General features: G+C 50.6%; 63 protein-coding genes and 3 pseudogenes (1 of these 66 cut by a window edge). 43 read left to right on the top strand and 23 right to left on the bottom strand.

The window, feature by feature from the left end; translation table 11 throughout:
• The 5 genes from yceG to ptsG all read left to right on the top strand — a co-directional run.
• A protein-coding gene (gene yceG / locus ACUU1M_RS00800; protein WP_000756820.1) for a cell division protein YceG crosses the window boundary here: on the top strand, positions 1 to 211 show its final stretch. Its footprint begins 812 nt before the window's first position; only the last 211 of its 1,023 coding nucleotides appear in the window; its start codon lies beyond the left edge, outside the window; the stop codon is at positions 209 to 211.
• Positions 201 to 842 (top strand): dTMP kinase, encoded by a 642-nt coding sequence (gene tmk, locus ACUU1M_RS00795; protein ID WP_001257017.1) that lies wholly within the window; start codon positions 201 to 203, stop codon positions 840 to 842. Before yceG ends, tmk begins: the two co-directional genes overlap by 11 nt.
• A complete protein-coding gene (gene holB / locus ACUU1M_RS00790; protein ID WP_001267941.1) occupies positions 839 to 1,843 on the top strand; it encodes a DNA polymerase III subunit delta' in 1,005 nt (334 codons plus the stop codon). The genes tmk and holB overlap by 4 nt, the downstream gene beginning before the upstream one ends.
• 10 nt (positions 1,844 to 1,853) lie before the next feature.
• Positions 1,854 to 2,651: a metal-dependent hydrolase gene (locus ACUU1M_RS00785; RefSeq protein WP_000480234.1), complete on the top strand. Its 798-nt coding sequence runs from the start codon at positions 1,854 to 1,856 to the stop codon at positions 2,649 to 2,651.
• Between the two features lie 294 nt (positions 2,652 to 2,945).
• Positions 2,946 to 4,379, top strand: a complete 1,434-nt coding sequence (gene ptsG / locus ACUU1M_RS00780; protein ID WP_000475710.1) for a PTS glucose transporter subunit IIBC — start codon at positions 2,946 to 2,948, stop codon at positions 4,377 to 4,379.
• 59 nt (positions 4,380 to 4,438) lie between these two features.
• Here ptsG and fhuE read toward each other — a convergent pair whose 3' ends face one another.
• Positions 4,439 to 6,628: a ferric-rhodotorulic acid/ferric-coprogen receptor FhuE gene (gene fhuE, locus ACUU1M_RS00775; protein WP_000953435.1), complete on the bottom strand. Its 2,190-nt coding sequence runs from the start codon at positions 6,626 to 6,628 to the stop codon at positions 4,439 to 4,441.
• A gap of 333 nt (positions 6,629 to 6,961) precedes the next feature.
• Here fhuE and hinT point away from each other — a divergent pair, with 333 nt between their 5' ends.
• From hinT to ACUU1M_RS00735, 8 genes are all read left to right on the top strand, one after another.
• Entirely contained in the window at positions 6,962 to 7,321 is a 360-nt protein-coding gene (gene hinT / locus ACUU1M_RS00770) for a purine nucleoside phosphoramidase (RefSeq protein WP_000807125.1), read from the top strand.
• Positions 7,322 to 7,323: 2 nt separating this feature from the next.
• Positions 7,324 to 7,701: a YcfL family protein gene (locus tag ACUU1M_RS00765; RefSeq protein ID WP_001225297.1), complete on the top strand. Its 378-nt coding sequence runs from the start codon at positions 7,324 to 7,326 to the stop codon at positions 7,699 to 7,701.
• A gap of 14 nt (positions 7,702 to 7,715) precedes the next feature.
• Positions 7,716 to 8,357: a penicillin-binding protein activator LpoB gene (gene lpoB, locus ACUU1M_RS00760; RefSeq protein ID WP_000164451.1), complete on the top strand. Its 642-nt coding sequence runs from the start codon at positions 7,716 to 7,718 to the stop codon at positions 8,355 to 8,357.
• Positions 8,338 to 9,162, top strand: coding sequence for a thiamine kinase (gene thiK, locus ACUU1M_RS00755; protein ID WP_001116580.1), 825 nt, complete (start codon positions 8,338 to 8,340; stop codon positions 9,160 to 9,162). The genes lpoB and thiK overlap by 20 nt, the downstream gene beginning before the upstream one ends.
• Positions 9,163 to 9,172: 10 nt before the next feature.
• A complete protein-coding gene (nagZ, locus tag ACUU1M_RS00750) occupies positions 9,173 to 10,198 on the top strand; it encodes a beta-N-acetylhexosaminidase (RefSeq protein WP_000529311.1) in 1,026 nt (341 codons plus the stop codon).
• Positions 10,199 to 10,220: 22 nt separating this feature from the next.
• Positions 10,221 to 10,763 (top strand): alpha/beta hydrolase YcfP, encoded by a 543-nt coding sequence (gene ycfP, locus ACUU1M_RS00745; RefSeq protein ID WP_000587933.1) that lies wholly within the window; start codon positions 10,221 to 10,223, stop codon positions 10,761 to 10,763.
• Positions 10,764 to 11,170: 407 nt separating this feature from the next.
• Positions 11,171 to 12,475 carry an NADH-quinone dehydrogenase gene (gene ndh / locus ACUU1M_RS00740; protein ID WP_005074381.1) on the top strand — a complete coding sequence of 435 codons (1,305 nt, stop codon included), beginning with the start codon at positions 11,171 to 11,173 and terminating at the stop codon, positions 12,473 to 12,475.
• Positions 12,476 to 12,701: 226 nt separating this feature from the next.
• On the top strand, positions 12,702 to 13,241 hold the full coding sequence (locus ACUU1M_RS00735; RefSeq protein ID WP_001043455.1) for a glycine zipper 2TM domain-containing protein: 540 nt from the start codon (positions 12,702 to 12,704) through the stop codon (positions 13,239 to 13,241).
• A 61-nt stretch (positions 13,242 to 13,302) separates the two neighbouring features.
• Here the strand turns inward: ACUU1M_RS00735 and comR are convergent, their stop codons facing one another.
• Positions 13,303 to 13,935: a TetR family copper-responsive transcriptional repressor ComR gene (comR, locus tag ACUU1M_RS00730; protein WP_024260846.1), complete on the bottom strand. Its 633-nt coding sequence runs from the start codon at positions 13,933 to 13,935 to the stop codon at positions 13,303 to 13,305.
• Between the two features lie 240 nt (positions 13,936 to 14,175).
• On the opposite strand from comR, the gene bhsA reads away from it, so the two are divergent.
• Positions 14,176 to 14,433, top strand: a complete 258-nt coding sequence (bhsA, locus tag ACUU1M_RS00725; protein WP_000800146.1) for a multiple stress resistance protein BhsA — start codon at positions 14,176 to 14,178, stop codon at positions 14,431 to 14,433.
• Positions 14,434 to 14,515: 82 nt separating this feature from the next.
• Here the strand turns inward: bhsA and ldtC are convergent.
• From ldtC to ACUU1M_RS00710, 3 genes and pseudogenes are all read right to left on the bottom strand, one after another.
• Positions 14,516 to 15,470: pseudogene (ldtC, locus tag ACUU1M_RS00720) on the bottom strand (L,D-transpeptidase LdtC).
• 142 nt (positions 15,471 to 15,612) lie between these two features.
• A complete protein-coding gene (gene mfd, locus ACUU1M_RS00715; RefSeq protein WP_005074395.1) occupies positions 15,613 to 19,059 on the bottom strand; it encodes a transcription-repair coupling factor in 3,447 nt (1,148 codons plus the stop codon).
• A gap of 127 nt (positions 19,060 to 19,186) precedes the next feature.
• Positions 19,187 to 20,260: an acyltransferase family protein gene (locus ACUU1M_RS00710; RefSeq protein ID WP_134799695.1), complete on the bottom strand. Its 1,074-nt coding sequence runs from the start codon at positions 20,258 to 20,260 to the stop codon at positions 19,187 to 19,189.
• Between the two features lie 261 nt (positions 20,261 to 20,521).
• Between ACUU1M_RS00710 and lolC the strand changes: the two genes are divergently transcribed.
• Genes lolC through cobB form a run of 5 tightly spaced genes read left to right on the top strand, consistent with a single transcriptional unit; the run spans position 20,522 to position 25,436 of the window.
• A complete protein-coding gene (lolC, locus tag ACUU1M_RS00705) occupies positions 20,522 to 21,721 on the top strand; it encodes a lipoprotein-releasing ABC transporter permease subunit LolC (RefSeq protein ID WP_005067807.1) in 1,200 nt (399 codons plus the stop codon).
• Positions 21,714 to 22,415 carry a lipoprotein-releasing ABC transporter ATP-binding protein LolD gene (gene lolD, locus ACUU1M_RS00700; RefSeq protein ID WP_001033695.1) on the top strand — a complete coding sequence of 234 codons (702 nt, stop codon included), beginning with the start codon at positions 21,714 to 21,716 and terminating at the stop codon, positions 22,413 to 22,415. Before lolC ends, lolD begins: the two co-directional genes overlap by 8 nt.
• On the top strand, positions 22,415 to 23,659 hold the full coding sequence (gene lolE / locus ACUU1M_RS00695; RefSeq protein WP_001251390.1) for a lipoprotein-releasing ABC transporter permease subunit LolE: 1,245 nt from the start codon (positions 22,415 to 22,417) through the stop codon (positions 23,657 to 23,659). Before lolD ends, lolE begins: the two co-directional genes overlap by 1 nt.
• 28 nt (positions 23,660 to 23,687) lie before the next feature.
• Positions 23,688 to 24,599 (top strand): N-acetylglucosamine kinase, encoded by a 912-nt coding sequence (nagK, locus tag ACUU1M_RS00690; RefSeq protein ID WP_000291254.1) that lies wholly within the window; start codon positions 23,688 to 23,690, stop codon positions 24,597 to 24,599.
• Positions 24,600 to 24,614: 15 nt separating this feature from the next.
• On the top strand, positions 24,615 to 25,436 hold the full coding sequence (cobB, locus tag ACUU1M_RS00685) for a Sir2 family NAD+-dependent deacetylase (RefSeq protein ID WP_000952742.1): 822 nt from the start codon (positions 24,615 to 24,617) through the stop codon (positions 25,434 to 25,436).
• Between the two features lie 155 nt (positions 25,437 to 25,591).
• Here cobB and potD read toward each other — a convergent pair whose 3' ends face one another.
• Genes potD through potA form a run of 4 tightly spaced genes read right to left on the bottom strand, consistent with a single transcriptional unit; the run spans position 25,592 to position 29,403 of the window.
• Positions 25,592 to 26,638, bottom strand: a complete 1,047-nt coding sequence (gene potD / locus ACUU1M_RS00680; protein WP_000759317.1) for a spermidine/putrescine ABC transporter substrate-binding protein PotD — start codon at positions 26,636 to 26,638, stop codon at positions 25,592 to 25,594.
• Positions 26,635 to 27,429, bottom strand: coding sequence for a spermidine/putrescine ABC transporter permease PotC (potC, locus tag ACUU1M_RS00675; RefSeq protein ID WP_000580316.1), 795 nt, complete (start codon positions 27,427 to 27,429; stop codon positions 26,635 to 26,637). The genes potD and potC overlap by 4 nt, the downstream gene beginning before the upstream one ends.
• Positions 27,426 to 28,283 carry a spermidine/putrescine ABC transporter permease PotB gene (potB, locus tag ACUU1M_RS00670; protein WP_000799401.1) on the bottom strand — a complete coding sequence of 286 codons (858 nt, stop codon included), beginning with the start codon at positions 28,281 to 28,283 and terminating at the stop codon, positions 27,426 to 27,428. The genes potC and potB overlap by 4 nt, the downstream gene beginning before the upstream one ends.
• Positions 28,267 to 29,403: a spermidine/putrescine ABC transporter ATP-binding protein PotA gene (potA, locus tag ACUU1M_RS00665; protein WP_000531594.1), complete on the bottom strand. Its 1,137-nt coding sequence runs from the start codon at positions 29,401 to 29,403 to the stop codon at positions 28,267 to 28,269. Before potA ends, potB begins: the two co-directional genes overlap by 17 nt.
• Positions 29,404 to 29,652: 249 nt before the next feature.
• Here potA and pepT point away from each other — a divergent pair, with 249 nt between their 5' ends.
• A complete protein-coding gene (gene pepT / locus ACUU1M_RS00660) occupies positions 29,653 to 30,879 on the top strand; it encodes a peptidase T (RefSeq protein WP_000359446.1) in 1,227 nt (408 codons plus the stop codon).
• Positions 30,880 to 30,927: 48 nt separating this feature from the next.
• Here the strand turns inward: pepT and roxA are convergent, their stop codons facing one another.
• On the bottom strand, positions 30,928 to 32,049 hold the full coding sequence (gene roxA, locus ACUU1M_RS00655; RefSeq protein WP_005074402.1) for a [50S ribosomal protein L16]-arginine 3-hydroxylase: 1,122 nt from the start codon (positions 32,047 to 32,049) through the stop codon (positions 30,928 to 30,930).
• A gap of 247 nt (positions 32,050 to 32,296) precedes the next feature.
• On the opposite strand from roxA, the gene ACUU1M_RS00650 reads away from it, so the two are divergent.
• Together ACUU1M_RS00650 and ACUU1M_RS00645 are read left to right on the top strand one after the other, a co-directional pair.
• On the top strand, positions 32,297 to 33,526 hold the full coding sequence (locus ACUU1M_RS00650) for a tyrosine-type recombinase/integrase (RefSeq protein WP_000085260.1): 1,230 nt from the start codon (positions 32,297 to 32,299) through the stop codon (positions 33,524 to 33,526).
• 374 nt (positions 33,527 to 33,900) lie between these two features.
• The gene (locus tag ACUU1M_RS00645) at positions 33,901 to 34,089 is read left to right on the top strand and encodes a helix-turn-helix transcriptional regulator (RefSeq protein WP_000953271.1); all 189 of its coding nucleotides are present in this window, start codon (positions 33,901 to 33,903) and stop codon (positions 34,087 to 34,089) included.
• Positions 34,090 to 34,138: 49 nt separating this feature from the next.
• On the opposite strand, the gene ACUU1M_RS00640 is transcribed toward ACUU1M_RS00645, so the two are convergent.
• Together ACUU1M_RS00640 and ACUU1M_RS00635 are read right to left on the bottom strand one after the other, a co-directional pair.
• A complete protein-coding gene (locus tag ACUU1M_RS00640) occupies positions 34,139 to 34,468 on the bottom strand; it encodes a hypothetical protein (RefSeq protein WP_154074686.1) in 330 nt (109 codons plus the stop codon).
• Positions 34,469 to 34,592: 124 nt separating this feature from the next.
• Complete coding sequence (locus tag ACUU1M_RS00635) at positions 34,593 to 34,772, bottom strand: hypothetical protein (RefSeq protein ID WP_000103622.1); 180 nt, start codon at positions 34,770 to 34,772, stop codon at positions 34,593 to 34,595.
• 129 nt (positions 34,773 to 34,901) lie between these two features.
• On the opposite strand from ACUU1M_RS00635, the gene ACUU1M_RS00630 reads away from it, so the two are divergent.
• The 20 genes and pseudogenes from ACUU1M_RS00630 (at position 34,902) to ACUU1M_RS00535 (ending at position 46,099) form a co-directional block, all read left to right on the top strand.
• Positions 34,902 to 35,102, top strand: coding sequence for a host cell division inhibitor Icd-like protein (locus ACUU1M_RS00630; RefSeq protein ID WP_000226783.1), 201 nt, complete (start codon positions 34,902 to 34,904; stop codon positions 35,100 to 35,102).
• A pseudogene (locus tag ACUU1M_RS00625) lies at positions 35,092 to 35,464 on the top strand (hypothetical protein); the annotation flags it as partial. The gene ACUU1M_RS00630 and the pseudogene ACUU1M_RS00625, both read left to right, overlap by 11 nt.
• Positions 35,453 to 35,686: a hypothetical protein gene (locus ACUU1M_RS00620; protein ID WP_001204964.1), complete on the top strand. Its 234-nt coding sequence runs from the start codon at positions 35,453 to 35,455 to the stop codon at positions 35,684 to 35,686. The pseudogene ACUU1M_RS00625 and the gene ACUU1M_RS00620, both read left to right, overlap by 12 nt.
• Positions 35,687 to 35,691: 5 nt before the next feature.
• Positions 35,692 to 35,991: a DUF4222 domain-containing protein gene (locus ACUU1M_RS00615; RefSeq protein ID WP_000770157.1), complete on the top strand. Its 300-nt coding sequence runs from the start codon at positions 35,692 to 35,694 to the stop codon at positions 35,989 to 35,991.
• Positions 35,988 to 37,739: a DNA primase family protein gene (locus ACUU1M_RS00610; RefSeq protein ID WP_000761801.1), complete on the top strand. Its 1,752-nt coding sequence runs from the start codon at positions 35,988 to 35,990 to the stop codon at positions 37,737 to 37,739. The genes ACUU1M_RS00615 and ACUU1M_RS00610 overlap by 4 nt, the downstream gene beginning before the upstream one ends.
• A 306-nt stretch (positions 37,740 to 38,045) precedes the next feature.
• Positions 38,046 to 38,324: a hypothetical protein gene (locus tag ACUU1M_RS00605; protein ID WP_449144635.1), complete on the top strand. Its 279-nt coding sequence runs from the start codon at positions 38,046 to 38,048 to the stop codon at positions 38,322 to 38,324.
• The gene (locus ACUU1M_RS00600; RefSeq protein WP_001294165.1) at positions 38,321 to 38,626 is read left to right on the top strand and encodes a hypothetical protein; all 306 of its coding nucleotides are present in this window, start codon (positions 38,321 to 38,323) and stop codon (positions 38,624 to 38,626) included. Before ACUU1M_RS00605 ends, ACUU1M_RS00600 begins: the two co-directional genes overlap by 4 nt.
• A 9-nt stretch (positions 38,627 to 38,635) precedes the next feature.
• Positions 38,636 to 38,797, top strand: coding sequence for a PerC family transcriptional regulator (locus ACUU1M_RS00595; RefSeq protein ID WP_000126701.1), 162 nt, complete (start codon positions 38,636 to 38,638; stop codon positions 38,795 to 38,797).
• On the top strand, positions 38,785 to 38,898 hold the full coding sequence (locus ACUU1M_RS00590; protein ID WP_105322309.1) for a trigger factor: 114 nt from the start codon (positions 38,785 to 38,787) through the stop codon (positions 38,896 to 38,898). Before ACUU1M_RS00595 ends, ACUU1M_RS00590 begins: the two co-directional genes overlap by 13 nt.
• A 40-nt stretch (positions 38,899 to 38,938) precedes the next feature.
• On the top strand, positions 38,939 to 39,163 hold the full coding sequence (locus ACUU1M_RS00585; RefSeq protein WP_001132078.1) for a hypothetical protein: 225 nt from the start codon (positions 38,939 to 38,941) through the stop codon (positions 39,161 to 39,163).
• Between the two features lie 300 nt (positions 39,164 to 39,463).
• Positions 39,464 to 40,621 carry a phage major capsid protein gene (locus ACUU1M_RS00580; protein ID WP_001188862.1) on the top strand — a complete coding sequence of 386 codons (1,158 nt, stop codon included), beginning with the start codon at positions 39,464 to 39,466 and terminating at the stop codon, positions 40,619 to 40,621.
• Between the two features lie 39 nt (positions 40,622 to 40,660).
• Positions 40,661 to 41,233: an HK97 family phage prohead protease gene (locus ACUU1M_RS00575; RefSeq protein ID WP_000504054.1), complete on the top strand. Its 573-nt coding sequence runs from the start codon at positions 40,661 to 40,663 to the stop codon at positions 41,231 to 41,233.
• A 1-nt stretch (position 41,234) separates the two neighbouring features.
• The gene (locus ACUU1M_RS00570; protein ID WP_000267610.1) at positions 41,235 to 42,446 is read left to right on the top strand and encodes a phage portal protein; all 1,212 of its coding nucleotides are present in this window, start codon (positions 41,235 to 41,237) and stop codon (positions 42,444 to 42,446) included.
• The gene (locus ACUU1M_RS00565) at positions 42,443 to 42,781 is read left to right on the top strand and encodes a phage head closure protein (protein ID WP_001020662.1); all 339 of its coding nucleotides are present in this window, start codon (positions 42,443 to 42,445) and stop codon (positions 42,779 to 42,781) included. The genes ACUU1M_RS00570 and ACUU1M_RS00565 overlap by 4 nt, the downstream gene beginning before the upstream one ends.
• On the top strand, positions 42,778 to 43,074 hold the full coding sequence (locus tag ACUU1M_RS00560; RefSeq protein WP_000134108.1) for a head-tail connector protein: 297 nt from the start codon (positions 42,778 to 42,780) through the stop codon (positions 43,072 to 43,074). The genes ACUU1M_RS00565 and ACUU1M_RS00560 overlap by 4 nt, the downstream gene beginning before the upstream one ends.
• Positions 43,074 to 43,514 (top strand): HNH endonuclease signature motif containing protein, encoded by a 441-nt coding sequence (locus ACUU1M_RS00555; RefSeq protein ID WP_001145905.1) that lies wholly within the window; start codon positions 43,074 to 43,076, stop codon positions 43,512 to 43,514. The genes ACUU1M_RS00560 and ACUU1M_RS00555 overlap by 1 nt, the downstream gene beginning before the upstream one ends.
• Entirely contained in the window at positions 43,498 to 43,680 is a 183-nt protein-coding gene (locus ACUU1M_RS00550) for a hypothetical protein (RefSeq protein WP_000174068.1), read from the top strand. The genes ACUU1M_RS00555 and ACUU1M_RS00550 overlap by 17 nt, the downstream gene beginning before the upstream one ends.
• Positions 43,681 to 43,802: 122 nt before the next feature.
• On the top strand, positions 43,803 to 44,159 hold the full coding sequence (locus ACUU1M_RS00545) for a phage terminase small subunit P27 family (protein ID WP_000113644.1): 357 nt from the start codon (positions 43,803 to 43,805) through the stop codon (positions 44,157 to 44,159).
• Positions 44,143 to 45,804 (top strand): annotated as a pseudogene (locus ACUU1M_RS00540) (terminase large subunit). Before ACUU1M_RS00545 ends, ACUU1M_RS00540 begins: the two are co-directional and overlap by 17 nt.
• 13 nt (positions 45,805 to 45,817) lie before the next feature.
• Positions 45,818 to 46,099, top strand: coding sequence for a hypothetical protein (locus ACUU1M_RS00535; RefSeq protein WP_000133415.1), 282 nt, complete (start codon positions 45,818 to 45,820; stop codon positions 46,097 to 46,099).
• 811 nt (positions 46,100 to 46,910) lie between these two features.
• Here the strand turns inward: ACUU1M_RS00535 and phoQ are convergent.
• From phoQ to rluE, 7 genes are all read right to left on the bottom strand, one after another.
• Positions 46,911 to 48,371, bottom strand: a complete 1,461-nt coding sequence (gene phoQ, locus ACUU1M_RS00530) for a two-component system sensor histidine kinase PhoQ (protein WP_000735424.1) — start codon at positions 48,369 to 48,371, stop codon at positions 46,911 to 46,913.
• On the bottom strand, positions 48,371 to 49,042 hold the full coding sequence (gene phoP / locus ACUU1M_RS00525; RefSeq protein WP_001265481.1) for a two-component system response regulator PhoP: 672 nt from the start codon (positions 49,040 to 49,042) through the stop codon (positions 48,371 to 48,373). Before phoP ends, phoQ begins: the two co-directional genes overlap by 1 nt.
• Positions 49,043 to 49,210: 168 nt before the next feature.
• Positions 49,211 to 50,581, bottom strand: a complete 1,371-nt coding sequence (gene purB, locus ACUU1M_RS00520; RefSeq protein ID WP_152028838.1) for an adenylosuccinate lyase — start codon at positions 50,579 to 50,581, stop codon at positions 49,211 to 49,213.
• 3 nt (positions 50,582 to 50,584) lie between these two features.
• A complete protein-coding gene (hflD, locus tag ACUU1M_RS00515; RefSeq protein ID WP_005047980.1) occupies positions 50,585 to 51,226 on the bottom strand; it encodes a high frequency lysogenization protein HflD in 642 nt (213 codons plus the stop codon).
• 35 nt (positions 51,227 to 51,261) lie between these two features.
• Entirely contained in the window at positions 51,262 to 52,368 is a 1,107-nt protein-coding gene (gene mnmA, locus ACUU1M_RS00510; RefSeq protein WP_005078934.1) for a tRNA 2-thiouridine(34) synthase MnmA, read from the bottom strand.
• Between the two features lie 53 nt (positions 52,369 to 52,421).
• Entirely contained in the window at positions 52,422 to 52,883 is a 462-nt protein-coding gene (gene nudJ / locus ACUU1M_RS00505) for a phosphatase NudJ (protein ID WP_000476105.1), read from the bottom strand.
• Between the two features lie 9 nt (positions 52,884 to 52,892).
• Complete coding sequence (gene rluE / locus ACUU1M_RS00500; protein WP_001248669.1) at positions 52,893 to 53,546, bottom strand: 23S rRNA pseudouridine(2457) synthase RluE; 654 nt, start codon at positions 53,544 to 53,546, stop codon at positions 52,893 to 52,895.
• 171 nt (positions 53,547 to 53,717) lie between these two features.
• On the opposite strand from rluE, the gene icd reads away from it, so the two are divergent.
• A complete protein-coding gene (gene icd / locus ACUU1M_RS00495; protein WP_000444487.1) occupies positions 53,718 to 54,968 on the top strand; it encodes an NADP-dependent isocitrate dehydrogenase in 1,251 nt (416 codons plus the stop codon).
• Between the two features lie 67 nt (positions 54,969 to 55,035).
• On the opposite strand, the gene iraM is transcribed toward icd, so the two are convergent.
• From iraM to ACUU1M_RS00475, 4 genes are all read right to left on the bottom strand, one after another.
• Positions 55,036 to 55,356 carry an anti-adapter protein IraM gene (gene iraM, locus ACUU1M_RS00490; protein WP_152028839.1) on the bottom strand — a complete coding sequence of 107 codons (321 nt, stop codon included), beginning with the start codon at positions 55,354 to 55,356 and terminating at the stop codon, positions 55,036 to 55,038.
• 252 nt (positions 55,357 to 55,608) lie between these two features.
• On the bottom strand, positions 55,609 to 55,653 hold the full coding sequence (locus ACUU1M_RS00485) for a hypothetical protein (RefSeq protein ID WP_175057952.1): 45 nt from the start codon (positions 55,651 to 55,653) through the stop codon (positions 55,609 to 55,611).
• A gap of 235 nt (positions 55,654 to 55,888) precedes the next feature.
• Entirely contained in the window at positions 55,889 to 55,999 is a 111-nt protein-coding gene (ymgL, locus tag ACUU1M_RS00480; protein WP_032157025.1) for a protein YmgL, read from the bottom strand.
• 52 nt (positions 56,000 to 56,051) lie between these two features.
• On the bottom strand, positions 56,052 to 56,347 hold a 296-nt coding region (locus tag ACUU1M_RS00475), incomplete at its 5' end, for a DUF1398 family protein (protein ID WP_231239881.1).

The following is a 56,347-nucleotide window of genomic DNA, read 5'->3' as shown; positions in this document are numbered from 1 at the left end:
TAACACCTATACCATTACCGGTTTGCCGCCGGGTGCGATAGCTACGCCGGGGGCGGATTCGCTGAAGGCTGCTGCGCATCCGGCAAAAACGCCGTATCTCTATTTTGTGGCCGATGGTAAAGGTGGTCACACGTTTAATACCAATCTTGCCAGTCATAACAAGTCTGTGCAGGATTATCTGAAAGTGCTTAAGGAAAAAAATGCGCAGTAAGTATATCGTCATTGAGGGGCTGGAAGGCGCAGGCAAAACTACCGTGCGTAATGTGGTGGTTGAGACGCTCGAGCAACTGGGTATCCGCGACATGGTTTTCACTCGGGAACCTGGCGGTACGCAACTTGCCGAAAAGTTAAGAAGCCTGGTGCTGGATATCAAATCGGTAGGCGATGAAGTCATTACCGATAAAGCCGAAGTTCTGATGTTTTATGCCGCGCGCGTTCAACTGGTAGAAACGGTCATCAAACCTGCGCTGGCTAACGGCACCTGGGTGATTGGCGATCGCCACGATCTCTCCACTCAGGCGTATCAGGGCGGAGGACGTGGTATTGACCAACATATGCTGGCAACACTGCGTGATGCTGTTCTCGGGGATTTTCGCCCCGACTTAACGCTCTATCTCGATGTTACCCCGGAAGTTGGCTTAAAACGCGCGCGTGCGCGCGGCGAGCTGGATCGTATTGAGCAAGAGTCTTTCGATTTCTTTAATCGCACCCGCGCCCGCTATCTGGAACTGGCTGCACAAGATAAAAGTATTCATACCATTGATGCCACCCAGCCGCTGGAGGCCGTGATGGATGCAATCCGCACTACCGTGACCCACTGGGTGAAGGAGTTGGACGCATGAGATGGTATCCATGGTTACGACCTGATTTCGAAAAACTGGTAGCCAGCTATCAGGCCGGAAGAGGTCACCATGCGCTACTCATTCAGGCGTTACCGGGCATGGGCGATGATGCTTTAATCTACGCCCTGAGCCGTTATTTACTCTGCCAACAACCGCAGGGCCACAAAAGTTGCGGTCACTGTCGTGGATGTCAGTTGATGCAGGCTGGCACGCATCCCGATTACTACACCCTGGCTCCCGAAAAAGGGAAAAATACGCTGGGCATTGATGCGGTACGTGAGGTCACCGAAAAGCTGAATGAGCACGCACGCCTAGGTGGTGCGAAAGTTGTCTGGGTAACCGATGCTGCCTTACTGACCGACGCCGCGGCTAACGCATTGCTGAAAACGCTTGAAGAGCCACCAGCAGAAACCTGGTTTTTCCTGGCTACCCGCGAGCCTGAACGTTTACTGGCAACATTACGTAGTCGTTGTCGGTTACATTACCTTGCGCCGCCTCCAGAACAGTACGCCGTGACTTGGCTTTCACGCGAAGTGACAATGTCACAGGATGCATTACTTGCAGCATTGCGCTTAAGCGCCGGTTCGCCTGGCGCGGCACTGGCGTTGTTTCAGGGAGATAACTGGCAGGCTCGTGAAACATTGTGTCAGGCGTTGGCATATAGCGTGCCATCGGGCGACTGGTATTCGCTGCTGGCGGCCCTTAATCATGAACAAGCTCCGGCGCGTTTACACTGGCTGGCAACGTTGCTGATGGATGCGCTAAAACGCCATCATGGCGCTGCGCAGGTGACCAATGTTGATGTGCCGGGCCTGGTCGCCGAACTGGCAAACCATCTTTCTCCCTCGCGCCTGCAGGCTATACTGGGGGATGTTTGCCACATTCGTGAACAGTTAATGTCTGTCACAGGCATCAACCGCGAGCTTCTCATCACCGATCTTTTACTGCGTATTGAGCATTACCTGCAACCGGGCGTTGTGCTACCGGTTCCTCATCTTTAAGAGAGACATCATGTTTTTAGTCGACTCACACTGCCATCTCGATGGTCTGGATTATGAATCTTTGCATAAGGACGTGGATGACGTTCTGGCGAAAGCCGCCGCACGCGATGTGAAATTTTGTCTGGCAGTCGCCACAACATTACCGGGTTATTTACATATACGGGATCTGGTAGGCGAACGTGACAACGTCGTATTTTCTTGTGGCGTGCATCCACTCAACCAGAATGATCCCTACGATGTAGAAGATTTACGCCGTCTGGCGGCAGAAGAGGGTGTTGTAGCGCTGGGTGAAACCGGGCTGGATTATTATTACACACCGGAAACTAAAGTACGTCAGCAAGAGTCCTTCATCCATCATATCCAGATTGGTCGTGAACTGAACAAGCCGGTTATCGTCCATACCCGTGACGCCCGTGCCGATACGCTGGCAATTCTGCGCGAAGAAAAAGTGACGGATTGCGGTGGCGTACTACACTGTTTTACAGAGGACAGAGAAACGGCGGGTAAATTACTGGATCTCGGATTTTACATCTCCTTTTCCGGCATTGTGACCTTCCGTAATGCGGAGCAACTGCGCGATGCTGCGCGTTATGTCCCCCTGGATCGATTACTGGTGGAAACTGACTCACCTTACCTTGCGCCGGTACCGCATCGAGGAAAAGAGAATCAACCTGCGATGGTTCGTGACGTTGCAGAATACATGGCTGTGTTGAAAGGTGTTGCCGTTGAAGAACTGGCGCAGGTAACCACCGATAACTTCGCCCGTCTGTTTCACATCGACGCTTCCCGCCTTCAATCCATCCGTTGAATGAGTTTTTTTAAAGCTCGTAATTAATGGCTAAAACGAGTAAAGTTCACCGCCGAAAATTGGGCGGTGAATAACCGCGTTTGAAATATTGTGACATATGTTTTGTCAAAATGTGCAACTTCTCCAATGATCTGAAGTTGAAACGTGATAGCCGTCAAACAAATTGGCACTGAATTATTTTACTCTGTGTAATAAATAAAGGGCGCTTAGATGCCCTGTACACGGCGAGGCTCTCCCCCCTTGCCACGCGTGAGAACGTAAAAAAAGCACCCATACTCAGGAGCACTCTCAATTATGTTTAAGAATGCATTTGCTAACCTGCAAAAGGTCGGTAAATCGCTGATGCTGCCGGTATCCGTACTACCTATCGCAGGTATTCTGCTGGGCGTCGGTTCCGCGAATTTCAGCTGGCTGCCCGCCGTTGTATCGCATGTTATGGCAGAAGCAGGCGGTTCCGTCTTTGCAAACATGCCACTGATTTTTGCGATCGGTGTCGCCCTCGGCTTTACCAATAACGATGGCGTATCCGCGCTGGCCGCAGTTGTTGCCTATGGCATCATGGTTAAAACCATGGCCGTGGTTGCGCCACTGGTACTGCATTTACCTGCTGAAGAAATCGCCTCTAAACACTTGGCGGATACTGGCGTACTCGGAGGGATTATCTCCGGTGCGATTGCAGCGTACATGTTTAACCGTTTCTACCGTATTAAGCTGCCTGAGTATCTTGGCTTCTTTGCCGGTAAACGCTTTGTGCCGATCATTTCTGGCCTGGCTGCCATCTTTACTGGCGTTGTGCTGTCCTTCATTTGGCCGCCGATTGGTTCTGCAATCCAGACCTTCTCTCAGTGGGCTGCTTACCAGAACCCGGTAGTTGCGTTTGGCATTTACGGTTTCATCGAACGTTGCCTAGTACCGTTTGGTCTGCACCACATCTGGAACGTACCTTTCCAGATGCAGATTGGTGAATACACCAACGCAGCAGGTCAGGTTTTCCACGGCGACATTCCGCGTTATATGGCGGGTGACCCGACTGCGGGTAAACTGTCTGGTGGCTTCCTGTTCAAAATGTACGGTCTGCCAGCTGCCGCAATTGCTATCTGGCACTCTGCTAAACCAGAAAACCGCGCGAAAGTGGGCGGTATTATGATCTCCGCGGCGCTGACCTCGTTCCTGACCGGTATCACCGAGCCGATCGAGTTCTTCTTCATGTTCGTTGCGCCGATCCTGTACATCATCCACGCGATTCTGGCAGGCCTGGCATTCCCAATCTGTATTCTTCTGGGGATGCGTGACGGTACGTCGTTCTCGCACGGTCTGATCGACTTCATCGTTCTGTCTGGTAACAGCAGCAAACTGTGGCTGTTCCCGATCGTCGGTATCGGTTATGCGATTGTTTACTACACCATCTTCCGCGTGCTGATTAAAGCACTGGATCTGAAAACGCCGGGTCGTGAAGACGCGACTGAAGATGCAAAAGCAACAGGTACCAGCGAAATGGCACCGGCTCTGGTTGCTGCATTTGGTGGTAAAGAAAACATTACTAACCTCGACGCATGTATTACCCGTCTGCGCGTCAGCGTTGCTGATGTGTCTAAAGTGGATCAGGCTGGCCTGAAGAAACTGGGCGCAGCGGGCGTAGTGGTTGCTGGTTCTGGTGTTCAGGCGATTTTCGGTACTAAATCCGATAACCTGAAAACCGAGATGGATGAGTACATCCGTAACCACTAATCCGTAAGACGTTGGGGAGACTAAGGCAGCCAGATGGCTGCCTTTTTTACAGGTGTTATTCAGAATTGATACGTGCCGGTAATGCTGAAATTACGCGGTGCGCCGTAGACGATAGAACCTTCCATGTTGGTATCGTAGGTTTTGTCGAACAGGTTATTGACGTTCCCCTGTAACGAGAAGTTTTTCGTCACCTGGTAGCGGGTGAAGAGATCCACCAGCGCGTAGCTACCTTGCTCGGCGCGGAAGGTGCCATACGGTGTCACGGTGTCGGTATACACGCGATTTTGCCAGTTAACACCACCGCCGACTGTCAACTCTGGCATGACAGGCAACCGATAGCTGGTGAACATTTTAACCGTGGTGCGTGGCAGATTAGGATTAACGGCGTTTCCTTCGTTATCCTCTGCAATATAGCGCGTTGCGCCAAATGTCAGCTGCCAGTTGTCGGTAATTGCGCCGTTGAGTTCAAATTCCACCCCTTTACTGACTGTCCCATCCACCGCTTTATAGGCGGTTTCGCCGTTGCTGCCGGGGATAGGTGTACCGGTGGACTGAGCGACATTATCCTGCTCAATACGGAAGATGGCTAACGTGGTGGTCAGACGGCTATTCATCCAGTCCGATTTCAGACCCAGCTCGTAGTTGTTACCGGTGATTGGAGCCAGATATTTGCCTGAACTGTCACGATCATTTTGCGGCTGGAAAATAGAGGTATAGCTGGCGTAGGTCGACCAGTTGTCATTGATGTCAAACACCAGACCAGCGTAAGGCGTGGTGTGGTTTTTCTCCATGCTGTAAGTCAGCGTATCAACCCGCCAGTTGGTATAACGTGCGCCGAGGATCAGATGCAGCGGATCGGCAAGGGTGACACGAGTGGCAGCATATAACGATTTCATATGTGTGGTATCGTCCTGCGCCAGGCTCTGTGGTGACCAGTCGGTTTGTGGGAAATTGCCATTAAAGTTGTAGAAACTGCCAATTTCATCCGGGAAGATGTTGGCCCATGAACTGAAGTAACGATTGTTTTGTTTGCTGTAACTGCCACCAAACATTAGATTGTGCTGACGACCAAACAATTCATAACTACCGTCAGCGAACAAATCCAGCGCATCAACTTTACGTTTGCCACTGTTCCAACCGGTGCCGCCGACATGATCAAAGCCAGGTCCATAATTACTGTATGGCCCAACCAGCATACCATCCGCTTTGTTTACATAGGCATCGACATACATCATTTTACTGTCAAATTCGACTTCAGAGTGGGTGGCATTCAGTGTCGCTTGCCAGGTATCAGCAAACCGCTGCTTCAGGGTCATAAAGACCTTGTTGATCTCTTTATCGTTGTACGCCCAGTCAGGTGCGGTACTGCGTGCGCGATCGTAACTGTTGCTGCTGCCATCAGTATTCCAGCGCGGTAAACCGCCCCAGGTTGGGCCATTAACATCAATGCGCTGATATTCGTAACCGGCTGAAAGCGTCGTAAGATCGCCTAAATCAGCATCGACAATGCCCGAGAAGAAGGTCTTTTCACTATTGTAGCGGTCCAGCCATGAGTCGTTATTCTGGTAGCCGCCGACAATTCGCGCGCGGATTTTACCGTCTTCGGTGAGTGGGCTTTGTAAATCCGCCACATACCGTTCTTTGTTCCAGCTACCGTATTCCGCCGAGACATCGCCTTTAAATTCACGACTGGTCGCGTGTTTTCGAACCATATTAATTGCCGCAGATGGATTACCCGTCCCGGTCATGAGTCCTGTCGCGCCACGCACTACTTCTACGCGTTCAAACAGTGCCATATCAGAAAGTGCGTCGCCCAGATTCCAGCGCGATTCAAAATAGGTGGGGATACCATCAACCATATAGTTATCGATCTGGAATCCGCGGGAATAATAAAGAGCACGATCGGAATCCGCCTGACTTTTGCTGATCCCCAGCGTGTTTTCCATCACTTCGCCCAGCGTTTGTAACTGCTGATCTTCCATCCGCTGCTGGCTAACAATAGTGACCGACTGAGGAATATCACGTTGAGTCATCTGCATTTTGGTACCCGCAGAGGTAGACGTTACGCTGTAATCATTTTCGCCATCATCTGGAGCTGTGGCTGAACCCTCAACAATCACAGTTTCTTCAGTGGCTGGTGCAGCAAAAGCGGCAGAAGGTAATAGTGCCAGTGCTATGCAACCGGCAAGTAGTGACGGTTTGGTGATGGCTTGATATTGATTATCCCTGTTAAATTGTGTTGAAAGCATTTGAAATCTCTTGGTTTATGTTGTCGTCAGGCTCATGCCGGAGGAGGGTGATGAGCGGTTATATTTAGTGTGCGAATAATTTTTCTTGCAAATGCAAATGAGAAATATACGCATTCATATTTGTCGTGTAAACCAAACAGAGAATGTCTTTTCAGCGCATTCGCAGGCAGAAATGGGAATAATGGCGATATATACGGCAGCAAAACGATTTTTTGCTTAAGAAATCGTGAGTTAAGGTTGAAAGAGCTGGTTTAACTCGACCATACTCTATACTCGCAGTGTGGCGCGGCGTAGCATGGCGCAACGCATGGCTATTTGAAAAAGGAAAATGTCGTGGCAGAAGAAACTATATTCAGCAAAATTATTCGTCGTGAGATCCCCTCCGATATCGTCTACCAGGATGATCTGGTAACGGCGTTTCGCGATATTTCGCCGCAAGCGCCAACGCATATTCTGATCATTCCGAATATCCTCATTCCGACTGTGAACGACGTGTCAGCTGAGCATGAGCAGGCGCTGGGACGCATGATCACCGTAGCGGCAAAAATTGCTGAGCAAGAAGGTATTGCCGAAGATGGCTATCGTCTGATCATGAATACCAACCGCCATGGCGGACAAGAGGTTTACCACATCCATATGCACTTGTTGGGTGGCCGTCCGCTGGGACCAATGCTGGCGCATAAAGGTCTGTAACGATGAGAAAAGGATGCTTTGGGCTGGTGTCTCTGGTGTTGTTACTGCTGGTGGGCTGTCGTTCACATCCGGAAATTCCGGTGAATGATGAGCAATCGCTGGTGATGGAGTCATCTTTATTGGCTGCGGGCATCAGTGCAGAAAAGCCCGTCCTTTCGACGTCTGATATTCAACCTTCAGCATCCTCAACGCTTTATAACGAAAGGCAAGAACCCGTTACCGTTCATTATCGTTTTTACTGGTATGACGCCAGAGGGCTGGAGATGCATCCTCTGGAAAGGCCACGCAGCGTTACCATTCCCGCACATTCGGCGGTAACGCTGTACGGCAGCGCCAATTTTCTGGGGGCGCACAAAGTCAGACTTTATCTATATTTGTAAAGGGGTGAATCTTGATGACAAAAATGAGTCGCTACGCCTTGATTACCGCGCTGGCGATGTTTCTCGCCGGGTGTGTGGGGCAACGTGAACCTGCACCGGTAGAAGAAGTGAAACCAGCGCCGGAACAACCAGCCGAGCCACAACAGCCTGTCCCCACAGTGCCCTCGGTGCCGACGATCCCGCAGCAGCCAGGCCCAATTGAGCACGAAGATCGAACGGCACCGCCTGCGCCGCATATTCGCCATTATGACTGGAATGGCGCAATGCAGCCGATGGTCAGTAAGATGCTTGGGGCTGACGGGGTGACTGCGGGTAGCGTCCTGCTGGTTGATAGCGTTAACAACCGTACTAACGGTTCGCTGAATGCCGCAGAAGCGACCGAAACGCTGCGAAATGCGCTGGCTAATAACGGGAAATTTACCCTGGTTTCCGCCCAGCAACTGTCGATGGCTAAGCAACAGTTAGGTTTGTCGCCGCAGGACAGTTTAGGCACCCGTAGTAAAGCCATAGGCATTGCCCGCAATGTCGGCGCTCATTACGTGCTGTACTCCAGCGCCTCTGGCAACGTTAACGCTCCGACCCTACAAATGCAGCTGATGCTGGTGCAGACGGGCGAAATTATCTGGTCAGGTAAAGGTGCCGTTTCGCAGCAATAATCCCATCACGCGCGACGAATTGCTGTCGCGCTTTTTCCCGCAGTTTCATCCCGTCACGACGTTTAATAGTGGGCTTAGTGGCGGTAGTTTTCTCATTGAACATCAGGGCCAGCGTTTTGTTGTGCGTCAGCCGCACGATCCTGATGCGCCGCAGTCCGCGTTCTTGCGCCAGTATCGGGCTTTATCACAACTACCCGCAAGCATTGCACCGAAGCCGCATTTATATCTCCGTGACTGGATGGTAGTCGACTATCTGCCCGGCGCGGTAAAAACGTATTTGCCGGATACCAACGAACTGGCAGGCTTGCTGTATTATCTACATCAACAACCACGTTTTGGCTGGCGAATAACGCTGTTGCCCTTACTGGAACTGTACTGGCAGCAAAGCGATCCGGCGCGGCGGACTGTGGGTTGGCTGCGAATGTTAAAACGTCTGCGCAAAGCGCGGGAACCACGACCTTTACGCTTAAGTCCATTGCATATGGATGTCCACGCCGGAAATTTAGTGCATAGCGCATCAGGGTTAAAACTCATCGACTGGGAGTATGCGGGAGATGGTGATATCGCGCTGGAACTGGCGGCGGTGTGGGTGGAAAATACTGAACAGCACCGGCAATTGGTCAATGACTATGCCACTCGCGCGAAGATTTATCCGGCGCAATTATGGCGTCAGGTCAGGCGATGGTTTCCCTGGCTGCTGATGCTCAAAGGAGGGTGGTTTGAGTACCGCTGGCGACAAACCGGCGATCAACAATTTATCAGGCTGGCCGATGACACCTGGCGGCAGCTATTAATAAAACAATAAGGAGAGCAGTGTGGGTCCAGTAATGTTGGATGTCGAAGGTTACGAACTGGACGCGGAAGAGCGTGAAATACTGGCGCATCCGCTGGTGGGAGGGCTGATTCTCTTTACGCGTAACTATCATGATCCTGCCCAGTTACGTGAACTGGTGCGCCAGATCCGCGCAGCATCGCGCAATCATCTGGTGGTGGCGGTAGATCAGGAAGGTGGACGCGTGCAGCGTTTTCGCGAAGGTTTTACCCGCTTACCGGCAGCACAATCCTTTGCTGCGCTGTTGGGAATGGAAGAGGGCAGCAAACTGGCGCAAGAGGCGGGTTGGCTGATGGCCAGCGAAATGATCGCTATGGATATTGATATCAGCTTTGCGCCAGTGCTGGATGTCGGGCATATCAGCGCGGCGATTGGCGAGCGTTCTTATCATGCCGATCCACAAAAAGCCCTGGCAATTGCCAGCCGGTTTATTGATGGTATGCATGAAGCCGGAATGAAAACGACCGGGAAACACTTCCCAGGACACGGTGCAGTAACGGCAGACTCACACAAAGAAACACCGTGCGATCCACGTCCACAAGCGGAGATTCGCGCTAAAGATATGTCGGTCTTCAGTTCCTTAATCCGCGAAAATAAACTCGACGCCATTATGCCTGCGCATGTGATCTACAGTGATGTTGATCCGCGTCCGGCGAGCGGTTCTCCCTACTGGCTGAAAACCGTTTTGCGTCAGGAACTGGGTTTTGACGGCGTGATTTTCTCTGACGATTTATCGATGGAAGGTGCCGCGATTATGGGCAGTTATGCCGAACGCGGGCAGGCATCACTGGATGCGGGTTGCGATATGATCCTGGTCTGCAATAATCGTAAAGGGGCCGTCAGCGTGTTAGATAATCTGTCACCGATCAAGGCAGAACGTGTTACACGTTTGTATCATAAAGGTTCATTTTCGCGACAGGAACTGATGGACTCGGCTCGCTGGAAAGCGATCAGCACCCGTCTGAATCAGTTACATGAACGCTGGCAGGAAGAGAAAGCAGGTCACTAACCCTGGCTTATGTGAGGAAGCGATGATTATCTATTTACACGGTTTTGACTCTAACAGTCCGGGTAACCACGAGAAAGTCTTACAATTGCAGTTTATTGACCCGGATGTACGCTTGATAAGCTACAGTACGCGGCATCCGAAACATGATATGCAGCATCTGCTTAAAGAAGTGGACAAAATGTTGCAACTGAACGTTGACGAGCGTCCGCTAATTTGCGGCGTTGGCCTGGGCGGATACTGGGCGGAACGGATTGGTTTTCTTTGCGATATCCGCCAGGTGATCTTCAACCCTAATTTGTTCCCTTATGAGAACATGGAAGGCAAGATTGATCGCCCGGAAGAGTATGCCGATATTGCCACTAAGTGTGTGACCAACTTCCGCGAGAAGAATCGCGATCGTTGTCTGGTTATTTTGTCGCGTAATGATGAAGCACTTAACAGCCAGCGGACATCTGAAGAGTTGCATCATTATTACGAGATTGTCTGGGACGAAGAGCAGACGCACAAATTCAAGAATATCTCCCCGCATTTACAGCGCATTAAAGCGTTCAAAACCCTCGGGTAAATGCCCTCGTCGCATCAGGTAACCTTGCCGGTACCTGATGCGCTCCGAATTCTGTAAGTCGGATAAGGCGTCCACGCCGCATCCGACAGTCGAGCATCAATGCCTGATGCGATGCTGCGCATCTTATCAGGACGACCAAACGCCCTCGATATACGCTTCACCCTATATTACTCTTCCGAATTTGCTCAAATAATAAACAATAAACTCTATTTTTTGATCTCCCCCGGTAAAGTTGCCTATCTTTTAAGCAACAAAACTTGATTAACATCAATTTTGGTATGACCAATGCACCATTCATGTTATTCTCAATAGCGAAGAACATTTTCATTGCTGTAACCTGTTGTTAATTAAGAGCTATGTTAATAACCATTAATTAACAATTGGTTAATAAATTTAAGGGGGGCACGTTGACTACGCCATTGAAAAAGATTGTGATTGTCGGCGGCGGTGCTGGTGGGCTGGAAATGGCAACACAGCTGGGGCATAAGCTGGGACGTAAGAAAAAAGCCAAAATTACGCTGGTCGATCGTAACCACAGCCACCTGTGGAAACCGCTGCTGCACGAAGTGGCGACTGGCTCGCTTGATGAAGGCGTCGATGCGTTGAGCTATCTGGCCCATGCGCGCAATCATGGTTTCCAGTTCCAGTTGGGTTCCGTCATTGATATTGATCGTGAAGCGAAAACAATCACTATTGCAGAACTACGCGACGAGAAAGGTGAACTGCTGGTTCCGGAACGTAAAATCGCCTATGACACCCTGGTCATGGCGCTGGGTAGCACCTCTAACGATTTCAATACGCCAGGCGTCAAAGAGAACTGCATTTTCCTCGATAACCCGCACCAGGCGCGTCGCTTCCACCAGGAGATGCTGAATCTGTTCCTGAAATACTCTGCCAACCTGGGCGCAAATGGCAAAGTGAACATTGCGATTGTCGGCGGCGGCGCGACGGGTGTAGAACTCTCCGCTGAATTGCACAACGCGGTCAAGCAACTGCACAGCTACGGTTACAAAGGCCTGACCAACGAAGCCCTGAACGTAACGCTGGTAGAAGCGGGAGAACGTATTTTGCCTGCATTACCGCCACGTATCTCTGCTGCGGTCCACAACGAGCTAACGAAACTTGGCGTTCGCGTGCTGACGCAAACCATGGTCACCAGTGCTGATGAAGGCGGCCTGCACACTAAAGATGGCGAATATATTGAGGCTGATCTGATGGTATGGGCAGCCGGGATCAAAGCGCCAGACTTCCTGAAAGATATCGGTGGTCTTGAAACTAACCGTATCAACCAGCTGGTGGTGGAACCGACGCTGCAAACCACTCGCGATCCAGACATTTACGCTATTGGCGACTGCGCGTCATGCCCGCGTCCGGAAGGGGGCTTTGTTCCGCCGCGTGCTCAGGCTGCACACCAGATGGCGACTTGCGCAATGAACAACATTCTGGCGCAGATGAACGGTAAGCCGCTGAAAAATTATCAGTATAAAGATCATGGTTCGCTGGTATCGCTGTCGAACTTCTCCACCGTTGGTAGCCTGATGGGTAACCTGACGCGCGGCTCAATGATGATTGAAGGACGAATTGCGCGCTTTGTATATATCTCGCTATACCGAATGCATCAGATTGCGCTGCATGGTTACTTTAAAACCGGATTAATGATGCTGGTGGGGAGTATTAACCGCGTTATCCGTCCGCGTTTGAAGTTGCATTAATCGACGTACACTGGCGGATGTGGCATAAACGCCTTATCCGCCCTGGACAAATGGTACGAGCGGTAGGCCTGATAAGACGCGTTAAGCGTCGCATCGGGCATTCCTTCAGACTCCTCCGAATCCTTAAGTATTTCCAGTCATTCCCGCGCTTTTCATCTTCTGTCTGATAGCTGCTTTTCTCCTTCGCTTGCATGATTGGCATAACTGCAAAGAAGGAGGTGTTCCCGTGAATAAATCAATGTTGGCGGGTATCGGGATTGGTGTCGCAGCTGCGTTGGGCGTAGCGGCAGTGGCCAGTCTGAACGTGTTTGAACGGGGCCCGCAATACGCTCAGGTTGTTTCTGCAACCCCAATCAAGGAAACGGTTAAAACACCGCGTCAGGAGTGTCGCAACGTCACAGTGACCCATCGTCGACCGGTGCAGGATGAAAATCGCATTACCGGGTCGGTGCTCGGCGCTGTTGCTGGTGGCGTGATAGGGCATCAGTTTGGTGGTGGTCGCGGTAAAGATGTCGCCACTGTTGTGGGGGCGCTGGGTGGTGGAAATGCCGGTAACCAGATCCAGGGCTCTCTCCAGGAAAGCGATACTTACACGACTACGCAACAGCGTTGTAAAACGGTGTATGACAAGTCAGAAAAAATGCTCGGTTATGATGTGACCTATAAGATTGGCGATCAGCAGGGCAAAATCCGCATGGACCGCGATCCGGGTACGCAGATCCCGCTAGATAGTAACGGGCAACTGATTTTGAATAACAAAGTATAACAAGGCTGTACTCTGCAATTTGGCCCCTCATTCGCTCAGGCTGAGGGGCTTTTTTTGCGACTTATTTCACCAGTTCGGGCCATAAACGCAAAGTCGTTCCGGCAATCTGCATCAGTTTTTCCAGCGATGCACCTTCGCGTGCGCTGATCGACATCCCCTGAATAATACAATTAAGGAATTCTGCCAGATGTGTCACGTCACAGTGGGTCGGGATTTCCCCGCGCGCTTGTCGTTGACATAAAAACTGCTGCAAAGTGCGCTCTTGCATCGCATGGCGTGATTTCAACGTATTGGCGATATCTCCTGAATCTGGGGGGAGGGTGGTGCAGTTGTTGATCATGAAGCAGCCTGCCGGGGTGTCTTTGCTGGTAAAGCAGTTGGCGATGGCAGCAAAATAGTCAGCCAGCGCAGACTCCACGCTTTTCTCTTCACAAAACAGCTGTGCTTCATGCTTAGCGGCAAAACGATCGATATAGCGGTCGAGAACGGCACGAAATAACCCCTCTTTGTTGGTAAATTCCGCGTATAGCGTGGGCGCTTTGGCTCCGGTCGCTTCGACGAGGTCCGCAAGAGAAGTCGCTTCATAACCGTGTTGCCAGAACAATTTCATGGCCTTATCAAGCGCGGCATCCCTGTCGAACACTTTTGGGCGGCCACGGTTTTTTTTTACACATTGTGTTGAGTCAGTTGCCATGATGCCGTTGTACCTGGTGACTGTGAATGAAAGGTTATTATAAAAATAATCACCTCCGTTCACCAGTCCAGATCCCATAAAAATAATTTCTTTCTATTTAACTGAAATTTAAAGATTTTTAAATTAATTAATGATTGTTATAAAAAATATCTTGTATGTGATCCAGATCACATCTATCATTTAGTTATCGATCGTTAAGTAATTTCTTGCGACGTCATTCATCTGCATAAGGCCACTATTATGAAAAACGTAAAAACCCTCATCGCTGCGGCGATTTTAAGCTCCATGTCATTTGCCAACTTTGCGGCTGTCGAAGTTCAGTCAACGCCAGAAGGCCAACAAAAAGTCGGTACTATCAGTGCTAACGCGGGGACAAATCTGGGATCGCTGGAAGAGCAGCTGGCGCAAAAAGCGGATGAGATGGGCGCAAAATCTTTCCGTATTACTTCTGTAACCGGTCCGAATACCCTCCATGGAACAGCAGTAATTTATAAATAAGCATTAACCCTCATTAATGCCTGCTACTGCTGATTTTTTCCCCGCGACATGCCGTGTCGCGGGGATTTTTTTTATCCAGGATTTACAGAGTTTGTGGGCTCACTTGATGACGGCGGACATCCACCGGCATCCCGGAACGGACATCCATCACATGTTGCATCACTTCAGCGTCAGTTTGTGCTGCATCTTTAAATGATTGCATTGCGCTATTCAGCGTAATTGGCAGCAGCTGCGGATCGTCATCAATCTTCTCTGACAGCGGCTGATGTACTTCAACCAGACGCGCACCGTTTGGTTCGGCAGAGACTTTTATCGGAGTGTTGATGATATTCACTTTGGTGCCTGGGGTGACCTGGCTAAAGAGTGTTTTGATATCGTCATCCCGCAGACGAATACAGCCAGAACTTACCCGCATGCCAATGCCGAAATCGGCGTTCGTACCGTGAAGCAAATAAACGCCGCCATAGGCCGCCAGACGAATCGCATGATGGCCCATTGGGTTATCCGGTCCAGCCGGCACTACCGCAGGCAACTCAATTCCCTGTGCTTTATAACGGGCGCGGATGTTTGCCGTTGGCGTCCAGGTTGGGTTTGCACGTTTGTCTGAAACGGTGGTCACCATTGTCGGTGTCACCACCTAACTGACCAATACCTATTGGATACACGGTTACCGAATTTTTACCCGGCGGGTAGTAATAGAGACGCAGCTCCGCAATGTTGATCACAATGCCTTCGCGCGGCGCGTCTGGAAGTAGGGTTTGCAACGGGATCGTTAACACGCTGCCCGCGCGCGGTACGTAAGGATCAACGCCGGGGTTAGCCTGTAACAGAGCGAGAAAGCCGACGTTATATTTTTTGGCGATGGCTTCCAGAGAACCACCGTCATTTTCCACCACATGAAATTTGTTTTCGCCAACCAGACGACTGCTCGCTGGCGGCAGCGGCCAGGTGTTGGCTTTTGCCGGTAGCGCCAGCGCCACGGCAGCGGCGAACGTAAAAAACGTTAGCCAGCGAGAAAAACGCGTTTTGATCATCACCAAAAATCCATAATAAATATAAGGTTATTGTAATAAACAGATAAGCCTGAATTATGGATGGTGACAGTGTCGGATAGTGCAGGGAAGTGCAAAGAATTTGTAAATGTTGCAGATGGGGGCGCAGAAACGCCCCCGATTTACATTAAGCGATCGCGTTCTCTTCCAGTTCACGCATAAACTGGCGTACCCATTCGATACGCGTTTTCCGCTCACTCAAATCCTGAATAAATTTCAGGCGCGTCGGACCATCAAGGCGGTAATGCTGCGGCTGTTTTTGCAGCAAACCAATCAACCAGGCCGGATTAACGTGATTCTTCTCGGCAAATTCGATCACCCCGCCTTTCTCATTACCTTCCAGCTTCCTGATCCCCAGTTTCTGCGCTTGCTGGCGCAGACGGGCAATATCCAGCAGGGTACGCGCCGGATCTGGCAGCAGGCCGAAGCGATCGATAAGCTCGACTTTGATCTCTTCCAGTTCGTTTTCCGTTTTGGCGCTGGCAATACGTTTGTAGAACGACAGACGCGTGTTCACGTCAGGGATGAAATCATCTGGCAATAGCGACGGCATCCGCAGCTCGACTTCTGTTTGCTGGCTGGTGAGATCTTCCAGCGACGGCTCGCGTCCGGCTTTCAGTGCATCGACGGCGTTTTCCAGCAACTCCATATACAGCGAGAAACCGATGGTTTCCATTGAGCCGCTTTGTTCTTCGCCAAGCAGTTCACCCGCGCCGCGAATCTCCAGATCGTGCGTTGCCAGCGCAAAACCTGCCCCGAGATCTTCCAGCGAGGCAATCGCTTCAAGACGTTTTTGTGCATCGGTAGTCATCGCTTTTGGATGCGGCGTCAGCAGCCATGCATATGCCTGATGATGTGAACGTCCGACGCGACCGCGTAACTGGTGCAGCTGCGCCAGACCGAAGTGATCCGCACGTTCAATGATAATGGTGTTGGCTGTCGGGATGTCGATCCCGGTTTCGATAATGGTGGTACAAACCAGCACGTTGAAACGTTGATGATGGAAATCATTCATCACCCGTTCCAGTTCGCGCTCGCGCATCTGCCCGTGACCGATGGCAATCCGTGCTTCAGGCACCAGTTCTGCCAGCCGTTCGGCGGCTTTCTGAATGTTTTCCACATCATTGTAGAGATAATAAACCTGTCCTCCGCGCAAAATTTCACGCAGGATCGCCTCCCGGACCACCAGGCTGTCATACTCACGGACAAAGGTTTTAACTGCCAGACGACGGGCGGGCGGCGTGGCGATAATCGACAGGTCACGCATTCCGCTCATTGCCATATTCAGCGTACGTGGGATCGGCGTTGCAGTAAGCGTCAGAATATCCACGTTCGCGCGCATCGCTTTAATGCGCTCTTTATGAAGCACCCCGAAGCGGTGTTCTTCATCGACAATCAGCAGGCCTAAATCTTTAAACTTGACGTCACTTTGCAGCAGTTTGTGCGTACCGATCAGAATATCGATTTTCCCTTCCGCCACTTCCGCAAGGATTTGCGTCTGCTCTTTGGCGCTGCGGAAACGGGAGATCATTTCGATACGTACCGGCCAGTTGGCGAAACGGTCGCGGAAGTTGTCGTAATGCTGCTGCGCAAGAAGGGTGGTAGGCACCAACACCGCTACCTGCTTGTGGTTATCTACTGCCAGGAAAGCGGCGCGCATCGCCACTTCTGTTTTACCAAAGCCAACATCGCCGCACACCAGACGATCCATTGCCAGCGGCTGACACATGTCGCTAAGTACCGCATTAATGGCCTGCGCCTGATCCGGCGTGGTTTCAAACGGGAAGCTGTCGCAGAACAACTGATACTGCTCACGATCGTGTTTAAACGCGAAGCCCTCTTTGGCGGCGCGTTGCGCGTAGATATCCAGCAATTCCGCCGCCACATCACGCACTTTTTCCGCCGCTTTCTGCCGCGCGCGTGACCACGCATCGCCGCCAAGTTTATGCAGCGGGGCGTTTTCTTCCGCGCCACCTGCGTAACGGCTAATCAGATGCAGTGACGACACCGGAACATACAGTTTGGCGTCGTTGGCATAGGTGAGCATCAGGTACTCGCCAGTAATGCCGCCAGCTTCCAGCGTGGTCATTCCGGCATAGCGACCGACGCCGTGCTCCAGATGGACCACCGGCTGACCAATATGCAGCTCCGCAAGGTTACGGATCAGTGTATCGGGGTTGATGGTGCGGCGAGAATCCTGACGACGGCGGGCAACACGTTCACCGAGCAGATCGCTTTCGCAGATCAGCGCCAGATTACGCACCTTATCGACAAAACCATGTTCGGCAGCGCCAATCATCAGATAACGCCCACGGTCGCTGGCTTCATCAAGACGCATAATGCGTTGCGGAGCAATTTTAATTCGTGCGAGCAGTTCACCCAGCGCTTCACGGCGACCTTCACTTTCTACCGAGAACACCACCGGACCGTCGAAAGTCTCGAGGAACTTACGCAGCGCATCCAGCGGCGCTTTTTGTTGCGCCTGAACGGCCAGGTCTGGCAGTTTCTGGAAACCTAAATTGGCATTCGCGGCTTTTGTCGGTAAATGTTCAGTTTTTAGCTGCACTCGGGGCCAGTTTTTCAGCTCTGAGAAGAGCTCGTCCACCCGCAGCCAGAGCGATTGTGGTGGCAACAGCGGGCGCATCGGATCGACGCCGCGATTCTCAAAACGCGCCAGCGTGTCAGCCTGGAAACGTTCGGCACTGGTTTCCAGATCGCCAGTATTCACGAGCAAGGTATTGGCAGGGAAATAACTGAACAGCGGCGGCAGTGGTTCGCTGAAGAACAATGGCTGCCAGTACTCGATCCCGGCAGGTAATGTGCCTTTACTCACTTGCTGGTAAATATGTTCCGGATCGCGCTTCACTTCGAAGGTATCGCGCCACTGGCTGCGGAACAGTTCAATTGCCGCTTTATCGGTCGGAAATTCGTGCGCGGGCAGCAGATTGATCGCTTCTACTTCCTCCAGCGTGCGCTGGCTGTCGACGTCAAACACCCGCAGGCTGTCGATTTCATCATCAAAGAAATCAAGACGATAAGGCAGCTCACTCCCCATCGGGAAGAGATCCAGCAACGCGCCGCGCGTGGCGTATTCGCCGTGCTCCATCACCTGGTCAACATGGCGATAACCGGCGCTGTCCAGTTGGGTTCGTAATGCATCTCGTGACAGGCGCTGACCTTTTTTCATCACCAGCGCATGACCGTGGAGAAAACTGTGTGGGCAAACGCGCTGCATAAGCGTATTCACCGGAACAATCAGTACGCCACGCTGCATCGTCGGTAGCTGGTAAAGGGTGGAAAGGCGCGAGGAGATAATGTCCTGATGAGGCGAAAAACTGTCGTAGGGAAGAGTTTCCCAGTCCGCCAGATTCATCACCATCTGATCGGTGAACTGGCTGATTTCATCATGCAAACGCAGAGCATTTTGCATATCTGGTGCAATGAGTACCACCGGACCGGCGTGACGTTCGGCAATTTCCGCTACCAGCGTTGCACAGGCTGCGCCGGTTAACTCGCCCAGCAGACGCTGCTCACCCGCTTTGACGGGCAGCGTATAACGATATTGTTCAGGCATAACGGTTGTCAGATTCTCGTTAGGATATGCCTCAACATATGGGGGCATATCTCTGATAAGCAATGCTGTTCATTATCCGTAATCGACATGGTTTAGCAAATTGAATCGCCCCGGCTGGGGTGATGGTTTAACGAGAGTAACTGACGGCAGCGGGCAGTGAAGGCGGGGAGAACAACAGATCGCTGAATGCACGCTGTGAAAGTTTTCTTACCAGCAAGCCCGCAACAGTACAGATGAACAAACTGACAAAGGGATAAACCAGCAGGAGTGTCAGTTCGACTTGCGGCGACCAGCGTGCTGCGTTCATTTGCGCAAGCAGAGTTAAGCTGAATATTTCAACCAGAATGCGATGGGTGGTGTAGATAGCAATGGTGTTGGAGCCAATCGCATTCAGCAGGCTGGTGGAGCGCATACCGAATCGTTGCTCGTACTGATAAAACAGCTTCATGATCACCACAATCGATACCAGCGACAACAGCAGCGAGATAGTAAACAACCAGGCACCGACCGCCAGAACGGTAAGCAAAGAAGCCATCAGCAGATGGCGGCGCAACGGCACCTCTTTAACACAGGTCATTATTGTTGCGCCAAACCATGCGCCAAGGCTGTAATAAGGCAAATTGCGTATCACACTGTTCATTCCCCACCACGGCGTGGGAACGAAATTAACCGCCACACTCAGCAGTACAAACAAGGCGAATAGTGGCAGCGCCAGACGGCTAAAAATTTTACATACCACGAAATAGACAATTAACGCATACAGATACCACAAGCTGGTGCTGGCGGTGATCATCCCGTGCAGGAACTCACCGGTGGAATCGGCATAAGCGGCATTGGAGGCATTGCTTAAATCGCGCTCAGGTGCCAGCCACTGGTTCAGCGCACTTAACGCCAGCCACTGCACCACGCCCCAAAGCGCCAGCACCCAGAAGATGTTCCAGATCCGTTTATCGAGACAATTTCCCCACGGTACGCTGTCGATATAGCGGCGAATCAAATAGCCGGATATAAAGAAAAAAACCGGCATACGAAAGGGGGCAAGGTAAAGATTGAAATAGATCCAGCATTTGCTCAGGACTTCCGATAACGGATGCTGAAAAGTGGTCATATGCGGATAAAAGGTAATGACCGAGTGATAAATCACCACCAGACAAATACATAACCCTTTGATCTGGTTAATCCATAGCTCTTTTTGTTTCATCAGGACAACACGCTCTTTTTTAATTTACATGTGGTTGATCCTGCTGGTTATGACCCGAGGTGTAATGGGTATCTGTCTGTATTGGATGATTTTTCAGATTAAGATCAGGCGGCAAGATTGATGATAAAACATGGCAATTTAGCCGATTGATTTACGGGGGCTTTTCAGATTAGCCCTGACGATCACTTACAGTTCAGACGTTTACCCATCTTGCTTTCGCTTATATACTCGTGTCTTTGCTACAGCAACCAGACGGATTTCATGTACCAACCTGTCGCTCTATTTATTGGCCTGCGTTACATGCGTGGGCGTGCAGCGGATCGCTTCGGTCGTTTCGTCTCCTGGCTTTCTACCATCGGCATTACCCTCGGGGTGATGGCGCTGGTCACAGTATTGTCAGTGATGAACGGCTTTGAGCGCGAGCTGCAAAACAACATCCTTGGCCTGATGCCACAGGCAATTCTCTCTTCTGAGCATGGCTCTCTTAACCCGCAGCAACTCCCGGAAACGGCAGTCAAACTGGACGGCGTTAATCGCGTCGCACCTATTACTACCGGTGATGTGGTACTGCAAAGCGCGCGCAGCGTGGCGGTCGGGGTGATGCTCGGTATCGACCCGGCGCAAAAAGATCCACTAACGCCGTATCTGGTCAATGTGAAACAAACTGACCTCGAGCCGGGGAAATATAATGTCATCCTCGGCGAACAACTTGCCTCACAGTTGGGCGTCAATCGCGGTGATCAAATCCGCGTGATGGTGCCATCTGCCAGCCAGTTCACGCCGATGGGGCGTATTCCAAGTCAGCGCCTGTTCAATGTGATTGGCACTTTCGCCGCCAACAGTGAAGTCGATGGCTATGAAATGCTGGTGAATATTGAGGATGCCTCGCGTCTGATGCGTTATCCGGCAGCCAATATTACCGGCTGGCGTTTGTGGCTGGATGAGCCGCTGAAAGTTGACTCTTTAAGTCAGCAAAAACTGCCTGAAGGCAGCAAATGGCAGGACTGGCGTGACCGTAAAGGCGAGCTGTTCCAGGCCGTACGCATGGAAAAAAATATGATGGGCTTACTGCTGAGCCTGATTGTCGCTGTTGCGGCGTTTAACATTATTACCTCGCTGGGGCTGATGGTGATGGAGAAGCAGGGCGAAGTCGCGATCCTGCAAACGCAAGGCTTAACTCCGCGACAAATCATGATGGTCTTTATGGTGCAAGGGGCCAGCGCCGGGATTATCGGTGCAATCCTCGGAGCGGCGCTTGGCGCACTGCTTGCCAGCCAGTTAAATAATCTGATGCCGATAATCGGCGTCCTGCTTGATGGCGCGGCGCTGCCGGTGGCTATCGAACCTTTACAGGTCATTGTTATTGCGCTGGTGGCGATGGCTATCGCGCTGCTGTCTACGCTTTACCCTTCATGGCGCGCTGCCGCCACACAACCCGCTGAGGCTTTACGTTATGAATAAGATCCTGTTGCAATGCGACAACCTGTGCAAACGCTATCAGGAAGGCAGTGTGCAAACCGATGTGCTGCACAATGTCAGTTTCAGCGTGGGCGAAGGTGAAATGATGGCAATTGTCGGTAGCTCTGGTTCCGGTAAAAGTACCTTGCTGCACCTGTTAGGCGGGCTGGATACGCCAACCTCCGGCGATGTGATCTTTAACGGTCAGCCGATGAGCAAACTGTCTTCAGCGGCGAAAGCAGAACTGCGCAACCAGAAGCTGGGCTTTATTTATCAGTTTCACCACCTGCTGCCGGATTTTACTGCCCTGGAAAACGTGGCTATGCCACTGCTGATTGGCAAGAAAAAGCCCGCTGAAATCAACAGCCGTGCACTGGAGATGTTAAAAGCGGTGGGGCTGGAGCATCGTGCGAATCACCGCCCATCTGAACTTTCTGGCGGCGAACGCCAGCGTGTAGCGATTGCCCGTGCACTGGTCAATAATCCGCGTCTGGTACTGGCGGATGAACCTACCGGTAACCTCGATGCGCGTAACGCCGACAGCATCTTCCAGTTGCTTGGGGAGTTGAATCGCTTGCAGGGCACCGCTTTCCTGGTGGTCACTCACGACCTGCAACTGGCGAAACGTATGAGCCGCCAACTGGAAATGCGTGATGGACGTCTGACGGCGGAACTGAGCCTGATGGGGGCGGAGTAATGGCGATGCCTTTATCGTTATTGATTGGCCTGCGTTTTAGTCGCGGACGGCGACGCGGCGGCATGGTGTCGCTAATCTCTGTCATTTCTACCATTGGCATTGCCCTCGGCGTGGCGGTATTGATCGTCGGCTTAAGCGCGATGAACGGCTTTGAACGCGAACTGAATAACCGCATTCTGGCGGTGGTGCCGCATGGCGAAATCGAAGCGGTAAATCAGCCATGGACTAACTGGCAGGAAGCACTGGATAACGTGCAGAAAGTGCCGGGTATTGCCGCCGCTGCGCCGTATATCAATTTCACCGGTCTGGTGGAAAGTGGAGCGAATCTGCGCGCAATCCAGGTGAAGGGCGTTAACCCACAACAGGAACAGCGTCTGAGCGCATTACCCTCGTTTGTTCAGGGGGATGCGTGGCGCAATTTTAAAGCGGGCGAACAGCAAATTATCATCGGCAAAGGCGTGGCGGATGCGCTGAAAGTGAAGCAGGGCGATTGGGTGTCGATCATGATCCCCAACTCGAATCCCGAGCATAAACTGATGCAGCCAAAACGTGTGCGTTTGCACATTGCCGGTATTTTGCAGTTGAGTGGTCAACTCGATCACAGTTTTGCCATGATCCCGCTGGCGGATGCCCAACAATATCTTGATATGGGTTCCAGCGTGTCAGGTATTGCCCTTAAAATGACGGATGTTTTCAACGCCAATAAGCTGGTACGCGATGCGGGTGAAGTGACCAACAGCTATGTTTATATTAAAAGTTGGATTGGTACTTACGGCTATATGTATCGCGATATCCAGATGATCCGCGCCATTATGTATCTGGCGATGGTACTGGTGATTGGCGTGGCCTGTTTCAACATCGTCTCCACCTTAGTGATGGCGGTGAAAGACAAGAGTGGCGATATCGCAGTATTAAGAACGCTGGGGGCGAAAGATGGTTTAATTCGCGCCATCTTTGTCTGGTATGGATTGCTGGCAGGGCTGTTCGGCAGCCTGTGTGGGGTGGTTATCGGCGTAGTTGTTTCACTGCAACTTACCCCGATTATTGAGTGGATTGAAAAGCTGATCGGTCATCAGTTCCTCTCCAGCGATATCTATTTTATTGACTTCCTGCCATCGGAATTGCACTGGCTGGACGTCTTCTACGTACTGGTCACAGCATTGTTGCTGAGTCTTTTGGCAAGTTGGTATCCGGCGCGGCGCGCCAGTAATATTGACCCTGCGCGAGTCCTTAGCGGCCAGTAAAGGCAGTACATTAAAACAAGGAGCGGCAATGTATTACGGGTTTGATATTGGTGGAACAAAAATTGCGCTTGGCGTGTTTGATAGCGGTCGGCAGTTGCAGTGGGAAAAGCGGGTGCCGACACCGCGTGACAGCTATGACGCATTTTTAGATGCAGTGTGTGAGCTGGTAGCTGAAGCTGACCAACGTTTTGGCTGTAAAGGTTCTGTCGGCATCGGTATTCCGGGAATGCCGGAAACAGAAGATGGTAAGCTGTATGCCGCTAATGTCCCCGCTGCCAGCGGCAAACCGCTGCGTGCCGACCTGAGCGCACGTCTTGATCGCGATGTACGCCTTGATAACGATGCCAACTGTTTTGCCCTTTCAGAAGCCTGGGATGATGAATTTACGCAATATCCACTGGTGATGGGGTTAATTCTCGGCACCGGCGTTGGCGGCGGGCTGATTTTCAACGGCAAACCGATTACTGGTAAAAGCTACATTACCGGCGAGTTTGGCCATATGCGTCTGCCGGTTGATGCGTTAACCATGATGGGGTTGGATTTCCCGTTACGCCGCTGCGGCTGTGGTCAGCATGGCTGCATTGAAAATTATCTGTCTGGTCGCGGTTTTGCGTGGCTGTATCAACACTATTATCATCAACCGTTGCAGGCTCCCGAAATTATTGCGCTTTATGATCAAGGCGATGAGCAGGCAAGGGCGCACGTTGAGCGTTATCTGGATTTATTAGCGGTTTCTCTGGGAAATATCCTGACCATTGTTGACCCTGACCTGGTCGTCATTGGTGGTGGCTTATCGAATTTCCCGGCAATCACAACGCAACTGGCGGACAGGTTGCCTTGTCATCTCTTACCTGTAGCTCGTGTTCCGCGCATTGAACGCGCGCGCCACGGTGATGCGGGAGGAATGCGTGGTGCGGCCTTCCTACATCTAACCGATTAAACAACAGAGGTTGCTATGCTGTCGCGTCGGGGTCATCGGTTAAGTCGTTTTCGTAAAAATAAACGTCGCCTGCGCGAGCGTTTGCGTCAGCGTATTTTTTTCAGAGATAAAGTGGTGCCGGAAGCAATGGAAAAACCAAGAGTACTCGTACTGACAGGGGCAGGAATTTCTGCGGAATCAGGTATTCGTACCTTTCGCGCCGCAGATGGCTTGTGGGAAGAACATCGGGTTGAAGATGTGGCAACGCCGGAAGGTTTCGATCGCGATCCTGAACTGGTGCAAGCGTTTTATAACGCCCGTCGTCGACAGCTGCAGCAGCCAGAAATTCAGCCTAACGCCGCGCATCTTGCGCTGGCTAAACTGCAAGACGCTCTCGGCGATCGCTTTTTGCTGGTAACGCAGAATATAGACAACCTGCATGAACGCGCAGGTAATACCAATGTCATTCATATGCATGGGGTATTGCTGAAAGTTCGTTGTTCGCAAAGTGGTCAGGTTCTCGACTGGACCGGAGAGGTTACGCCAGAAGATAAATGCCATTGTTGCCAGTTCCCGGCACCCTTGCGCCCGCACGTCGTTTGGTTTGGCGAAATGCCACTCGGCATGGATGAAATTTATATGGCGTTGTCGATGGCGGATGTCTTTATTGCCATTGGTACTTCCGGGCATGTCTATCCGGCGGCTGGGTTTGTACACGAAGCCAAACTACATGGTGCTCACACCGTTGAACTGAATCTTGAACCGAGTCAGGTTGGTAATGAATTTGCCGAGAAATATTACGGCCCGGCAAGCCAGGTGGTGCCAGAATTTGTTGAAAAGTTGCTGGAGGGATTATAAAGCAGGAAGCATTGCCTGATGCGCTACGCTTATCAGGCCTACAAGCGGACCACAATACCGACGAAAGAGCGGGATAAAACTTTACTGTCCTGACTCATTAGCCACATCCTTGCTAACTAAAAAACGGGCGGTAATACCACCGCCCGCTTGCTGAATTAACGTCCTGCTTTCAGCTTCTGATAATACTCTTCATAAATGCTGCTGGCTGCGCCAACGTCATTCTGCCATTCGCCATTTTTAATGGTTTCAGCATCCGGGTAGAGCGTCTTATCGTTTGCCACTTCTGGACTTAACAGCTTACGCGCCGCAAGGTTTGGCGTTGGATAACCGATAGTTTCAGCAACCTGTTTTGCCACATCCGGGCGCAGCAGGAAGTTGATCAATTTCAGCGCGCCTTCTTTGTTTTTGGCATTTGCCGGGATCGCCAGGCTGTCCATCCAGAATATGCCGCCTTCTTTCGGCCACACCACGTCAATAGGCGTACCCGCCTGGCGTGCAACGAAAGCAGAACCGTTCCAGATCATGCCGAGGTTAACTTCGCCTTCCATGTACGGGTTAGCCGGGTTATCGGAGTTAAACGCTGCGACGTTTGGCATCAGTTTTTTCAGCTCGTTATATGCAGCTTCAATCTCTTTCGGATCGGTGGTGTTACCGGAGTAGCCCAGCTTACGCAGCGCCATCTGGAACACTTCACGGGCATCGTCGGTCAACAGCAGGCTGCCTTTGTACTCTGGCTTCCACAGATCGGCCCAGCTGGTGACAGATTTCGGATCCACCGCATCACCGTTAACACCAATCGCCGTCGCACCCCAGATATACGGAATGGAGTAGTCGTTATTCGGGTCAAAAGGCTTGTTGAGCATGTCTGGATCGAGATTGCTGAAGTTCGTTAACTTCGACTTGTCGATCTTCTGGATCATCCCCTCTTTACGCATTTTATCGACGTAATAGGTTGAAGGAACCACCAGGTCATAGGCACCGTCTTTGTACGTTTTCAGCTTGGCGTACATGGTTTCGTTCGACTCGTAAGTCGAATAGATAACCTTAATACCGGTTTCTTTGGTGAACTGTTCAAGCAGTCCTGGCGGCACGTACTCGGTCCAGTTGTAGAAATACAGCGTGTTGTTGTCATCGGCGTGAGCGGCGCTCATGCCCAGTGCCAGAGCACCCGCCGCGAGCAGGTGGCGTGACCATTTTTTCATTTAACGTCCCCTGTGTTACCTTTCGTTTTATCACGAGCAATAAGCTGGCTGGCAATAACCATCACCAGCGACAGCACCAGTAATATGGTTGCCAGCGCGTTAACTTCCGGCGATACGCCGACTTTGACCATCGAATAAATTTTTAACGGCAGAATTTCATAACTTGGTCCGGTGACGAACGAAGAAACTACCACATCGTCCATCGACAGGGTAAAGCTTAACACCCAGCCCGCCGCCACCGCTGGCATTGCCAGTGGCAGAATGATTTTTCGCAGAATGGTAAATTCGCTGGCACCGAGATCTTTCGCCGCTTCCAGCATCCGCACGTCAAAACCTTTCAGGCGCGAATACACCGTCACCACCACAAATGGCAGGCAGAAGGTGATATGCGAGAACAGCAGCGACCAGAAGCCAAGCTGAATACCCAGCAGCATAAACAGCACCAGCAGCGAAATTGCCATCACGATATCTGGTGACATCATTACCACAAACAGCATTCCGCTAACGAACGGCTTACCGCGAAAGCGATAACGGTACAGCGCAACTGCCGTCAGTGAACCGATAAGCGTAGCAAACGTCGCCGAAAACACCGCCATTGTTAGTGAATGCTGCGCTGCCTGTAACAGGCTGTCGTTGTTCATCAGCAGGCTATACCATTTGGTGGTAAAACCCTGCCAGTTGATGCCAAAGCGCGAGCTGTTAAAGGAGTTCACAATCAAAATAATGATTGGGATATACAGGTACGCGTAGATAGCGGTCATAAAACCGCCGCGAAGCAGTCGACCGATCATTCGAGTTCCACCTTCTTATTCAGCAAACGAGAAGCGCGCCAGTAAACCAGCAACATCAGGCCCATTACGATAGTCAGCGTAATGCTGGTGGCTGCACCAAACGGCCAGTCACGAATATTGAGGAACTGTACCTTGATGACGTTACCGATCAGCAGGTTTTTCGCACCGCCCATCAGGTCGGACACATAGAACAGGCCCATCGCTGGCAGCATCACCAGCAGACATCCGGCAATAATCCCCGGCATCGTCAGTGGAATAATGATGCGGATAAAAGTCTGTAACTTGCTGGCACCGAGATCGCGCGCCGCCTCAAGCAACGGCTTATCCAGTTTTTCGATACTGGAGTACAGCGGCATCACCATAAACGGCAGCAGAATGTAAACCAGACCGATAATCACCGCACTGGGCGTGAACATGATACGGATTGGTGTGTCGATAACGCCCAGCCAGAGCAAAAACTCGTTGAGATAGCCTTTGGTGCTGAGGAAAATTTTCAGCCCGTAGATACGAATCAATGAGTTGGTCCAGAACGGAACAATCAGCAGAAACAGCAGCAGCGGACGCACCTTGTGTGGCAGCTTCGCCAGAAACCAGGCAAATGGATAGCCCAGCACCAGGCAGGCGAGGGTGGCGATCAGCGCCATATTCAGCGAGTGCAATAGCACTTCAAAATAGAGCGGATCGAGCAGACGCGTGTAGTTATCCAGCGTAAAGACCATTTTGACGAAACTGGCGTCGTCGCGGGTCAAAAAGCTGGTGCCAATGATCATCAGGTTGGGCAGAAAGACAAACAACACAAGCCAACCGACAATAGTGACAATCACTACATTCTGGAACTTACTTGTGTTCTTCATCAGCCAGTACGACCTCCCAGCTTTCTACCCAATTAATGGCCATTTTTTGGTCGAGAGAGTGGTCAAAGTCAGGATCGTCTTCATTGAAGAATTCGCTGACCATCACCATCTTGCCATTTTCCAGTTCAACAACCGACTCCAGCGTCATGCCTTTGTAGTTACGCTCACGAACGTAACCAATCAGCCCTTCAGCGTGGTTGTCGTCGTTAATCTCTTCAACACGTAAGTCTTCCGGGCGCAGCAGAACATGCAGTTTTTGCCCCGGTTCAACGGCGAAGTTAACGTAGATATTACATTCGCGGCCTTCAACGTTGGCGCGTACGCGCTGCTCGTCGAGTCGCTCGATCACCGTGGCGTTAAACATATTAATTTCGCCAATGAACCCGGCAACAAACAGGTTTTTCGGCTCTTCGTAGATTTCACGCGGCGTGCCGTCTTGCTCAATGCGACCATCGCGCATCACCACAATCCTGTCCGACATGGTGAGTGCTTCTTCCTGGTCGTGAGTCACGAAAACGAATGTAATGCCAAGCTTACGCTGTAACGCTTTCAGCTCGTTCTGCATTTGCTTACGCAGTTTGTAATCCAGCGCTGAGAGCGACTCATCCAGCAACAACAGACGAGGCTTGTTAACCACCGCGCGAGCAATGGCGACGCGTTGCTGTTGACCACCAGAGAGCTGATGCGGTTTACGTTGAGCGAAGGTTTCCAGCTGCACCATCCGCAGGGCTTCCATCACGCGGGGCGTAATTTCAGCAGCGGGGGTTTTTTGCATGCGCAACCCAAAGGCCACATTTTCGAACACGGTCATGTGGGGGAAAAGTGCATAGCTTTGGAAAACAGTGTTCACATAGCGGTTTTCCGCCGGAACGTGGGTGATGTCCTCGTTATCCAGCATGATGCGTCCGGAATCAACAGTTTCCAGACCTGCAATCAGGCGAAGAACGGTTGTTTTACCGCAGCCAGAAGGGCCAAGCAGCGTGAGGAACTCGCCATTGTTGATAGTCAGATCCAGCTGGGGAATGACCTCTTTACCATCAAAGCATTTGCGAATTCCCGCCAATTGCACCAGCGGTGAAAGCGAACTCGGTTGTTTATTCAATTTTTTACTCTGTCCCATGTAAACGCAACGGATGGCTTACCGATGCGGGGTTTGTGGTTAACCACCTTGGTGACTCTTAATGAGGGCGGTAATTCTACGGCAAACCGCTTGAATCGCCAATCTTTGTTGTGAATTACTGGCTTAGCTTTATATTCATTAAGGTAATGCTGATAAATATTCCCGCTTGCAGGGGTAAAAGTGACCTGACGCAATATTTGTCTTTTCTTGCTTCTTAATAATGTTGTCACAAAAAGTGAGGGTGACTACATGGATAAACTACTTGAGCGATTTTTGAACTACGTGTCTCTGGATACCCAATCAAAAGCAGGGGTGAGACAGGTTCCCAGCACGGAAGGCCAATGGAAGTTATTGCATCTGCTGAAAGAGCAGCTCGAAGAAATGGGGCTTATCAATGTGACCTTAAGTGAGAAGGGCACTTTGATGGCGACGTTACCGGCTAACGTCCCTGGCGATATCCCGGCGATTGGCTTTATTTCTCATGTGGATACCTCACCGGATTGCAGCGGCAAAAATGTTAATCCGCAAATTGTTGAAAACTATCGCGGTGGCGATATTGCGCTGGGTATCGGCGATGAAGTTTTATCACCGGTTATGTTCCCGGTGCTGCATCAGCTACTGGGTCAGACGTTGATTACCACCGATGGTAAAACCTTGTTAGGTGCCGATGACAAAGCAGGTATTGCAGAAATCATGACCGCGCTGGCGGTATTGCAACAGAAAAACATTCCGCATGGTGATATTCGCGTCGCCTTTACCCCGGATGAAGAAGTGGGCAAAGGGGCGAAACATTTTGATGTTGATGCCTTCGATGCCCGCTGGGCTTACACTGTTGACGGTGGTGGCGTAGGCGAACTGGAGTTTGAAAACTTCAACGCCGCATCGGTCAATATCAAAATTGTCGGTAACAATGTTCATCCGGGCACGGCGAAAGGAGTGATGGTAAATGCGCTGTCGCTGGCGGCACGTATTCATGCGGAAGTTCCGGCGGATGAAAGCCCGGAAATGACAGAAGGCTATGAAGGTTTCTATCACCTGGCGAGCATGAAAGGCACCGTTGAACGGGCCGATATGCACTACATCATCCGTGATTTCGACCGTAAACAGTTTGAAGCGCGTAAACGTAAAATGATGGAGATCGCCAAAAAAGTGGGCAAAGGGTTACATCCTGATTGCTACATTGAATTGGTGATTGAAGACAGTTACTACAATATGCGCGAGAAAGTGGTTGAGCATCCGCATATTCTCGATATCGCCCAGCAGGCGATGCGTGACTGCGATATTGAACCGGAACTGAAACCGATCCGCGGCGGTACCGACGGCGCGCAGTTGTCGTTTATGGGATTACCTTGCCCGAACCTGTTCACTGGCGGTTACAACTATCATGGTAAGCATGAGTTTGTGACTCTGGAAGGTATGGAAAAAGCGGTGCAGGTGATCGTCCGTATTGCCGAGTTAACGGCGCAACGGAAGTAAGCGAAAAGGGATGCGGCATGTGATGCTGCATCCGGCTTAAATCCAAACTTACCCTTCGAAGAACCAATACCCGCTATTGACCAGCGCCGCGAGCATCGCGAGGAATGACGGATCTTCCAGCGCATCGTCAAAATTCTCCGCAGTCAGCGCAATGTTGCTGGCGAGTGCATCCAGTGCCGGACGGTGCGGGGAATCGATCTTCTCACCATTGGCATACACGTCGTCGCCAATGCGCAATACGCGCAGACCACCCAGGCGCACCAGCACATCACCTTGTTTCAGCGCATCGTAGATTTCATCTGGCTGATAAGGCGGTTCCGGCGGCGCGATATCCAGTTCATGACGTGACTGGGATATAAACTCGCCAAACCATTGCTTAAAGTGTTCCGGCTGGTTGATCAATTCGAGCATCATCTCACGCAGTTTATCCATCTCTTGCGGCAGAACATCCGCAGGATGAGCGCGAGGTGGAACATCCGGATCGCTGTAGTAGTTGCCGCCCAGTTCACGTTGCAGCACATAATCGGCAAATCCGCTAATTAATTCCCGCGTATTTGGCGCGCGAAAACCCACGGAATAGTTCATCGCATTTTCCAGCGCGTAGCCTTCATGCGGGAATCCTGGCGGAATATAAAGAATATCACCAGGCTCCAGCTCTTCATCGATGATGGCTTCGAACGGATCGACCTGTAACAGATCCGGATGTGGGCAGTGCTGTTTCATTTGCAGCTTTTCGCCCACTCGCCAGCGACGACGTCCGGTACCCTGAATGATAAACACGTCGTACTGATCGAGATGCGGGCCGACGCCGCCGCCAGGTACAGAAAAAGAAATCATCAGATCATCAATACGCCAGTCCGGTAGTTCACGGAACGGTCGCATCAGCGCGGCGGTCGGCTCATGCCAGTGGTTTACTGCCTGTACCAGTAATGACCAGTTGGTTTCACCGAGATGATCGTAGCTTTCGAACGGGCCGTGGCTGACCTGCCATTTGCCATCCTGGTGACTGACCAGTCGACTGTCAACTTCGCTTTCCATCGCCAGACCCGCCAACTCGTCTGGAGAGATCGGGTCAATAAAATTATTAAAGCCGCGTTTTAACACCACCGGGCGTTTCTGCCAGTGACGTTCAAGAAAATCGGGCCAGTTAAGAGTGAGTTGGTATTCCATGTTAAGCATCCACAGGCTGGTATCTGCAACCGATTATAACGGATGCTTAACGTAATGCGTGAAGTATGACATATTTTATCAATTAGTGTTTTTTGCCGTATCATAATGTTTCAGATTGTTCATTATGTTTTTGATTATAAACAGATTTGTGATTTTCCTTGTTCCAGCTTGTTTCACGTTGTAGCCCTTTGTGCAACGATCGGTGTAGTTAATGGTGTAGTTAATTGTGATGACCGGAATCAAAATTATGAGCAGAGCACTTAACAAACTGAGCGATACACAGCTGAGGAAAATCAACGGCACACCCGCCCAAAAAACAGCCTTTCTTAATGACGGTGGAAACCTGAGCGTCAGGCATTCAACCAGTGGCCTTTTAACCTGGTATTTCACTTACAGGGCCGGAACGGGAAGGGGGGCACCACCGGAACGCATTAAGCTGGGAAATTATCCTGATCTGAGCCTGAAATCAGCCAGGGAAAAAGCCGCCCAGTGTCGCGCATGGCTGGCAGAGGGGAAAAATCCACGTCATGAGCTTAATTACACCGTACAGGAAGCGTTAAAGCCGGTAACGGTTGGCGATGCGCTCACCTACTGGCTTGAGTCGTACGCAAAGGAAAACCGCGTGGATTATGCCGCCCTGAAAAAGCGCCTTAATAATCACGTAATACAGCACATTGGTGCTATGCCGCTGGATAAATGCGAGCTACGGCACTGGCTGGCCTGTTTTGACCAGGTGGTAAAGCGAACGCCTGTTACTGCCGGATTCTTGCTACAGACGTGCAAACAGGCGCTTAAGTTCTGCCGGAGGCGGCGCTATGCAATCAGCAACGTTCTTGATGATATGAGTGTGGCGGACGTTGGGAAAAAACCGGATATAAGTGAGCGTGTCTTAAGCACCAAAGAACTGGGCGAATTATTGCAGGCACTGGACAAAAAAATATTCTCCCCCTACTACATCGCGTTAATCCGCCTCCTGATTGTGTTCGGATGCCGGACGGTAGAACTGAGGTTATCGGAGATCAGCGAGTGGGATTTTACCGAAATGCTCTGGACCGTGCCGAAAGAACACAGCAAAACGAAGGTGGCAATATTCCGGCCCATACCGGAAGCAATACTGCCGTTCGTCACGCAGCTGGTGGAGCAGAACAGGCACACGGGCTTATTGCTGGGGGAAGTGAAACAGGAAACAAGCGTGTCGCAGTACGGCAGATTAGCGCACAGGAGGCTAAATCACCCTCACTGGTCACTACATGACATCCGGCGCACCTTTACAACGATGCTGAACGATTTAGGCGTGGATCCTCACGTCGTGGAGCAGCTTACAGGCCACCAGATGCCAGGAATGCAGCGAGTTTATAATCATTCCCGTTATCTGGATGCTAAACGCAATGCGCTGGATATGTGGACGGAGCGGTTAGGGATACTGGCGGGAACACATGAAAACGTAACCACGCTACCAGTAGCCAGAAGAAAATAATTTTTTTCGTGTTTTTTCAGTATGCGCATACTGGATATGCGAACAGATACAACGTGCAACAATGAGCAACAATGCGGAACAACTACGAACAAGAGGCGAAAAAGCGTACAGATTTATAAGTAGCTGATTTTTAATGTATCACTGGTTTTTTATACACTAGCGAATCACTCTTTAAATAGCGAGAAAAAAGGCATGAAACAATATTTTATGCCTTTGTATTAACATGAATTTAAATGATTTTATCCTGATTATTCCTCTTTCTGTAAACCATACGGCCTCAACATTTGCCAACTCTGAATCATCCTGACACAATCAGACACATCCCAACGCAATAGAACACGAAATAACTCTTTAAGAAACGAAAGGGGGCAATAGTGTTAAGCACTGATCGGTTTATACGTGAAAAAGAATGCGAAAAGCTAACAGGCCTTAGCCGCTCATGCCGCTACCGCCTGGAAAAGGCCGGACAATTCCCATCACGTCGTAAACTTGGCGGTCGTTCCGTTGGCTGGTCTTTATCCGAGGTTCTGGCCTGGAAGGATAGCTGCAAGGCAGTTCATTAATCACGCTGGCGGCACGCAGCCGCCACACATCAATCATCTGAACACAGAGCTATAACCATGAAGATTGAATATACGCCAGAACGTGGGCGGGGATTCGTTCGCCCTGGTGAAACTGGAAAACCACAAAATTGGGGTTTTTCAGGCATAAAAAAAGCGGCCCCGAAATGGAGCCGCCTTTCTGAACAGATAACCCGCTGCGCCGTTTGTGTGTGTGATCCCAAACATAAGCACGGGGATGATAGCCGCTATCAGGCTGGTGGGCAATGCAATCAGTCTGGTTCAGTGCGTTGCCATAACTGCGAAGTTCTCTCCTTTGATGAGTATTCTTTAAGGTACTTCTCAAGGGCAAAAGAACACGGCGCGAATCGTTCTGATTCATGCTCTTTCTTTCTGCGTCGTCTTTTTTGTGCAGGTGATGTTTTTTCGGTTGATTCTTCGTTGGTCATTGTGTGCGCCTGTAAAGCAATGCGCCGTAGTACCTCACACCACGGCGCTGATAGTTTTTATCCTTTGGGTTCTATGCCGCGTTGCTGTAATTCTTTGCGGATTATTCGCTTTATCCAGGCAGCAAGAGAATCATCGCCGTCCTGTTGTTGTGCCTTTTCCATCTTTTCCCGTAAGTCAGGATCTAAACGGAACTGGAACGGAGGATTACCACGCCTTTCGTTTTTGTGTGTTGACACGTTAATTACACCTCATGTAGTGTATTTATGTGTAATGACACATTACACACAATCAACACAAAAAGCAAAGCCCCGCACTGTAGGAGCAGTAACGGGGCTTCTAACCAACAACGTAAACTAGGAGCCGTTATGGTTGCCGTAAATCATATACCACACCTTGTACACACACAAACGGCCTTTGTGTGGCGTTTTCTGGCACTGAGTGCCGGAGAATCCCAAATCATCCACGTAACCGCTTGGACGGAACGCGAAGCGCGTAGCCGTTGCCCGTCCGGTTGTGTTGCTGTATTCGCCGCCCGTATTCGTCAGGGGGAAACCTATGCACAATAAAACCACACCGAACGCAGCAGCCGCCGCACTCACTACGCTGATGCACGCGCTTATTGATATTGAATGCACGGCAGAGCTTGCGCAGGGAGAAGAACAGAAAGACCGGACACAGTTCGCCCTGGAATGTATCCGATACATCGCAACGCGGTCACTGAATGACGCTAAAAATATTCTTGTTGCCGATTGTGAAAATGGGGGGGGTTATGCGTGATGATCGTTTTAATTCCCTGAAACAGGAATTTTCCGGCGTTCCTGATGATGCGGCTGATGCGCTTTCGTCAATGCCAGAACTTATTAGAGCGGCTTTTTTCTTACTTTCCACGAGAGAATATAAATCAACGGGGATTAATATGCGTGATATTTACCACGAAACAATAGACCGCGCATTTCTTGCACTTTCTCACAGTGAAAACATGCTGGAAATATTGCGCATATGGCTTGAAACACTTGGCGACAATGAACGCGACAAACAAAAATCAAGAATTGCCACGGCATTAATAACGCTTCTTGAGCCTGTAATAATGGAACTGCAAGAAATAGATCTATTGCACGACAGATATAAAGAACAGCACACCGGAGAATAAAAATAATGAAACTTAAATATTCTGGCTTAACTGCTAGTGGCAACACTCACCCTAAATTTACGCGCGGTGATATTTACCGCGACCAGTACGGCGGTATGGTAACGATTAAAGGCGTGGCAGAACGGCGCATCACCTACCGCCGTGAAGGTTACGAATATGATTGCGTGATGCCTGTTTATCAATTCCGGCGTGATTTCACGCTGGTACAGGCAGCGCCCCGCAGTAAACCAACCAGCAGGGAGAAAGCACGCGCCAATATTCAGGAAATAAAAAAGATGCTTAACGTATTCAGGGGTAAAAAATGAAACTGGCACCGAACGTAAAAAAACAGCCACGCGGAATAAAACACAAAGACACAGAGGTAATTATCTTTGCGGGTAGTGATGCCTGGTCGCACGCGAAACAATGGCAGGAGCAGGATGGCCCCGCATCCGGCGATAATGTGCCGCCTGTGTGGCTTGGGCCAAATCAGCTTGCCGAACTTGATGCACTGAAAATTGTTCCGGATGGAAAAAAACGCGTAAGGCTGTACCAGGCCGGAGAACTGGATTTGGTGGAGACCAAAAAGATTGGTCAGAAGCTGGCGGCGGCAGATATTCAGGACGCAAATTTTTACCCCGAAGGAATGCACGTCCAGAAGTGTGAAAACTGGCGGCGCTATCTGAATGCTGAGCGTGAAAATATTGCCGCAGGGCTTACCATGCCGGAGCAGAAAAATACGCAACTGGCACAAATGGCAGACAGTGAGCGCGCGCAGCTGCTTGCCGAGCGCTTTGATGGCGTTTGTGTGCATCAGGAAAGTGAAATCGTTCACGTATGGCGCGGCGGGGTATGGTGTCCGGTCAGCACAATGGAACTTAGCCGCGAAATGGTGGCGATCTATTCAGAGCACAGGGCCACTTTCAGCAAGCGCGTAATCAATAACGCCGTGGAAGCGTTAAAAGTTATTGCCGAACCAATGGGCGAGCCGTCCGGCGATTTGCTGCCGTTCGCCAATGGTGCGCTTGACCTGAAAACGGGGGAATTTTCCCCGCACACGCCGGAGAACTGGATCACCACGCACAACGGCATTGAGTACACGCCACCAGCACCAGGGGAGAACATCCGCGATAACGCGCTAAACTTTCATAAATGGCTTGAGCACGCAGCCGGAAAAGACCAGCGCAACAAGATGATGCGTATATGTGCCGCGCTGTACATGATTATGGCGAACCGGTACGACTGGCAGATGTTTATTGAGGCCACCGGAGACGGCGGGAGCGGTAAAAGTACATTCACACACATAGCCAGCCTTCTGGCAGGGAAACAGAACACGGTAAGCGCTGAAATGACATCGCTTGATGATGCTGGTGGACGTGCGCAGGTTGTCGGGAGTCGTCTTATCGTCCTAGCTGACCAGCCGAAATATACAGGCGAAGGAACGGGCATCAAGAAAATCACGGGCGGTGACCCCGTGGAAATTAACCCGAAATACGAAAAGCGTTTCACGGCTGTAATCAGGGCGGTGGTGCTGGCGACCAACAATAACCCGATGATATTCACCGAACGGGCCGGAGGTGTGGCACGTCGTCGCGTGATTTTCCGTTTCGACAATATCGTTAGTGAGGCCGAAAAAGACAGGGAGCTACCGGAAAAGATTGCGGCTGAAATCCCTGTCATTATCCGCCGATTGCTGGCGAACTTTACCGACTCTGAGAAAGCACGGGCTTTACTACTGGAACAGCGTGACGGTGATGAAGCTTTGGCAATAAAGCAACAGACGGATCCGGTTATTGAGTTTTGCCAGTTCCTGAATTTTCTGGAGGAAGCACGCGGCCTGATGATGGGCGGCGGTGGCGATTCAGTGAAGTACACGACCAGAAACAGCCTTTACCGCGTCTATCTGGCGTTTATGGCGTACGCAGGCAGGAGCAAACCGCTAAACGTAAATGACTTTGGCAAGGCTATGAAGCCAGCCGCGAAAGTTTACGGACATGAATATATTACGCGGAAAGTTAAGGGAGTAACGCAGACTAACGCAATAACAACAGACGAGTGCGACGCGTTTTTATAATTTTTTGTAATTGCTGTCTACCCTGTCTACCTGAGTAAAGAAAAATACATTTAATTCAGTGCATTAAGTTAGGTAGATAGCCTTTTTTTACTGTCTACCCACTATCTACCCTCTCTACCTGATTTTACCTGAATCAGACAGGGAGGTAGACACGGGGTAGATAGTGGATAAAAGCACTCTACCCCGCTGAAAGCAGCGCCATTACTGGCATGAGGGCCACTAAGGTAGATAAGGTAGATAAGGTAGATAAGGTAGACAAGGGGAGGCACAACTCAAAACTTTTTAAACGAGGGGGTAAAAATAAATATGCACACTTCAGGGAAATTTAATAAATCACTCAAAAAACGCAGAGACAGAACAGAACCGAAATATCGCGCGTTAGACATGACAGAGCACGCTTTAAAGGTGGCAATCAGAACGATAGACCGCCACGCGGGGGAAGGATACGCGAAAGCACATCCCGAACTGATAAGCGCATTCATGACCACGACGGCGGCAAATTTTGCCACGCTGACAGAGCGGGAGATTGCCGAAGCGGAACAAGTAACAACAATCAACGTTAAAACCGGAGAGGAGGAATCATGAGCGAACCAAAATTTGGTGAAAAATTTTACAAGCACAACGGACGGATCACGATTCTGCAAATAAGCGCAGCTACACCAGGCTGGTGGGTTGAAACAGACGAAGGATCCTCACCCGTGGCATCATGGGCGCTTTGTGTGCTTAGTTACCCTGACCGCGATGTGTATCAGGATATTCTGCCTGTGATATCCACTGACAAAGGCATGAAACCCGTAGACATCAAAAACATGGGGTTTCAGTGCGTAATGCTCACTGAAAAAATGATGGAAGAGATGAAAAAGAACAATGCCGGATCGCTTCACTGAGGTGGCAATATGACAGCACAAATTGCAGCTTACGGGCGGCTGGTGGGCGACCCGCTGGTAAAACAGAGCAGCAAGGGCACACCGGAGCCGCCAACGGAGAACTACGCAGACCTGAGAAATGCAGTAAATCGCACTTACGCAGACATGGGGCTGAGCAAATTAGCAGAGTAGGAATATCAGAACCACACCACGCAGCCGGAGCAATCCGGCTTTTTTTGCGTCATTTGAAACGGTATGGAGCACTACTGGCTTTTCGTCACGGTCCGGCATAGTTACTATCTGAAACAAACAGACACAACAGAGGAAAACGCAATGCCGATGAAATTTGATGAGATACTTAAACAGCGTGATAAATACCATGCTGACAACATGGAGACGATGAATATCACTGATTACCGCGCATTTCTGGAAACGGGGGCGCTGATTGAAAAGGATCATCATGGTTTTGTTCGTTGCGCGCTATCCGGTGAAATGCTGGCAGTAAATCCTGAACAGACAGATGCATTGATAGAATTTCTGAAAGGGATCAGAGACTGAGCACCCATACAGCACATACAGCCGGAGCAATCCGGCTTTTTGTTATTTTTTGTAAATTATTTGTTCGTGGTTGTTCCACGTTGTTCACTGAGCGGATCGGCATATTTTACCCGAACTGAATCATGATTATTCTCGCCCGTGGTGCCAGGACGCTGGGGCCACTTTCCCGCCTGTTAATGTGCTCGCCAATATTCATTACCAGGCGGGAAAACGATCGGTGCGATTACTGATTTCCTTATGAAAAACGGTTGAGTGTTTGCCGCGTCCTGGAGTTCCTTACTTAACCCCAGGACTTTTTTTATGCAGAGAATAATCGAATTACGCCAGCAGAAAACCGCCATTAAAAATCAGATGCGCGACATGCTGGAGAACGCTGAAAAAGAAAACCGCAGTCTTAACGATGCTGAGGGCGCAAAATTTGACGAATTACGCGCTAAAGCTGAATCCCTCGCTAAAGACATTTCCCGCCTTGAAGCCATTGCAGACGAAGAGCGCAGCAAGCCAGGTAAAAGCAGCCAGACCACTGACCCCGCAGAACTACGCAACTACATTCTGACCGGTGAAACCCGCGCATTAAGTACAGGCGTTCCCGCTGATGGTGGTTATACCGTTATCCCTGAACTGAACACCGAAATCATGCGAATGCTGGCGGATGAATCCACCATGCGCCGCATCTGTACCGTGAAGAAAATCAGCAGCAACGAGTTTAAGCAGCTTGTTTCCGCTGGCGGTGCGACCGTTAACCACGGTGAAGAGGGTAAGGCACGCGAACAGACCAGCACCCCGCAGATTAACGAGGTGAGCATTAAGCTGTATCCGGTCTATGCGTACCCGCGCACCACACAGGAAATCGTGGATTTTTCCGATGTGGACATCCTTTCATGGCTGACGGGTGAGATTGGCGACACCTTCACGGAAACCGAAGAAAGCGATCTGGTTGTGGGCGACGGTGACAAAAAAGCAAAAGGTTTTTTATCCGTACCCCGTGCAGAGAAGAACGACAAAGAGCGTGATTTTGGTACGTTGCAGGTAATTAAACCTTCCGAATCTCTGGCGTGGACATCTGCGGACCCGCTGATCGACCTGAAATTTGCATTACGTAAAAAATACCGCAAAAACACGGTCTGGGTGGTTAACTCCACGACGGCGGCAAAACTTCAGAAGGTGAAGAACGCGAACGGTGATTATATCTGGCGCGACCGTTTACAGGCGGGTGATCCTGATACGTTGCTGGGCCTTCCGGTCGAATATCTGGAGTTTATGCCTGATAACGTTATTGCCCTGGGTGACTTCAAACGCGGTTACTACATTGTTGATCACGAAACAGGTGTTCGCACCAGACCGGACAACCTGACAGAACCAGGATTCATCAAAATTTTCACGCAAAAATATTTAGGCGGTGGCGTGGTGGATTCGAACGCGATCAAGATTCTGGAACTGCCGGAAGACGACGATTAACAGCATACAGAAGGGGCTAAAAAGCCCCTTTAGTGTTTTATGGGTGAAAAAATTATGAAGAGTATGGAAATCCGGTCATCGGAAATCACCACCAGCGGAGCCGGCACGCTGACGGGCTACGTTGTTCGCTGGGATAAGCTTTCAGAACTGTTATGGGGTGAGTTTTACGAAAAATTCCAGCGGGGGGCGTTTACTGAATGGCTTGCGGCGGGTAATGACGTTCGCGGCCTGTATGAGCATGACCACAGCATGTTACTGGGGCGCACCCGTTCCGGCACGCTGAAACTGGAAGAGGACGAAACAGGGTTACGCTTTGAACTGACCCCACCGGATACCAGTACAGGGCGCGACGTTATCGAACTGGTTAAGCGTGGGGACATCTCGGGGATGAGCTTTGGCTTTCGCTCCCGTAAGGATGTATGGGATACCACAACAGATCCATGCGTGCGCACCGTGCTGGTGGCGGAACTGTACGAAATTACCGTTACATCGGTACCGGCTTACCCCGATTCCGGCGTGGAGCTGGCCCGCCGTTCCCTGTATGAGCAGCACCCCGAAAAAATGCCGCGTGCGGATAATCGCCGCTGGTGGGCGGATTTAGCGGGGGTGTGATATGTGGCCTTTCAGACGAAAAAAAGAGCAGCGCAGCATGACGCTTGATGAATTTATGGCGCTGGCCGGCACATCGAACACGGGGGCGGGTGAGTACGTATCATCTGGGACAGCGGAATCACTCCCCGCCGTCATGAACGCCGTCACGGTCATCTCTGAGGCGGTGGCTACCATGCCGTGTTACCTGTACCTGGTACGCAATGAGAAGGGGAAGGAGGCCCGCGAATGGCTTGATTCTCATCCGGTCGATCACATCCTCAACGAGCGCCCGAACGCGTGGCAGACACCCTACCAGTTTAAGCGAATGATGATCCGCCACTGCCTGTTAAGTGGTAATGCTTATGCGGTTATTCAGTGGGGGCGTGATGGTTTTCCGGCGGCTTTACATCCTTACCCGCCGCAGTCGGTGAACGTGGAGCAGACAGGTGATCATAACTGGCGCTACTGCATCACTGACGCCTACACCGGAAACACCCGCAACTATTTACCGTGGGAGGTTCTCCACCTTCGTTACTCCACGGATGACGGTTTTATGGGGCGCTCACCTGTAACCATCTGCCGCGAATCGCTGGGGCTTGGGCTGGCCCAACAACGCCACGGCGCGAGCGTGATGCGTGATGGCATGATGGCGGCAGGGGTTATCACGTCAGGCGAATGGCTGGACGGCGTGAAGGGCAAACAGGCATTAGCCGCACTGGAACGCTACAAAGGGGCCAGAAACGCCGGAAAAACGCCCATCCTTGAAGGGGGGATGAGCTATCAGCAGCTGGGCATGAGTAATCAGGATGCCGAATGGCTGGCCTCCCGTCGCTTCACCATTGAAGACATCGCCCGAATGTTCAATGTCTCGCCGATTTTTTTGCAGGAATACAGCAACAGCACCTACAGCAACTTCAGCGAGGCAAGCCGCGCATTTCTCACCATGACGATGCGCCCGTGGCTGGCGAACTTTGAGCAGCAGATAAAAAACGCCTTGCTGGTGGCCTCGCCTGTACCTGGTATCCGGTATCAGGTGGAGTTTGACAGCGCGGACCTGTTACGGGCCACACCTGGCGAACGCTTTGCCACCTATGAGCGCGGCATAAAATCCGGCGTTATGTGTCCGAACGAAGCCCGCGAACGTGAAGGGCTGTCACCGCGTGATGGTGGTGATGAGTTCAGCCAGGCATGGAAACAGGAAGTAAAAATCAGCGAGGGAGAAAAACCGGAATGAACATAGGGCGACTGCGTGACAGGATAACGATTCAGACCCTGAAACAGACCAGGGATATAACCGGCGAAATACTCGAAACGTGGGAGGACGGTCACACACTCTGGGCAAGCGTGAACATGGTCAGCAGCAAGGAGGCCATTTCATCGGGCGCAGAGCTGGCGATTGGTACCGTAAGGATCTGGATACGGTACCGGAAGGACATCAACGCCACCAGCCGGATAAAGGTCAGTACGGGGCCGCTGGCGGGGCGTGTACTGAATATCATCGGGCAGCCGCTGCCGGATGCCGCCAGGACACGCCTTGAAATTCTTTGTCGTGAGGGCGCGGAAAAATGACAGAAGAACTTATCACCCTGGAAGAAGTGAAACTCCATTGCCGCATCGATGGCGACGATGAAGACCAGTTAATCAGCGGATACATTGCCGCATCGCTTGAGGCGTGCCAGATACACATAGGCAGGCGCTTTGATGACGGGCTGGCGTTCACGCCAGCCATAAAGATTGGCTGCATGATGTTTATCGCTCACCTGTATGAAAATCGCCAGATTGTCGCGGATAACGCAAAAACACGCGTACCCATGACGATAGGCGCACTCTGGACGGCTTACCGTGATGTGGGGGTGTACTGATGCCGTGGCAACCATTAAGACGATGCACAGAACCAGGCTGTAACAGGCGCGTTAAATCCGGCAAGTGTGAGGAGCACAGGCGGGCGGCATGGCGTGCAGAGGATGCCAGACGAGGACACCGCCGCGCGCGTGGATATTCCAGACAGTGGGACAAATACCGCGCCATGTATCTGAGTAAAAACCCGTTATGCGTGCGATGCCTTGAGAAGGGGATATATACGCCCGCCGTGGTGGTGGATCACATTATCCCGATTAATGGCGGTGATGATGTTCTCTTCTGGCCCGAATGGAACCATCAACCATTGTGCCAGGCGTGTCATAACCAGAAAACGAAATGGCTTGATCCGGCAACAAAAAGCAAGCGTGCCGCAGGTGGATTTCGTGAAGAGGAAGAACGGGCTGCTAACCGCAATAACTGGATGTATGACGCTGATGAATGAGCGGGAACAAAACCGCCTTATCCGTGGACTTATAAGGCAGCGTGACGCATGGAAGACACAGGAAACAGGGCATAAAGATAAAGCGTCAGGACGCGCAGAACGCATCACAGCGAAGCGATTAACCGACCGTGACCGCGAGGTTATGGAATGTTTCCGCAATCGCTGATGAGGCTGTATGATGGGGTGGGGGGCGTTTTCAGGACAAACCCGACCCCGCCGGGCACCGAACGCCTCCCCAAATTTTTATGCACGGGAATTTTTTGAAAAATAATCTGACGAAAAATAAGCATGGCAAGACCACCGAAAGCCCCCGCCTACCTGGATGATATCGCCGTGAAGCAGTGGCGGGAAAAATCGCGGCAGCTTGCGGAACGGGGAGACCTGACCCCCGCCGACTGGAGCAATCTGGAACTGTATTGCGTCAACTACTCCATTTACCGGAAAGCCGTTGCAGACCTTGCGGCGCGCGGGTTCAGCATTGTTAACAGTCAGGGCGGCGAGAGCAGAAACCCCGCATTAAGCGCAAAATCCGACGCTGAAAGAGTGATGATAAAAATGGCCTCCTTGCTCGGTTTTGACCCGATAAGCCGCCGTAAAAATCCACCGGAAACAGAAGAAGAGGACGAGCTTGACTGCCTGGAATAAGTACGCAGAAGACGTAAAAACGGGCAAAATTCCGGCCTGTAAACGGTTAAAACAGGCTGTTAAACGGTACTTTTCGGACCTTAAAAGCCCCCTTTACACGTTCGATCGTGAGGTTGTGGAGCGGTTTATTGCCTTTTCCAGGGTGTGCCCGCACGTAAAAGGACCGATGCGTGGCAGACCCATTGAGCTGGAGCCGTGGCAGCAGTTCGCCTTTGCGTGCATCCTCGGCTTTAAGGTTAAGGCCACCGGACGGCGCAAATACACGAGCGCCTTTATCGAAGTGCCGCGCAAAAATGCGAAATCCACGACCGCCGCGATTCTGGCTAACTGGTTTCTGATTATGGAGAACGGTCAGCAGGATATCTACACCGCAGCGGTGAGCCGTGACCAGGCGCGGATCGTGTTTGATGATGCGCGTCAGATGTGCCTTTTATCCCGACCGTTACGCAGGCGGGTGAATATTCAGACGCATAAGGTGATACACCCGAAAAGCAACAGCCTGTTAAAGCCGCTGGCAGCAAAAGCGGCAACCATCGAGGGGACAAACCCCAGTCTTTCCATCGTGGACTAATACCACCTACACCCCGATAACGGCGTTTATTCCGCGCTTGAGCTGGGGATGGGCGCACGTCCCGAAGGGCTGTTATTTGCCATTACCACATCGGGCAGTAACGTCGTTTCAGCCTGTAAACAGCACTATGATTATTGCTGCCAGATCCTGGACGGCGAAGAGGTCAACGATTCAATTTTTGTACTGATTTACGAACTGGACGACGAAAACGAGGTTGATGATCCGGCGATGTGGATAAAGGCGAACCCTAATATTGATGTTTCCGTGGATCGTGAAAAACTGGCCTCAACCATCCAGAAAGCGCGGGGTATTCCGTCGCAGTGGGTGGAGATGATGACAAAGCGATTTAATATCTGGTGTCAGGGGACTACCCCGTGGATGGGTAATGGTGCATGGGCTGAGTGTGCCGGAACGTTCACGGAGGAAGATTTACACGGTCAGGAGTGTTACGCGGGGCTGGACTTATCATCAACCAGCGATATTTCCAGCGTATGCTATGCCTTTCCGGTCGGTAAAACCATTATGCTGATTTCCCGTCATTATCTGCCGGAGTTCCAGCTACAGAACCCCGCCAATAAAAACCGCGCTGTCTATCGCCAGTGGGCTAAAGCGGGCTGGATACGCACAACGCCAGGTGACTGCATTGATTACGACCGGATCAGAGATGACATCATGCAGGATGCGGAGAAATTTAATATCAGGCTGGTGGGCTTTGATACGTGGAACGCCACGCATCTCAGGACGCAATTACAGGGGGCTGGTTTTGAGGTGGAGCCGTTCCCGCAAACCTACCTCAGATTCAGTCCGGCGGCGAAATCGTTCGAAGTTTTTGTTAACCGCAGGGTGATTGTGCATCGTGGCGATCCGGTGTTGTCCTGGTCGATGAGTAACGTCGTGATGCAGAGTGACGCGAACGCCAATATCAAGCCGAACAAGAAAAAATCACCGAACAAGATAGACCCGAGCGTAGCGGTGCTGATGGCGTTTGGTACATTCCAGGCAGAGCATGAGGCTTTTGCTTTTGATATAAGCGACAGCCACCGCCAGAAACTGGAAGAATTTAGCGGGGTGTAATGAGGTCAGCAGCATGACAGAAGCCGAAATACTGCGATTAATCCGCCGCGTCTCTGGAATCAGCCAGCAGGCTGACGAACAGACCACGCAGCCGGACAGCGTGACAGCCGAAAATTATGCGCGTGTTGTTGCTGAGGTGATGCGCCGTGATGGTATCCAGCTTAATGATGCGGATATGCGCGACATACGGATCCGCGTTCTGGAAATGCTGGCCTACAATCGCCGCGTTGAACTGTATCGGGAGAAGGAGAAAATCACGTACCACTGGAAGAAGCCGGAGCGGTTACGGCGGTAACTCACTGAGATTAAAGCAAAGCGCAAAATTGCGCTGGCTACATCCCTCACATCTGAGGACTGTTAACCAGCAGGCCGGAATATATTCACAAACTACGAAATTTTCGCAGTTTAATTACTCGTCAGCTTAATCGCTAACCCGCTCTGATATTTTCGGAAACCTCAATTTGAGGAAGTCGGCGAGGTAACTGTTTGATATTCCCGATAGCGCAAAAATGCGCGGTCGGGCAGAATGACCACCACCTCAATCGTGACGGAGAGTGACAACCAGTGACACACCGTGACAAAAAGACGGTTTAACCGTTCATTAAAAATCGACGTGATTTTGTGCTTTCCGGATGACGTGGCCAACGTCATTTTTTAGCGAAAAATTCTGATTAAGGTCACTGGCTGAACGGTCATAATGACCACGCAGACCATCGAGGCAACCATAGCGATCATCGTTACGGTTGGAGCTTTTCCGCCATTGGTGGAAAAGGTGCACATCTGGATCATCATTACGGTGATCAAGGGTATGTAAAACCCACCAGCCTGATTAAAGGTTAACCGGAAAAAAAATCCGGTAGCCCCGTTATGGGGATCCCCATATCGACATTAACGCCCCTCATGAATTGGTGCGCTTCCCCCTGGAAAGATTACCCGCCTGTATATTTCTTGTGTCTATTTGTTCCACGTTGTTTCATACAGTGCACCGAACGGTGTAGTTAATGGTGTAGTCAATTTGCGATTTTTGGCACTTTTTCAATGAAAATTGTTTAATCGAATCAATGGCTTGACTTGACTTGACTTGATGTAGTGATAAAAGGACATATTTATTCATCTTTCGGCGCAGAATGCTGGCGACCAAAAATCACCTCCATCCGCGCACCGCCCAGCATGCTCTCTCCGGCGACGATTTTACCCTCATATTGCTCGGTGATTTCGCGGGCTACCGCCAGCCCTACACCTTGCCCAGGGCGTAAAGTATCAACCCGTTGACCACGGTCGAAAATGATCTCTCGCTTGCTTAATGGAATACCGGGGCCATCATCCTCGACCACAATATAGAGATGCTCGTCGGTTTGCCTTGCAGAAATTTCGACAAACTCGAGGCAATATTTACAGGCATTATCCAGCACGTTGCCCATCACCTCGACAAAATCGTTCTGCTCACCGACAAAGCTGATCTCTGGCGAAATATCGAGAGAGATATTGACCCCTTTGCGTTGATACACTTTGTTCAGCGCTGAGGTGAGATTGTCCAGCAGTGGGGCGACCGGATGCAGCTCGCGGCTGAGCAATGTCCCGCCGCGCATACTGGCACGATGCAGGTAGTAGCCAATTTGCTGTGAAATGCGGCTGATTTGCTCCAGCATTACCGGCTCAGCATCACTGACGCTCATCTTTTCACTACGCAGAGAACGCAGCGTACTTTGCAGCACCGCCAGTGGCGTTTTCAGACTATGGGTCAGGTCGGTGAGCGTCGTACGGTATTTGTCGTAACGTTCGCGTTCACTTTTTAACAATCGGTTCAGGTTTCGTACCAGACTGGTCAGTTCTCGCGTTGTGGCTGGATTGAGCAATTCGCGGTTATGTTCTTCCAGTTCGCGGACTTCTTTTGCCAGGGCTTCGATGGGGCGTAAACTCCACCAGGCGGCGACCCACAGCAGCGGGATCACTAACAGCAGATTGGCTGAGAGCACATAGATAAACCAGCTCCAGACCATATAGGAACTTTTTAGCTCCACCGGAATGGTATCCACCACCACAATGGTTAATTTTGGCATCCGCGATGTTGCCGGGTAGACGTTTACCGCCACCGAGTGGGTCATCTCCGCGTCGTCATCATCTTCCCGCACTTCCTGCAACTGTTGCTGTATCGAATGATCTCCACTCAGCAAGAGGCTGGTATCGTTAACATCCGCTTCAATTTCATGAAAACCATTCGATTTCAGCCAGTCAGGCTGGATCATTTTCATCAGCCAGGGCACGTCACGTTGCGCCCATAAAAGCTGCCCGTTCTCATCATAAATTAGCGTCATGGTGGGGCTTTGCTTGTCGATATTTTCGGGTAACTCGACATGCAACTTATTGTTTTCCCACTGCGCAAGGGTATAGAACAGATTGCTCTCGCCACGTAACAGCCGAAACGTAGTTTTATCGAAACTGACGCTATAACCGATCAGCGCGACCATTCCGTAGGCAAGCGAAAGCACCAGTACTACCGCTGCCGTTGCCAACAGAAAACGTACCCGCAGCGAGAGCGGGAAAAAAAGACGCAGTAATTTTTTCATCAGCGCAATTCGAACAGGTAGCCCTGGCCGCGAACGGTGGTAATGACTTCTTGCGGATATTGTGCCTGAATTTTTTTGCGCAGACGTCCCATCAGTACATCAATGGTATGGCTTTCCCGCAGCTCCGCATCCGGATAGAGTTGTAGCATTAACGAATCTTTGCTGACCACTTTGCCATTATTGCGTATCAACGTTTCCATAATGGTGTATTCGAACGCGGTCAGTTTGATCACTTCGTCATTAATAGATAATTCACGGCGAGAGAGATCAACCTGAAACGGGGGGAGCGAAATGACCTGTGAAGCCAGACCGCTATTACGCCGCATTAATGCCTGCATTCGCGCCATCACCTCTTCAATATGAAACGGTTTAGTCACGTAATCATCAGCACCGGCACTTAATACTTCGACTTTGTCCTGCCAGCTTTCACGGGCGGTTAATACCAGAATCGGCAGTGAAACATCGTTGCTACGCCAGCGGCGAATCAGTGACAGACCGTCCTCGTCAGGCAATCCGAGATCGACAATCGCAATATCCGGTAAATGTTCATTGAGATAATAATCGGCTTCTTTGGCATCTTCTGCGTCATCGACCTGATGACCAGCATCCTGAATCTGAACTTTAAGGTGGTGACGTAACAACGCGTTGTCTTCAACAACCAGTACGCGCATTTTTATTTCTCCCTGTCTTAATTATTAAAATAGTGTAACGCGATTATGTGTTTATGGGGGTAAACATTAAATAAACCAGCGGGGAGGGGAGGTAAAGTGAAAAAAGAAAAAGTGGATAATCTTAATAAGCAGGCCGGACAGCATCGCCATCCGGCACTGATTTGAGGCTTATTTCAGCTCATCAACCATCGTGATAGCTCGACCAATATAGTTAGCCGGCGTCATCGCTTTCAGGCGGGCTTTCTCTTCTTCTGGCAACGCCAGACCATCGATAAACTGCTTCATGCCTTCGGCGTCAACGCGCTTACCGCGAGTAAGCTCTTTCAGCTTCTCGTACGGTTTTTCGATGCCATAGCGACGCATAACTGTCTGGATTGGTTCTGCCAGCACTTCCCAGTTGTGATCCAGCTCATCCAGCAGATGGTCACGGTTCACTTCCAGTTTGCTCACGCCTTTCAGGGTGGATTGATACGCAATCAGCGCATAACCGATACCCACGCCGAGGTTACGCAGCACGGTGGAGTCGGTCAGGTCACGCTGCCAGCGGGAAACCGGCAGTTTGCTTGCCAGATGCTGCAATACCGCGTTGGAAAGGCCCAGATTCCCTTCGGAGTTTTCGAAGTCGATCGGGTTAACTTTATGCGGCATGGTGGAAGAACCAATCTCACCAGCAATGGTTTTCTGTTTGAAGTGGTTAAGGGCGATATAACCCCAGACGTCACGGTCAAAGTCGATCAGAATGGTGTTGAAGCGCGCAACGCAATCAAACAGTTCGGCAATGTAGTCGTGCGGTTCAATCTGGGTAGTGTACGGGTTCCATTGAATACCCAGCGAGGTGACGAACTCTTCGCTGAACTGATGCCAGTCAACTTCCGGGTAAGCGGCGATGTGGGCGTTATAGTTACCGACCGCGCCGTTGATTTTGCCGAGGATCTCCACCTGGTTAAGCTGGCGGTGCTGGCGCTCCATACGGTAGGCGACGTTTGCCATCTCTTTACCGATGGTTGACGGCGTGGCTGGCTGACCGTGGGTACGAGACAGCAGCGGGATATCGCGGTACTGAACGGCGAGATCTTTAATGCCATCAATCAGTTGACGCCAGTACGGCAGGATCACTTCATCACGCGCGGTTTTCAGCATTAATGCGTGGGAGAGGTTATTGATATCTTCCGAAGTACAGGCAAAGTGGATGAATTCAGAAACCGCGTGCAGTTCCGGGATCTCCGCCACTTTTTCTTTCAGGAAATACTCAACCGCTTTAACGTCGTGGTTAGTGGTACGCTCGATGGTTTTGATGAGTGCGGCATCTTCTTCGCTGAAATTGGCGACAATTGCATCAAGGTAACCGATTGCGTCGGCAGCAAAAGCAGGAACTTCCTTGATCGCTGCGTGCGCGGCCAGTTTTTGCAGCCAACGTACTTCAACTTGTACACGGAATTTCAGCAAACCATATTCGCTGAAAATCCCGCGCAGCGCGCTGACTTTATCGCCGTAGCGTCCATCGACAGGGGAAACGGCGGTCAGTGAGGATAATTCCATAGATCACAACTCCGGGGTTAAATGAGCAAGAATTTGTTTTGCCTGAGTGGTCAGGCGATTACGAGAAAACATCAGTTGTAGACGTCCGCCGCCGACCTGGTGCCAGAGCACGGCGGCGCGAATGCCTGCCAGCAGGGTTGCGCGAACTTTCGCCTGCACTTGTGGGCTTTGCAGTACAGCAGGGGAACCGGTGACCTGAATGCGCGGGCCAAGCGGGCTGATCACATCAACATAGATAGCAGCCATCGCGCTCATCAGCGTTTCGGACTGTAAATCGAAGTGTTCGAGCTGGCGTTGCAGGCCGTTGATCCGGTTGCCCAGAGTGTCGAGCGCGCCTTTCGCTGAGGAGAGTTTGCGCTCAAGCACCATCAAGCTGAGTGTGTAGCGGGTTAATTCGGCGTTTAAGCCCTGGCAACTGCTGGCATTGAGCACGCCGAGCAGGGTTTCCAGCCCGACGCGCAGGTTGGCTTCGCTACCGCCAAAAACCGCCAGCGTCGAGCTGGGGTTCATATCAATAATACTGTTGAGTGAGACGTGTAGCGCATCGGCATCACAATGCCCCTGGTGAGCGAGTTGTTGCACCAGGCGTGCCGACTGACAAATACCGGCCAGGGCGAGGGTGATGTCATAGTAATTCTTTGCCACGTTCACTGCTTCCTTGTTTTAAGTAAAGATAATAATCAGACCGGTAGCGGCAGACGCTGCTCAATAATACCGCCACCGAGGCACACTTCACCGTTATAGAAGACGGCAGACTGGCCCGGCGTCACGGCGGCAACCGGCTCATCGAAAATCACTTTAATGCGATCGTCGTCCAGCGCCTTGACGGTGCACGGAATGTCGGTCTGGCGATAGCGGGTTTTTACCGTGCAACGCATAGTGCCGGTGAATGGTTCGCGATCGACCCAGTGCAGCTGCTGGGCAATCAACCCGACAGACATCAGCCGCGGGTGTTCATGGCCCTGAGCGACAACCAGAATGTTGTTTTCGACGTCTTTGTCCACCACATACCACGGTTCTTCGGTGCCTTCTTTGGTGCCACCGATACCCAGACCTTTACGCTGACCGAGAGTGTGATACATCAGCCCCTGGTGCTCACCAATTTCATCGCCATCGACGGTAATGATTTTGCCCGGTTGCGCCGGGAGATAACGGCCCAGGAACTCGCGGAATTTACGTTCGCCAATGAAGCAAATGCCGGTAGAGTCTTTTTTCTTCGCGGTGACCAGACCAAGATCTTCAGCAATCTTACGCACCTGCGGTTTTTCCAGTTCGCCGACCGGGAACAGGCTTTGCGCAATCTGCTCATGGCTGAGCGTATAAAGGAAGTAGCTCTGGTCTTTATTGCTGTCCAGACCACGCAGCAGGCGGCTCTTGCCATCGACATCGGCCCGACGTACGTAATGACCGGTAGCGATATAATCGGCACCTAAATCTTCGGCGGCAAATTCGAGGAAGGCTTTAAATTTGATCTCCTTGTTGCACAGAATATCCGGATTCGGCGTGCGACCGGCTTTATATTCGGCAAGGAACAGTTTGAAGACGTTGTCCCAGTACTCGGCAGCAAAGTTAACGGTGTGCAGTTCAATGCCGAGCTTGTCGCAGACCGCCTGGGCATCAGCCAGATCCGCTGCCGCTGTGCAATATTCCTCACCGTCGTCTTCTTCCCAGTTCTTCATAAACAGGCCTTCGACCTGATATCCCTGTTGTTGCAACAGCCAGGCAGAAACGGAGGAATCGACACCGCCGGACATGCCGACGATTACTTTTTTTGCGGTTTCAGACATTGGATCACTCACGACATTGAACTTCAAGGCGGCGTATTCTATCACGCAGCCTTTTAGATGACACCCTTTGTAAAAGGCCAGTTAAAATCGCCAATCATCTCCAGCGGATAACGTTGCCCGCTTTGATAACAACGAATACTTTCCGCCACCAGCGGCGAACGAAGATTTGACGCCTGTAAAATTTCTTCGGCGCTGACCCAACGGCAGCAGTCGATATCGCTGTCATGAGGCTGGGTCGGGCATATTTGCTCAAGCTCAATGGCAAAGAGGAAACGCAAAAACGGCGTTTTATCTGGCGCAATCCACTGATGCATACGAATAAAGTGTTGCGGCTGCGCGCTGATGCCGGTTTCTTCCCACAGTTCACGGGCGGCGGCTTCCACTAAGGTTTCATCGGCTTCCAGATGCACGGCAGGTTGGTTCCATAACGCTTTACCATTAATCGTCTCTTCAACGACTAAAAATTTGCCTTCTGCGTGCACCACGCAAGCAACGGTAACGTGCGGTTTAAACATTTTGCATCCTTAATCTGTCACTTCTCGCCATTCGCCATTGGCAAGATTATCCAAAGAGTAATCTCCCATCGCATAGCGAATCAGTCGCAGCGTGGGGAAACCAACATGGGCGGTCATGCGGCGCACCTGGCGATTACGTCCTTCATATAAGGTGATCTTCAGCCAGCTGGTGGGAATACTTTTGCGTTCACGAATTGGTGGATTCCGCGGCCATAACCACGCGGGTTCGTCAACCAGCTCCGCGCCTGCGGGCAGGGTAGGGCCATCATTTAAGGTTACGCCATTGCGCAAGGCTTCAAGTGCGTCTTGTGTGGGAATACCTTCCACCTGCACATAATAGATTTTTCCGGTGCGTTTACCCGGCTGGGTTAAACGCGCCTGCAACGCGCCGTTATTGGTCAGCACCAGCAACCCTTCGCTATCGCGGTCAAGGCGACCTGCTGCATAAACGCCCTGAACCGGGATGAATTCTTTTAATGTTTTGCGTCCGGCTTCATCGGTGAACTGCGGAAGAACATCGTAGGGTTTATTGAAGAGGATCACACGCGTGGGCTGGTTTTCATGTTTACGCCTGGTAGAACGTTGCGAGCTGAATCGCTTAACCTGGTGATTTCTAAAAGAAGTTTTTTGCATGGTATTTTCAGAGATTATGAATTGCCGCATTATAGCCTAATAATGCGCATCTTTCATGACGGCAAACAATAGGGTAGTATTGACAAGTCAATTACAAATCATTAACAAAAAATTGCTCTAAAGCATCCGTATCGCAGGACGCAAACGCATATGCAACGTGGTGGCAGACGAGCAAACCAGTAGCGCTCGAAGGAGAGGTGAATGGAAAGTAAAGTAGTTGTTCCGGCACAAGGCAAGAAGATCACCCTGCAAAACGGCAAACTCAACGTTCCTGAAAATCCGATTATCCCTTACATTGAAGGTGATGGAATCGGTGTAGATGTAACCCCAGCCATGCTGAAAGTGGTCGACGCTGCAGTCGAGAAAGCCTATAAAGGCGAGCGTAAAATCTCCTGGATGGAAATTTACACCGGTGAAAAATCCACACAGGTTTATGGTCAGGATGTCTGGCTGCCTGCTGAAACCCTTGATCTGATTCGTGAATATCGCGTTGCCATTAAAGGCCCGCTGACCACTCCGGTTGGTGGCGGTATTCGTTCTCTCAACGTTGCCCTGCGTCAGGAACTGGATCTCTACATCTGCCTGCGTCCGGTACGTTACTATCAGGGCACTCCAAGCCCGGTTAAACACCCTGAACTGACCGATATGGTTATCTTCCGTGAAAACTCGGAAGACATTTATGCGGGTATCGAATGGAAAGCTGACTCTGCCGACGCCGAGAAAGTGATTAAATTCCTGCGTGAAGAGATGGGCGTGAAGAAAATTCGCTTCCCGGAACATTGCGGTATCGGTATTAAGCCGTGTTCTGAAGAAGGCACCAAACGTCTGGTTCGTGCAGCGATCGAATACGCAATTGCTAACGATCGTGACTCTGTGACCTTGGTGCACAAAGGCAACATCATGAAGTTCACCGAAGGCGCGTTTAAAGACTGGGGCTACCAGCTGGCGCGTGAAGAATTTGGCGGTGAACTGATCGACGGCGGCCCGTGGCTGAAAGTTAAAAACCCGAATACCGGCAAAGAGATCGTCATTAAAGACGTGATTGCTGATGCATTCCTGCAACAGATCCTGCTGCGTCCGGCTGAATATGATGTTATCGCCTGTATGAACCTGAACGGTGACTACATTTCTGACGCTCTGGCAGCGCAGGTTGGCGGTATCGGTATCGCCCCTGGAGCAAACATCGGTGACGAATGCGCCCTGTTTGAAGCCACCCACGGTACTGCGCCGAAATACGCCGGTCAGGACAAAGTAAACCCTGGCTCTATTATTCTCTCCGCTGAGATGATGTTACGCCATATGGGCTGGACTGAAGCCGCAGACCTGATTGTTAAAGGTATGGAAGGCGCGATCAACGCCAAGACCGTAACCTATGACTTCGAGCGTCTGATGGAAGGCGCTAAACTGCTGAAATGTTCAGAGTTTGGTGATGCGATCATCAAGAATATGTAATCACTACATGTGTTAAATATTTAAACGGGCGTATAACACGCCCGTTGTTTTATTTATGTGGATATTATTAATAGCATATCGAGCATATTTTTATAATACAACTCTTATGCAAACATTTATTTGTTATTTCGCTTTCTCCTGAAGGACACTCTTGACTGCTTTTGAGTAAACTCCATAAATTCTTGTTGAATGGTGCAATGTTATAAATAGTAATAGGATATTCTTTTTCCTTAAGGATAATACCAAGCTTAACCGGTGTAAATATCCTTCCAGGAGGAAGAAATATAGTAGATTGATACCAGATGATCATTTTCATATCACCCCATATGGCTGAAAAAGATATGCCGCATGTAGGTTGAATTACCGTGTCAATTACTACCCACTTCATTTGTTATGTCTTATCCCACGGTATTTAATATAGTTCATTTGGATGTTCATTTCTTTATTTTGCATATGAGTATATTACCCCTTCAAAAAATAAATTAATTAAAACGATTGCTTATATAAAACAAAATTTAAAGCAAGGAATCTCAATGGATGTTAAACAAAATGAGATTTAGTGAAAACAATAAATTATTCACTTCGTTTTAGATTTGTTTAGCTATAATGTTATACATTCAAATGACTGAACATCCTGTAATTAAAACATAGCCTTTATGCTACTTGGTGCCAATTTGCTAAACATTATGGTTGCCTTTTTATATAACGATAATAATGAATATAAACATGACATGAGAATAAGGTTTCAATTTTTGAGTTATATAGGAAAGGTTTAACCTGTTCCTGGCTAAAATACATATAACTGGATGATGACTAAACCAAAACACATATGCGTTAAGTATTGAAACGAGCGTATGGCACACCCGTTGTTTTTATAAATATATTAACCGTTATAAAATAACGTATAAAAAGTCAAGTGATCACATTTCAAATATCAATTTGATAGTATGGGCCTGGTGATTATTTATGGGTAGCAATAAAAGGACAGTATTTATCATCCATAGGGATAGTCTCTGTACTTTTATTCCCATTATGCTAATGCCTTACTGAATTATGAAGCATTTCTTAAGCATCCAACTTTAGCTAGATTAATGGTTTATTATTTTCTACATCTTCAATATATAAAAGCGTATTATCAATGGCGTAGTAACTGCGTTTGTTATGATTAACATCAGTAACCCAACGGAAAACGCCCGCGCCTGCTAGTGTTGAACAGTATTCCCGAAATGTAGATTTTCCGCAAATATGAAGCAATGCGGCCTCTTTTATTTTAGCAGGGTTCTTGGTCGTACTAACTTTTAACAGGTTCCTGGTTCCTCTTAATAACAAAACCGTGTCATCGTGAGTAATAATTCTGATGTTATCCGTAGCCAGATAAT

It is taken from the genome of Shigella sp. SIG6, from assembly GCF_053555815.1.
This window is presented reverse-complemented; position numbering and strand designations above follow the sequence as displayed.

Bases quoted from the DNA above. Each gene is read 5' to 3' on its own strand.
- lolE (WP_001251390.1), top strand. From the start codon at position 22,415: ATGGCGATGCCTTTATCGTTATTGATTGGCCTGCGTTTTAGTCGCGGA.
- potA (WP_000531594.1), bottom strand. From the start codon at position 29,403: ATGGGACAGAGTAAAAAATTGAATAAACAACCGAGTTCGCTTTCACCG.
- ACUU1M_RS00630 (WP_000226783.1), top strand. From the start codon at position 34,902: ATGGTTGCCGTAAATCATATACCACACCTTGTACACACACAAACGGCC.
- ACUU1M_RS00550 (WP_000174068.1), top strand. From the start codon at position 43,498: ATGACGCTGATGAATGAGCGGGAACAAAACCGCCTTATCCGTGGACTT.
- lolC (WP_005067807.1), top strand. From the start codon at position 20,522: ATGTACCAACCTGTCGCTCTATTTATTGGCCTGCGTTACATGCGTGGG.
- pepT (WP_000359446.1), top strand. From the start codon at position 29,653: ATGGATAAACTACTTGAGCGATTTTTGAACTACGTGTCTCTGGATACC.
- ACUU1M_RS00580 (WP_001188862.1), top strand. From the start codon at position 39,464: ATGCAGAGAATAATCGAATTACGCCAGCAGAAAACCGCCATTAAAAAT.
- fhuE (WP_000953435.1), bottom strand. From the start codon at position 6,628: ATGCTTTCAACACAATTTAACAGGGATAATCAATATCAAGCCATCACC.
- ACUU1M_RS00710 (WP_134799695.1), bottom strand. From the start codon at position 20,260: ATGAAACAAAAAGAGCTATGGATTAACCAGATCAAAGGGTTATGTATT.
- potB (WP_000799401.1), bottom strand. From the start codon at position 28,283: ATGAAGAACACAAGTAAGTTCCAGAATGTAGTGATTGTCACTATTGTC.
- ACUU1M_RS00570 (WP_000267610.1), top strand. From the start codon at position 41,235: ATGTGGCCTTTCAGACGAAAAAAAGAGCAGCGCAGCATGACGCTTGAT.
- cobB (WP_000952742.1), top strand. From the start codon at position 24,615: ATGCTGTCGCGTCGGGGTCATCGGTTAAGTCGTTTTCGTAAAAATAAA.
- roxA (WP_005074402.1), bottom strand. From the start codon at position 32,049: ATGGAATACCAACTCACTCTTAACTGGCCCGATTTTCTTGAACGTCAC.
- ptsG (WP_000475710.1), top strand. From the start codon at position 2,946: ATGTTTAAGAATGCATTTGCTAACCTGCAAAAGGTCGGTAAATCGCTG.
- ACUU1M_RS00535 (WP_000133415.1), top strand. From the start codon at position 45,818: ATGACAGAAGCCGAAATACTGCGATTAATCCGCCGCGTCTCTGGAATC.
- icd (WP_000444487.1), top strand. From the start codon at position 53,718: ATGGAAAGTAAAGTAGTTGTTCCGGCACAAGGCAAGAAGATCACCCTG.
- ACUU1M_RS00650 (WP_000085260.1), top strand. From the start codon at position 32,297: ATGAGCAGAGCACTTAACAAACTGAGCGATACACAGCTGAGGAAAATC.
- mnmA (WP_005078934.1), bottom strand. From the start codon at position 52,368: ATGTCTGAAACCGCAAAAAAAGTAATCGTCGGCATGTCCGGCGGTGTC.
- purB (WP_152028838.1), bottom strand. From the start codon at position 50,581: ATGGAATTATCCTCACTGACCGCCGTTTCCCCTGTCGATGGACGCTAC.
- ACUU1M_RS00560 (WP_000134108.1), top strand. From the start codon at position 42,778: ATGACAGAAGAACTTATCACCCTGGAAGAAGTGAAACTCCATTGCCGC.
- lpoB (WP_000164451.1), top strand. From the start codon at position 7,716: ATGACAAAAATGAGTCGCTACGCCTTGATTACCGCGCTGGCGATGTTT.
- ymgL (WP_032157025.1), bottom strand. From the start codon at position 55,999: ATGGGAATAAAAGTACAGAGACTATCCCTATGGATGATAAATACTGTC.
- ACUU1M_RS00610 (WP_000761801.1), top strand. From the start codon at position 35,988: ATGAAACTGGCACCGAACGTAAAAAAACAGCCACGCGGAATAAAACAC.
- ACUU1M_RS00555 (WP_001145905.1), top strand. From the start codon at position 43,074: ATGCCGTGGCAACCATTAAGACGATGCACAGAACCAGGCTGTAACAGG.
- ACUU1M_RS00575 (WP_000504054.1), top strand. From the start codon at position 40,661: ATGGGTGAAAAAATTATGAAGAGTATGGAAATCCGGTCATCGGAAATC.
- lolD (WP_001033695.1), top strand. From the start codon at position 21,714: ATGAATAAGATCCTGTTGCAATGCGACAACCTGTGCAAACGCTATCAG.
- phoQ (WP_000735424.1), bottom strand. From the start codon at position 48,371: ATGAAAAAATTACTGCGTCTTTTTTTCCCGCTCTCGCTGCGGGTACGT.
- bhsA (WP_000800146.1), top strand. From the start codon at position 14,176: ATGAAAAACGTAAAAACCCTCATCGCTGCGGCGATTTTAAGCTCCATG.
- ACUU1M_RS00595 (WP_000126701.1), top strand. From the start codon at position 38,636: ATGACAGCACAAATTGCAGCTTACGGGCGGCTGGTGGGCGACCCGCTG.
- rluE (WP_001248669.1), bottom strand. From the start codon at position 53,546: ATGCGGCAATTCATAATCTCTGAAAATACCATGCAAAAAACTTCTTTT.
- ACUU1M_RS00585 (WP_001132078.1), top strand. From the start codon at position 38,939: ATGCCGATGAAATTTGATGAGATACTTAAACAGCGTGATAAATACCAT.
- ycfP (WP_000587933.1), top strand. From the start codon at position 10,221: ATGATTATCTATTTACACGGTTTTGACTCTAACAGTCCGGGTAACCAC.
- comR (WP_024260846.1), bottom strand. From the start codon at position 13,935: ATGGCAACTGACTCAACACAATGTGTAAAAAAAAACCGTGGCCGCCCA.
- mfd (WP_005074395.1), bottom strand. From the start codon at position 19,059: ATGCCTGAACAATATCGTTATACGCTGCCCGTCAAAGCGGGTGAGCAG.
- nudJ (WP_000476105.1), bottom strand. From the start codon at position 52,883: ATGTTTAAACCGCACGTTACCGTTGCTTGCGTGGTGCACGCAGAAGGC.
- ACUU1M_RS00600 (WP_001294165.1), top strand. From the start codon at position 38,321: ATGAGCGAACCAAAATTTGGTGAAAAATTTTACAAGCACAACGGACGG.
- ACUU1M_RS00565 (WP_001020662.1), top strand. From the start codon at position 42,443: ATGAACATAGGGCGACTGCGTGACAGGATAACGATTCAGACCCTGAAA.
- potD (WP_000759317.1), bottom strand. From the start codon at position 26,638: ATGAAAAAATGGTCACGCCACCTGCTCGCGGCGGGTGCTCTGGCACTG.
- ACUU1M_RS00605 (WP_449144635.1), top strand. From the start codon at position 38,046: ATGCACACTTCAGGGAAATTTAATAAATCACTCAAAAAACGCAGAGAC.
- ACUU1M_RS00620 (WP_001204964.1), top strand. From the start codon at position 35,453: ATGCGTGATATTTACCACGAAACAATAGACCGCGCATTTCTTGCACTT.
- holB (WP_001267941.1), top strand. From the start codon at position 839: ATGAGATGGTATCCATGGTTACGACCTGATTTCGAAAAACTGGTAGCC.
- potC (WP_000580316.1), bottom strand. From the start codon at position 27,429: ATGATCGGTCGACTGCTTCGCGGCGGTTTTATGACCGCTATCTACGCG.
- tmk (WP_001257017.1), top strand. From the start codon at position 201: ATGCGCAGTAAGTATATCGTCATTGAGGGGCTGGAAGGCGCAGGCAAA.
- phoP (WP_001265481.1), bottom strand. From the start codon at position 49,042: ATGCGCGTACTGGTTGTTGAAGACAACGCGTTGTTACGTCACCACCTT.
- ACUU1M_RS00545 (WP_000113644.1), top strand. From the start codon at position 43,803: ATGGCAAGACCACCGAAAGCCCCCGCCTACCTGGATGATATCGCCGTG.
- ACUU1M_RS00765 (WP_001225297.1), top strand. From the start codon at position 7,324: ATGAGAAAAGGATGCTTTGGGCTGGTGTCTCTGGTGTTGTTACTGCTG.
- nagK (WP_000291254.1), top strand. From the start codon at position 23,688: ATGTATTACGGGTTTGATATTGGTGGAACAAAAATTGCGCTTGGCGTG.
- ACUU1M_RS00640 (WP_154074686.1), bottom strand. From the start codon at position 34,468: ATGAATCAGAACGATTCGCGCCGTGTTCTTTTGCCCTTGAGAAGTACC.
- ACUU1M_RS00785 (WP_000480234.1), top strand. From the start codon at position 1,854: ATGTTTTTAGTCGACTCACACTGCCATCTCGATGGTCTGGATTATGAA.
- ACUU1M_RS00615 (WP_000770157.1), top strand. From the start codon at position 35,692: ATGAAACTTAAATATTCTGGCTTAACTGCTAGTGGCAACACTCACCCT.
- iraM (WP_152028839.1), bottom strand. From the start codon at position 55,356: ATGAAGTGGGTAGTAATTGACACGGTAATTCAACCTACATGCGGCATA.